The organism is Streptomyces monomycini, assembly GCF_022271435.1.
GTDB lineage: Bacteria > Actinomycetota > Actinomycetes > Streptomycetales > Streptomycetaceae > Streptomyces > Streptomyces monomycini.
Genome location: NZ_JAFIQY010000043.1, coordinates 12,011 through 68,728 on the forward strand (window position 1 = coordinate 12,011; position 56,718 = coordinate 68,728).

At 73.7% G+C, this 56,718-nt stretch carries 50 protein-coding genes and 1 pseudogene (1 of these 51 running past the window's edge); 36 read left to right on the plus strand and 15 right to left on the minus strand.

Annotated elements, in window-relative coordinates; genetic code table 11:
- Positions 1–114: 114 nt before the first annotated feature.
- Positions 115–1,146, minus strand: coding sequence for an ABC transporter substrate-binding protein (locus JXZ78_RS33115; RefSeq protein WP_030024172.1), 1,032 nt, complete (start codon positions 1,144–1,146; stop codon positions 115–117).
- Positions 1,147–1,331: 185 nt separating this feature from the next.
- Between JXZ78_RS33115 and JXZ78_RS33120 the strand changes: the two genes are divergently transcribed.
- The 3 genes from JXZ78_RS33120 to JXZ78_RS33130 all read left to right on the plus strand — a co-directional run bounded on the left by JXZ78_RS33120 (position 1,332) and on the right by JXZ78_RS33130 (position 4,448).
- Positions 1,332–2,375 (plus strand): iron chelate uptake ABC transporter family permease subunit, encoded by a 1,044-nt coding sequence (locus JXZ78_RS33120; RefSeq protein ID WP_030024173.1) that lies wholly within the window; start codon positions 1,332–1,334, stop codon positions 2,373–2,375.
- On the plus strand, positions 2,372–3,484 hold the full coding sequence (locus JXZ78_RS33125; protein WP_030024174.1) for a FecCD family ABC transporter permease: 1,113 nt from the start codon (positions 2,372–2,374) through the stop codon (positions 3,482–3,484). Before JXZ78_RS33120 ends, JXZ78_RS33125 begins: the two co-directional genes overlap by 4 nt.
- 151 nt (positions 3,485–3,635) lie before the next feature.
- Positions 3,636–4,448, plus strand: coding sequence for an ABC transporter ATP-binding protein (locus tag JXZ78_RS33130; RefSeq protein WP_030024176.1), 813 nt, complete (start codon positions 3,636–3,638; stop codon positions 4,446–4,448).
- A 144-nt stretch (positions 4,449–4,592) separates the two neighbouring features.
- On the opposite strand, the gene JXZ78_RS33135 is transcribed toward JXZ78_RS33130, so the two are convergent.
- Positions 4,593–4,940: a sterol-binding protein gene (locus tag JXZ78_RS33135; protein WP_030024178.1), complete on the minus strand. Its 348-nt coding sequence runs from the start codon at positions 4,938–4,940 to the stop codon at positions 4,593–4,595.
- Between the two features lie 76 nt (positions 4,941–5,016).
- Here JXZ78_RS33135 and JXZ78_RS33140 point away from each other — a divergent pair, with 76 nt between their 5' ends.
- From JXZ78_RS33140 to JXZ78_RS33150, 3 genes are all read left to right on the plus strand, one after another.
- The gene (locus JXZ78_RS33140) at positions 5,017–5,454 is read left to right on the plus strand and encodes a hypothetical protein (RefSeq protein WP_030024179.1); all 438 of its coding nucleotides are present in this window, start codon (positions 5,017–5,019) and stop codon (positions 5,452–5,454) included.
- 7 nt (positions 5,455–5,461) lie between these two features.
- Positions 5,462–6,277: a TlyA family RNA methyltransferase gene (locus JXZ78_RS33145; protein ID WP_030024180.1), complete on the plus strand. Its 816-nt coding sequence runs from the start codon at positions 5,462–5,464 to the stop codon at positions 6,275–6,277.
- Between the two features lie 104 nt (positions 6,278–6,381).
- A complete protein-coding gene (locus JXZ78_RS33150) occupies positions 6,382–7,254 on the plus strand; it encodes an NAD kinase (protein WP_032928120.1) in 873 nt (290 codons plus the stop codon).
- On the opposite strand, the gene JXZ78_RS33155 is transcribed toward JXZ78_RS33150, so the two are convergent.
- From JXZ78_RS33155 to JXZ78_RS33165, 3 genes are all read right to left on the minus strand, one after another.
- Positions 7,190–8,203, minus strand: coding sequence for a CPBP family intramembrane glutamic endopeptidase (locus JXZ78_RS33155; protein WP_050502972.1), 1,014 nt, complete (start codon positions 8,201–8,203; stop codon positions 7,190–7,192). The two genes, JXZ78_RS33150 and JXZ78_RS33155, sit on opposite strands and share 65 nt — an antisense overlap.
- Positions 8,200–9,684, minus strand: a complete 1,485-nt coding sequence (locus JXZ78_RS33160; RefSeq protein ID WP_030024186.1) for a S41 family peptidase — start codon at positions 9,682–9,684, stop codon at positions 8,200–8,202. Before JXZ78_RS33160 ends, JXZ78_RS33155 begins: the two co-directional genes overlap by 4 nt.
- A gap of 145 nt (positions 9,685–9,829) precedes the next feature.
- Positions 9,830–10,039 carry a hypothetical protein gene (locus tag JXZ78_RS33165; protein WP_030024187.1) on the minus strand — a complete coding sequence of 70 codons (210 nt, stop codon included), beginning with the start codon at positions 10,037–10,039 and terminating at the stop codon, positions 9,830–9,832.
- Positions 10,040–10,325: 286 nt separating this feature from the next.
- On the opposite strand from JXZ78_RS33165, the gene recN reads away from it, so the two are divergent.
- The 4 genes from recN (at position 10,326) to JXZ78_RS33185 (ending at position 15,901) form a co-directional block, all read left to right on the plus strand.
- Positions 10,326–12,062 carry a DNA repair protein RecN gene (gene recN, locus JXZ78_RS33170; RefSeq protein ID WP_030024188.1) on the plus strand — a complete coding sequence of 579 codons (1,737 nt, stop codon included), beginning with the start codon at positions 10,326–10,328 and terminating at the stop codon, positions 12,060–12,062.
- 210 nt (positions 12,063–12,272) lie between these two features.
- The gene (locus JXZ78_RS33175) at positions 12,273–13,073 is read left to right on the plus strand and encodes a hypothetical protein (protein WP_238783532.1); all 801 of its coding nucleotides are present in this window, start codon (positions 12,273–12,275) and stop codon (positions 13,071–13,073) included.
- An 829-nt stretch (positions 13,074–13,902) separates the two neighbouring features.
- Positions 13,903–15,045: a glycosyltransferase family 4 protein gene (locus JXZ78_RS33180; protein WP_030019425.1), complete on the plus strand. Its 1,143-nt coding sequence runs from the start codon at positions 13,903–13,905 to the stop codon at positions 15,043–15,045.
- 142 nt (positions 15,046–15,187) lie between these two features.
- A complete protein-coding gene (locus JXZ78_RS33185) occupies positions 15,188–15,901 on the plus strand; it encodes a LysE family translocator (protein WP_030019426.1) in 714 nt (237 codons plus the stop codon).
- Positions 15,902–15,925: 24 nt separating this feature from the next.
- On the opposite strand, the gene JXZ78_RS33190 is transcribed toward JXZ78_RS33185, so the two are convergent.
- Positions 15,926–17,551 carry a PucR family transcriptional regulator gene (locus JXZ78_RS33190; protein ID WP_030019427.1) on the minus strand — a complete coding sequence of 542 codons (1,626 nt, stop codon included), beginning with the start codon at positions 17,549–17,551 and terminating at the stop codon, positions 15,926–15,928.
- 81 nt (positions 17,552–17,632) lie between these two features.
- Positions 17,633–18,679, minus strand: coding sequence for a LacI family DNA-binding transcriptional regulator (locus tag JXZ78_RS33195; protein ID WP_030019428.1), 1,047 nt, complete (start codon positions 18,677–18,679; stop codon positions 17,633–17,635).
- Between the two features lie 173 nt (positions 18,680–18,852).
- Here JXZ78_RS33195 and JXZ78_RS33200 point away from each other — a divergent pair, with 173 nt between their 5' ends.
- Both JXZ78_RS33200 and JXZ78_RS33205 read left to right on the plus strand, forming a co-directional pair.
- Positions 18,853–19,836: a glycoside hydrolase family 16 protein gene (locus JXZ78_RS33200; RefSeq protein ID WP_030019429.1), complete on the plus strand. Its 984-nt coding sequence runs from the start codon at positions 18,853–18,855 to the stop codon at positions 19,834–19,836.
- Positions 19,833–20,999 (plus strand): beta-1,3-glucanase family protein, encoded by a 1,167-nt coding sequence (locus tag JXZ78_RS33205; protein ID WP_030019430.1) that lies wholly within the window; start codon positions 19,833–19,835, stop codon positions 20,997–20,999. Before JXZ78_RS33200 ends, JXZ78_RS33205 begins: the two co-directional genes overlap by 4 nt.
- A gap of 87 nt (positions 21,000–21,086) precedes the next feature.
- Here the strand turns inward: JXZ78_RS33205 and JXZ78_RS33210 are convergent, their stop codons facing one another.
- Positions 21,087–22,898, minus strand: coding sequence for a glycoside hydrolase family 15 protein (locus tag JXZ78_RS33210; protein ID WP_030019431.1), 1,812 nt, complete (start codon positions 22,896–22,898; stop codon positions 21,087–21,089).
- A 436-nt stretch (positions 22,899–23,334) separates the two neighbouring features.
- Between JXZ78_RS33210 and pyrG the strand changes: the two genes are divergently transcribed.
- The 11 genes from pyrG to JXZ78_RS33265 all read left to right on the plus strand — a co-directional run bounded on the left by pyrG (position 23,335) and on the right by JXZ78_RS33265 (position 36,730).
- A complete protein-coding gene (gene pyrG, locus JXZ78_RS33215; RefSeq protein WP_030019432.1) occupies positions 23,335–25,014 on the plus strand; it encodes a CTP synthase in 1,680 nt (559 codons plus the stop codon).
- 124 nt (positions 25,015–25,138) lie between these two features.
- Positions 25,139–25,765: an NUDIX domain-containing protein gene (locus tag JXZ78_RS33220; protein WP_030019433.1), complete on the plus strand. Its 627-nt coding sequence runs from the start codon at positions 25,139–25,141 to the stop codon at positions 25,763–25,765.
- A gap of 172 nt (positions 25,766–25,937) precedes the next feature.
- A complete protein-coding gene (locus JXZ78_RS33225; RefSeq protein ID WP_030019434.1) occupies positions 25,938–28,166 on the plus strand; it encodes a tetratricopeptide repeat protein in 2,229 nt (742 codons plus the stop codon).
- Positions 28,167–28,323: 157 nt separating this feature from the next.
- Positions 28,324–29,448: an alanine dehydrogenase gene (ald, locus tag JXZ78_RS33230; RefSeq protein ID WP_238783533.1), complete on the plus strand. Its 1,125-nt coding sequence runs from the start codon at positions 28,324–28,326 to the stop codon at positions 29,446–29,448.
- Between the two features lie 489 nt (positions 29,449–29,937).
- Positions 29,938–30,954 (plus strand): ParA family protein, encoded by a 1,017-nt coding sequence (locus JXZ78_RS33235; RefSeq protein WP_030019435.1) that lies wholly within the window; start codon positions 29,938–29,940, stop codon positions 30,952–30,954.
- Positions 30,951–31,520, plus strand: a complete 570-nt coding sequence (locus JXZ78_RS33240) for a hypothetical protein (RefSeq protein WP_030019436.1) — start codon at positions 30,951–30,953, stop codon at positions 31,518–31,520. The genes JXZ78_RS33235 and JXZ78_RS33240 overlap by 4 nt, the downstream gene beginning before the upstream one ends.
- Before the next feature lie 598 nt (positions 31,521–32,118).
- Positions 32,119–32,994 carry a segregation and condensation protein A gene (locus tag JXZ78_RS33245; protein ID WP_030019437.1) on the plus strand — a complete coding sequence of 292 codons (876 nt, stop codon included), beginning with the start codon at positions 32,119–32,121 and terminating at the stop codon, positions 32,992–32,994.
- Between the two features lie 5 nt (positions 32,995–32,999).
- Positions 33,000–33,653: an SMC-Scp complex subunit ScpB gene (gene scpB / locus JXZ78_RS33250; protein ID WP_033037440.1), complete on the plus strand. Its 654-nt coding sequence runs from the start codon at positions 33,000–33,002 to the stop codon at positions 33,651–33,653.
- Entirely contained in the window at positions 33,653–34,855 is a 1,203-nt protein-coding gene (locus JXZ78_RS33255) for a pseudouridine synthase (protein ID WP_030019439.1), read from the plus strand. The genes scpB and JXZ78_RS33255 overlap by 1 nt, the downstream gene beginning before the upstream one ends.
- Before the next feature lie 86 nt (positions 34,856–34,941).
- Positions 34,942–35,952, plus strand: a complete 1,011-nt coding sequence (locus tag JXZ78_RS33260; protein ID WP_030019440.1) for an ADP-ribosylglycohydrolase family protein — start codon at positions 34,942–34,944, stop codon at positions 35,950–35,952.
- The gene (locus tag JXZ78_RS33265) at positions 35,945–36,730 is read left to right on the plus strand and encodes a nucleotidyltransferase domain-containing protein (protein WP_030019441.1); all 786 of its coding nucleotides are present in this window, start codon (positions 35,945–35,947) and stop codon (positions 36,728–36,730) included. The genes JXZ78_RS33260 and JXZ78_RS33265 overlap by 8 nt, the downstream gene beginning before the upstream one ends.
- On the opposite strand, the gene JXZ78_RS33270 is transcribed toward JXZ78_RS33265, so the two are convergent.
- Complete coding sequence (locus JXZ78_RS33270) at positions 36,683–37,411, minus strand: nucleotidyltransferase domain-containing protein (protein WP_030019442.1); 729 nt, start codon at positions 37,409–37,411, stop codon at positions 36,683–36,685. The two genes, JXZ78_RS33265 and JXZ78_RS33270, sit on opposite strands and share 48 nt — an antisense overlap.
- Before the next feature lie 141 nt (positions 37,412–37,552).
- On the opposite strand from JXZ78_RS33270, the gene JXZ78_RS33275 reads away from it, so the two are divergent.
- The 6 genes from JXZ78_RS33275 to der all read left to right on the plus strand — a co-directional run bounded on the left by JXZ78_RS33275 (position 37,553) and on the right by der (position 42,773).
- Positions 37,553–38,044 (plus strand): YidB family protein, encoded by a 492-nt coding sequence (locus JXZ78_RS33275; RefSeq protein ID WP_033037441.1) that lies wholly within the window; start codon positions 37,553–37,555, stop codon positions 38,042–38,044.
- Positions 38,045–38,245: 201 nt separating this feature from the next.
- Entirely contained in the window at positions 38,246–38,608 is a 363-nt protein-coding gene (gene aroH / locus JXZ78_RS33280) for a chorismate mutase (protein ID WP_030019444.1), read from the plus strand.
- Positions 38,605–39,690 carry a prephenate dehydrogenase gene (locus JXZ78_RS33285; RefSeq protein WP_030019445.1) on the plus strand — a complete coding sequence of 362 codons (1,086 nt, stop codon included), beginning with the start codon at positions 38,605–38,607 and terminating at the stop codon, positions 39,688–39,690. The genes aroH and JXZ78_RS33285 overlap by 4 nt, the downstream gene beginning before the upstream one ends.
- Positions 39,691–39,849: 159 nt before the next feature.
- The gene (cmk, locus tag JXZ78_RS33290) at positions 39,850–40,563 is read left to right on the plus strand and encodes a (d)CMP kinase (protein WP_030019446.1); all 714 of its coding nucleotides are present in this window, start codon (positions 39,850–39,852) and stop codon (positions 40,561–40,563) included.
- 89 nt (positions 40,564–40,652) lie between these two features.
- On the plus strand, positions 40,653–41,240 hold the full coding sequence (locus tag JXZ78_RS33295) for a lysophospholipid acyltransferase family protein (protein WP_238783539.1): 588 nt from the start codon (positions 40,653–40,655) through the stop codon (positions 41,238–41,240).
- A 72-nt stretch (positions 41,241–41,312) separates the two neighbouring features.
- Positions 41,313–42,773 (plus strand): ribosome biogenesis GTPase Der, encoded by a 1,461-nt coding sequence (der, locus tag JXZ78_RS33300; protein WP_030019448.1) that lies wholly within the window; start codon positions 41,313–41,315, stop codon positions 42,771–42,773.
- A gap of 110 nt (positions 42,774–42,883) precedes the next feature.
- On the opposite strand, the gene JXZ78_RS33305 is transcribed toward der, so the two are convergent.
- Entirely contained in the window at positions 42,884–43,282 is a 399-nt protein-coding gene (locus tag JXZ78_RS33305) for a hypothetical protein (protein ID WP_030019449.1), read from the minus strand.
- A gap of 198 nt (positions 43,283–43,480) precedes the next feature.
- Positions 43,481–44,302 carry a DUF8842 C-terminal domain-containing protein gene (locus JXZ78_RS33310; RefSeq protein ID WP_030019450.1) on the minus strand — a complete coding sequence of 274 codons (822 nt, stop codon included), beginning with the start codon at positions 44,300–44,302 and terminating at the stop codon, positions 43,481–43,483.
- Positions 44,303–44,896: 594 nt separating this feature from the next.
- On the opposite strand from JXZ78_RS33310, the gene JXZ78_RS33315 reads away from it, so the two are divergent.
- Positions 44,897–45,559, plus strand: coding sequence for a LysM peptidoglycan-binding domain-containing protein (locus tag JXZ78_RS33315; RefSeq protein ID WP_030019451.1), 663 nt, complete (start codon positions 44,897–44,899; stop codon positions 45,557–45,559).
- A 162-nt stretch (positions 45,560–45,721) separates the two neighbouring features.
- Positions 45,722–46,189, plus strand: a complete 468-nt coding sequence (locus tag JXZ78_RS33320) for a transglycosylase family protein (RefSeq protein ID WP_308281070.1) — start codon at positions 45,722–45,724, stop codon at positions 46,187–46,189.
- On the opposite strand, the gene JXZ78_RS33325 is transcribed toward JXZ78_RS33320, so the two are convergent.
- From JXZ78_RS33325 to JXZ78_RS33335, 3 genes are all read right to left on the minus strand, one after another.
- Entirely contained in the window at positions 46,158–46,856 is a 699-nt protein-coding gene (locus JXZ78_RS33325; protein ID WP_030019453.1) for an ATP-binding cassette domain-containing protein, read from the minus strand. The two genes, JXZ78_RS33320 and JXZ78_RS33325, sit on opposite strands and share 32 nt — an antisense overlap.
- 115 nt (positions 46,857–46,971) lie before the next feature.
- The gene (locus tag JXZ78_RS33330; RefSeq protein WP_238783534.1) at positions 46,972–49,674 is read right to left on the minus strand and encodes an ABC transporter permease subunit; all 2,703 of its coding nucleotides are present in this window, start codon (positions 49,672–49,674) and stop codon (positions 46,972–46,974) included.
- Positions 49,671–50,141: a hypothetical protein gene (locus JXZ78_RS33335; protein ID WP_033037443.1), complete on the minus strand. Its 471-nt coding sequence runs from the start codon at positions 50,139–50,141 to the stop codon at positions 49,671–49,673. The genes JXZ78_RS33330 and JXZ78_RS33335 overlap by 4 nt, the downstream gene beginning before the upstream one ends.
- 188 nt (positions 50,142–50,329) lie before the next feature.
- Between JXZ78_RS33335 and JXZ78_RS33340 the strand changes: the two genes are divergently transcribed.
- From JXZ78_RS33340 to JXZ78_RS33360, 5 genes are all read left to right on the plus strand, one after another.
- Positions 50,330–50,893, plus strand: coding sequence for an MTB12 C-terminal domain-containing protein (locus JXZ78_RS33340; RefSeq protein ID WP_050502337.1), 564 nt, complete (start codon positions 50,330–50,332; stop codon positions 50,891–50,893).
- On the plus strand, positions 50,871–52,202 hold the full coding sequence (locus JXZ78_RS33345) for an ABC transporter substrate-binding protein (protein WP_030019456.1): 1,332 nt from the start codon (positions 50,871–50,873) through the stop codon (positions 52,200–52,202). Before JXZ78_RS33340 ends, JXZ78_RS33345 begins: the two co-directional genes overlap by 23 nt.
- A 455-nt stretch (positions 52,203–52,657) precedes the next feature.
- Positions 52,658–53,779, plus strand: coding sequence for a hypothetical protein (locus JXZ78_RS33350; RefSeq protein WP_063726058.1), 1,122 nt, complete (start codon positions 52,658–52,660; stop codon positions 53,777–53,779).
- A 71-nt stretch (positions 53,780–53,850) separates the two neighbouring features.
- Positions 53,851–54,021 carry a hypothetical protein gene (locus tag JXZ78_RS33355; RefSeq protein ID WP_030019458.1) on the plus strand — a complete coding sequence of 57 codons (171 nt, stop codon included), beginning with the start codon at positions 53,851–53,853 and terminating at the stop codon, positions 54,019–54,021.
- Between the two features lie 53 nt (positions 54,022–54,074).
- Positions 54,075–55,154, plus strand: a complete 1,080-nt coding sequence (locus JXZ78_RS33360; RefSeq protein ID WP_078624146.1) for a helix-turn-helix transcriptional regulator — start codon at positions 54,075–54,077, stop codon at positions 55,152–55,154.
- Here JXZ78_RS33360 and ctaD read toward each other — a convergent pair.
- Positions 55,141–56,718 (minus strand): annotated as a pseudogene (ctaD, locus tag JXZ78_RS33365) (aa3-type cytochrome oxidase subunit I); its annotated part runs 75 nt beyond the window's last position; the annotation flags it as partial. The gene JXZ78_RS33360 and the pseudogene ctaD overlap by 14 nt on opposite strands.

Consider the following 56,718-nt stretch of genomic DNA (forward strand, 5'->3'; position numbering starts at 1 on the left):
TTTGGGTTGCACCCCCGGGGGGGGGGCCGGGGTTTGGGGGGGGGGGGGGGGGGGGGGGGGCCAGTGCGGTGCGGTGCCGTGGCCGGCCGGTGCGGCGGCCGGCCACGGCGTGCGTCAGGCGACCTTCTTGGCGTTCTGGATGACCTTGGTGAGCTCCTCCATCAGCGGCGCGGCGCCCGCGTAGGAGAAGCGCGGCTCGCTGGACCAGCCCGTGACCTGGCCGACCTTGACGGCGGGCAGCTTGTTCCAGGCGGGCTTGGCGGCCAGGTCCTTGGGCTGGAGGGCGGAGGTGCGGTTGTCGAGCATGAGCACGTCGGCCGGGTACTTGTCGGCGTTCTCCCAGCTCAGGTTCTCGAAGTAGCCGCCCTTGTCCAGGTTGTCGGGGACGATGATGTCCACGCCCAGCGACTTGAAGTACATGATGTCGGAGTTGATGCCGGGGTTGGAGGCGTAGAAGAGGTCGGCGCTGCCGGAGCAGGCGAGCACCCGGACCGGGTTGGACTTGGCGGCCTTGCGCAGTTCGGCGGCGGCCTTCTCGAAGCGGGCCTTGGCGTCGGTGACCTTCTTGGCCTTCAGGTCGGCGCCGAGGGACTGCGCCAGCTCGGCGTACCGCTCGATGATCTTCACCAGCGGGGTACGGGACGCGGTGATCGCCACCGTCTCGGCCAGCTTGGTGATCTTGTCCTTGCTCTCGTCCGGCACGAACCACAGGGCGCCCGGCTCGAACATGTTGGTGATCAGCAGGTCGGGGTTGAGGCCCGCGTACTTCTCGACCGCGAACTGGTTGTACGCGTTGCCGATGATGGTCAGACGGTCCACGTCGATGTCGCCGGCCTGCGCGTCCGGCTTGCCGTTCTTCAGCTTCGTCGGGCCGAAGACGCCCACGACCTGCTTGTCGACGCCGAAGTCGTACAGCGCGGCCGCGGTGCCGGTGAAGGCGACGATGCGCTGCGGCGTGTGGTCGAGCGAGACCTTCTTCCCGCGGTCGTCCGTGAAGGACCAGGCGCCGCCCTTGACGCCCCCCTGCGAGCCCGCGTCCTTGTCCTTGCCGCCTCCACAGGCGGCCAGCAGGGCGCCGATGCCGACGGCGCCACCGGCGGCGAGAACGCCGCGTCGGGACAGGGATACGCTACGGGGGGTGCTCATGGTCGATGCGCTTCTCTCTGGGCTGGGCCTCGGCACGGCCGTCAGGGCTTGACGGGACTTCAGCCGGTCGTTCACGGTCTTCAGTGCATTTCCGGACGGACTTCAGGACGGACGGCAAAGGGCCGGTAAAAGGCCCTGCGGAACGACTTGATGTCTGATCGTGAGGGTAGGCTAACCTAACTCCCGTGTTGGTTGACAGTCCCCCCGAAGCAGCAAACGCCCCCGCGGCTCCGCGGCGGCGGCAGATCACTCGCTCGGCGGGGCTCGTCGCCTCCGTCGGCCTCCTGGTGGTCGTCACCGCCCTGGGTATCGCCGTCGGCGCGAAACAGGTACCCCTCGACCAGGTCTGGCACGCCCTCTTCCACTACACGGGTGACGACACCGACGTGGTCGTACGGGACGTCCGCCTGCCGCGCACCCTCCTCGGCCTGCTGGCCGGCGCGGCCCTGGGGCTGGCCGGCACCGTGATGCAGGCACTGACCCGCAACCCCCTCGCCGACCCCGGCGTCCTCGGCATCAACGCGGGCGCCTCGGCGGCCGTCGTCTCCGCCATCAGCTTCCTGGGGATCACCTCACTGACCGGGTACGTGTGGTTCGCCTTCCTCGGCGCCGCGGTCGTCTCGGTCGCCGTGTACGTGCTCGGCGGCACCCGCAGCGCCACCCCCGTACGGCTCGCGCTGGCCGGCACCGCCCTGTCCGCCGTACTGATCGGCTACATCAACGCCGTCAACCTCCTGGACACCGCGGCGCTGGACCGGATGCGCTTCTGGACGGTCGGCTCGCTGGCCTCCGCCACCACGGAGACCGTGCAGGAGGTCGCGCCGTTCCTGCTGGCCGGTGCCGTCCTGGCGCTCGCCGTCGGGCGCCCTCTGAACGCCATCGCGCTCGGCGACGACCAGGCGCGGGCCCTGGGCGCCCGGCTGACCCGCACCCGGGTGCTGGCGATGGTCGCCGTCACCCTGCTGTGCGGCGGCGCGACCGCCGCCTGCGGCCCGATCGTCTACGTCGGCCTGATGGTCCCGCACGTCGTCCGCGCCGTCACCGGCCCCGACCTGCGCTGGATCCTGCCGTACTCGGCGGTCCTGTCGCCGGTCCTGCTGCTCGGCGCCGACGTCCTGGGGCGTGTCGTGGCGCGGCCGGGGGAGATTCAGGTCGGCATCGTGACGGCCGTCGTCGGCGGCCCGGTCTTCATCTACCTCGTACGGCGTCGGAGGATGGCCCAGCTGTGAGTTCCACCGTCAAGACCGACACCGGCCGGAACGATTCCGCGGCCACCGGCCGGGACACCGCCGCGCGGACCGGCAGGCCCGTACGGGCGGTCCGCACCGCCGGCGGGCTGTCCCTGCGCCTGGACGTACGGACCCTCGTCGTCTCCGTGCTGCTGGCCGCCGTGGCCCTGTTCGCGAGCGTGCTGCTGATCGGCACCGGCGACTTCCCCATGGGCCCGGGAGACGTCCTCGCCACCCTCACCGGGTCCGGCACCACCGCGCAGGAGTTCATCGTCAACGACCTGCGGCTGCCGCGGGTCCTGGTCGGACTGCTGGTCGGCGCCGCCTTCGGGGTCGCCGGAGCCGTCTTCCAGGCCGTCTCGCGCAACCCGCTCGGCAGCCCCGACGTGCTCGGCTTCTCCCAGGGCTCGACGGTCGGCGCGCTGCTGGTCATCGTCTTCTTCCAGGGCGGCACCTTCGCCATCGCCGCCGGCTCGGTCGCCGGCGGCATCGTCACCGGGCTGGCGATCTTCCTGCTGGCGTGGAAGGGCGGCATCCACGGCTACCGCTTCGTGCTCGTCGGCATCGGCGCCGCCGCGATGCTCTACGCGATCGTCCTGTACCTGATGACCAAGGCGAACATCGTCGAGGCCACCCAGGCCGTCACCTGGATGACCGGCACCCTCAGCGGCCGGGACTGGGACCAGGTCTGGCCGCTGGCGATCGTCTGCGTCCTGCTGATCCCGCTGTCGCTGCTGTACGGGCGGCCGCTGCGGATGCTGGAGATGGGCGACGACGCCGCGTACGCGCTGGGCGTCCCGGTCACCCGGGTACGCGTCGTCCTGCTGGCGGCGGCGGTCCTGCTGGTCGCCGCGGCCACCGCGGCGGCCGGGCCGATCGCCTTCCTCGCGCTGACCGCGCCGCAGCTGGCCCGCCGGCTGACCCGCTCGCCCGGCCCCAACCTGCTGCCCGCCGGCCTCATGGGCGCCGCCCTCCTGGTGACCGCGGACTGGCTCTCGCAGCAGATCTTCGGCGCCGACCAGCTCCCGGTGGGCGTGCTGACCGGCCTGCTCGGCGGCGGCTACCTGCTGTGGCTGCTGGCCTCCGAACGCAAGGCGGGACGGATATGAGCCCGAGCCGGAGCCCGAGCCCGCAGGACGCCGCACGGCAGCCGGGAACGGCCCCCGCCACCGTCCCCGTCTCCGCTCCGGCCCCCGCCCCCGTCACACCGACCGAGCCGCCCCAGGCCCCCGCGCCGCAGACCGCTACAAGGAGCAACCAGTGAGCCGTCTCACGGCCGAGAACGTGACCCTCGCCTACGACCAGCGGGTCATCGCCGAGGACCTCTCGGTGGCCATACCGGACCAGTCCTTCACGGTCATCGTCGGACCGAACGCCTGCGGCAAGTCCACGCTGCTGCGCGCCCTGTCGCGGATGCTCAAGCCCGCCGCCGGCTCCGTACTGCTGGACGGCGCGGCCATCTCCTCGCTGCCCGCCAAGAAGGTCGCCCGCACCCTCGGACTGCTCCCGCAGTCCTCCATCGCGCCCGACGGCATCACCGTCGCCGACCTGGTCGCGCGCGGCCGTTACCCGCACCAGGGACTGCTGCGCCAGTGGTCGGGCGAGGACGAACGGATCGTACGGGAGTCCATGGAGGCCACCGGCGTCGGCGAACTGGCCGAGCGCTACGTCGACGAACTCTCCGGCGGACAGCGGCAGCGCGTGTGGATCGCGATGGCCCTCGCCCAGCAGACCCCGCTGCTCCTGCTGGACGAGCCGACCACCTACCTCGACATCCAGCACCAGATCGAGGTGCTGGACCTGTGCGCCGAACTCCACGAGGAGCAGGGCCGCACCCTCGTCGCCGTCCTGCACGACCTCAACCACGCCGCGCGCTACGCCACCCACCTGATCGCGATGCGAGCGGGCGAGATCGTCGCCGAAGGGCCGCCGGAGCAGGTCGTCACGGCCGACCTGGTGGAGCAGGTCTTCGGCCTGAAGTGCCAGGTCATCGACGACCCGGAGACGGGCACGCCGCTGGTGGTACCGGCGGCGCGCAAGGCGCGGGAGGCTGCGGCGGCCGGGGCGTCCTGAGCGGGGGCGGGCGGGCCGGGAGGCCGAGGCGGCCTGCGGCCGGGCCGCGACGTAGGGCCCGGCTGCGACGGCGGGAGCCTGGTGTCCGGGCCGGCTGCGACGGCGGGGCCCGGGGGCCTGGTGTCCGGGCCGGCTGCGACGTGGTTACAGCAGCGACCGCAGGCGCAGCAGGTCGCGGAAGCCCGCCTCCAGCTTGACCCGGCCGCTGCCCCACGCCTTGGCGAAGTGCAGCTTGCCGTCGACCATGGCGACCAGGTCGTCGCCGCGCATGGCCAGGCGGATCTGGGCCCGTTCGGGCGGCGGCCCGGGGACGTTCGTGACGTCCTCCAGGGTGCCGTTCGCCAGCCGGCCGGTGAACGTGACGTCCAGGTCGGTGATCCGGCAGCTCAGCGAACGGTCGAACGCGGCCGCGCTGCGGACGTCGCCGTCGGCGGTGGAGAGGTTCTGTGCGAGCCGGCCGAGGGCGGCGCGGCACTCTTCGAGGGTTGCCATCGAGATCGACGATACGCCGGTACGGGACGGGCGGGCGGTGACCCGGTCGGCGGGCGGTTCGAGGTAGCGTCGAGGCATGGAAGAGCCGAAGGAGCCGGTGGGCGGCGGGGTGCCGGACGAGCGGATGCCGGACCGGTCTGATGCCGGTGGTCCGGACGGCCGGGGCCGGGACGGTCTGGACAGCCGCGCCCGGGACGGCCTGGACGGCTCGGACGGCCCGGAGCGCAACGGTGCCGCGCCCGCCGGGCCGCAGCCGCTGGGTGTCGTGGTCACGCCCACCGGGGACGCCGCCGTCGACGCCCAGCTGCGGCGCCTGGCCGACGCCGACCACCTCGCCGCGAGCGGACACCTCGCGGTGTACGAGGATGTGCACCGGGGACTGCGCGACGCGCTGGCCGCGCTCGACCGGCGCCCCGGGCCCGCCGGCCCGTCCGGCACCGGCCCGTCCGGTACTGGTCCGTCCGGCGTGCCCGCGTCCCCGCAGCCGTCCGCAACGTACGACAACAGGAGCTGAACCACAGGTGGCAGGAGTGGCACGACGCCGACTCGACGCGGAGCTGGTGCGCCGCAAGCTGGCCCGTTCCCGCGAGCACGCCAGCCAGCTGATCGCCGCGGGGCGGGTGACCGTCGGCGGGACGACGGCGACCAAGTCCGCCACCCAGGTGGAGACCAGCGCGGCCCTGGTCGTGCGTGACGACGACAGCGACCCGGACTACGTCTCGCGCGGCGGCCACAAGCTGGCCGGGGCCCTCGCCGCGTTCGCGCCCCTCGGCCTGAAGGTGACGGGCCGCCGCGCCCTGGACGCGGGCGCCTCCACCGGCGGTTTCACGGACGTCCTGCTGCGGGCCGGCGCGGCACACGTCGTCGCCGCCGACGTCGGGTACGGGCAGCTCGCCTGGTCGCTGCAGAGCGACGACCGGGTCACCGTCAAGGACCGCACCAACGTGCGCGAACTGACGCTGGAGCAGATCGACGGCGAGCCCGTCGACCTCGTCGTCGGCGATCTGTCCTTCATCCCGCTGGGCCTGGTGCTGCCCGCCCTCGTCCGCTGTGCGGCGCCCGACGCCGACCTGGTGCTGATGGTCAAGCCGCAGTTCGAGGTCGGCAAGGAGCGCCTCGGCAGCGGCGGAGTGGTGCGCAGCGCCGAACTGCGGGCCGAGGCGGTACGCGGTGTCGCCGGGCGGGCCGCCGCACTCGGGCTGGGGGTGGCGGGGGTGACCGCGAGCCCGTTGCCCGGTCCCTCCGGCAATGTCGAGTACTTTCTGTGGCTGCGCGCCGGGGCGGATGCACTCGACCCGGCGGACGTCGACCGAGCAGTGGCGGAGGGGCCCCGTTGACCATTTCTGAAGCATCCGGAGCGGCTGAGACAGCCGGCTCGCGCACCACCTGTACCGCACCGTCCCCGGGCGTCCCGGCGCCGTCCGGACAGCGCACGGTCTTCCTGCTGGCGCACACCGGCCGCCCCGCGGCCGTCCGCAGCGCCGAACTCGTCGTCCAAGGGCTGCTGCGCAGCGGCATCGGCGTACGGGTCCTGGCCGAGGAGGCGGCGGACCTGCCGCTGCCCGCGTCCGTGGTCCGCGTCGAGTCCGAGCAGTGCGCGGCCGAGGGCTGCGAACTGCTCGTGGTCCTCGGCGGGGACGGGACGCTGCTGCGCGGCGCGGACTTCGCCCGTACGTCCGGGGTGCCGATGCTCGGCGTCAACCTCGGCCGGGTCGGCTTCCTCGCGGAGGCCGAACGGGACGACCTGGACAAGGTCGTCGACCGGGTCGTGACCCGCTCCTACGAGGTCGAGGAGCGGATGACCATCGACGTCCTGGTGCGCAACAACGGCAGCGTCGCGCACACCGACTGGGCCCTGAACGAGGCGTCCGTGGAGAAGGCGGCGCGGGAGCGCATGCTGGAGGTCGTCACCGAGGTCGACGGACGGCCCGTCTCGCGCTTCGGCGGCGACGGCGTCGTGTGCGCGACCCCGACCGGCTCCACCGCCTACGCCTTCTCGGCGGGCGGCCCGGTGGTCTGGCCCGAGGTCGAGGCCCTGCTGATGGTGCCGATCAGCGCGCACGCGCTGTTCGCCAAGCCGCTGGTCACCTCGCCGGACTCGGTGCTGGCCGTCGAGGTGCAGCCCAAGACGCCGCACGGCGTGCTGTGGTGCGACGGCCGCCGCAGCGTCGAACTGCCCGCGGGCGCCCGGGTGGAGGTCCGCCGCGGCGCCACACCGGTACGCCTCGCCCGTCTGCATCACGCCTCCTTCACGGATCGTCTGGTGGCCAAGTTCGCCCTGCCGGTGGCGGGCTGGCGCGGCGCACCGCAGTAGCGGCGTCGGGGCGGACGGGTATCGGCTCCCCGGTGGGGCGGGTGGGTTTCGGCTCCGTGGTGGGGCGGACGGATGCCGGCTCCGCGGCGGGGTGAACGGGTATCGGCGCCGCGGCGGGGTGGGCGGAGCTCGGCTCGCCCCGGGCCCGGAGCGGCCGTACGGCTTTGGCTACGGTTCCGGCTCCGGGCCCGCGGAGCGTCACCAGCGCGGCCGTGAGCGACGCGACCGCGCCGAAGACCAGGGCGGGTGCGGCGTGCTCGGTGTAGCCCGGGAACACCGACTCGACGACGTTGATCGCGGTGTGCACGACGACGGCTGTCAGCACGATCCCGCCGGAGCTGTCGTACAGCCGGACCATCAGGACCCGCAGCGCGACCGAGCCGAGCACCTGGCCCGCTGTCCACGCGGCGGAACGCCCCGCCTGGGCGTACGCGACGACGTGCCAGGCCGCCCACACCAGGCCGATGACCAGGCCGGCGCCGAGCGGCCCCCACCGCTCCCGCAAGGGCCGCAGCAGATACCCCGTCCACCCCGCCTCCTCGGCAGCGGCGGCGACGAAGTACAGGACGAGGAGCAGCGGCACGGACGCGAGCGGGGAGTGCGGTCCGGTGGGCGGCGCTCCGGCCGCCGCCAGCAGCCCGTACGTGACGAGGAACAGGGCGGGTATCAGGAGCACGGCCGGCGCCCAGCAGCCGGGCCGCGTCGTGCCACGTACCGAGACCGTCCGCCGCACCAGCCGGCGCACCCCTCGCCCGCCCTCTTCGCGGAAGAGGAGCAGCGAGGCCACCGCCACCGGCAGGACGAACTGGAACGCGCTCAGCGGCATGCCCATGGGCAGCACACCGGACAGGTCGAAGACCGCGCCGGCCGCCCAGAACGGGACGGAGAAGGCCGCCAGTAACGCGAGGAACCCGAAGGGTGATCTGCCGCTCGTCCTGGCCGGAGTCATGACGTCGGGCGGCCGGAGCCGGCGGCCAGGAGGGCACGGGCGCGGGACAGGGCCGGGTCGCGGCGGGCCGCCAGGTCCGCGGCGGCGAAGACCGGTATGCGGACGGCCGGGGGGATGCCCGTCCCGTCGAAGGTGCGGCCGTCCGCGGTCAGGAACTCCTCGTTGGGCAGTGCGAACGTCCAGCCGTTCGGCAGGGTGCGGTCCAGGGTGTCGGAGAAGACGCCCTGGGTGTTCTCCCCGATGCGGACCGGCGCGGGAGCGCGGTCGAGCAGGGCCTGGGTGAAGGTCTCGCCCGCGCTGATCGTGAGCGGTCCGGTCAGCAGCGCGAGCGGGCCGGTGTAGCGGGGGCCGTCGTGCGGGCGCACCCGTGCGGGCTGGTCAGGGGTGAACTTCCGTGGGTCGGCCGGATCGTTGCGCGCGTGTTTGCGGTACGCGAGGTACGGGCGGTCCGTCAGGCGGGAGGCGACGCGCAGCCCCAGCGGGTCCGACCCGCCGCCGTTCAGCCGCAGGTCGACGACGAGGCCGCGCAGGGCCTTCGGGCCGGACGTACGGCCCCTGGTGAGCACGGCGTCCAACGCGCGGTCCAGCTCCGCGACATCGCTCTCGTGGTCGTCCTGATCGGTATAGCCCGTGAAGGACGTGATGCGGAGGTAGCCGAGACGGCCGGGGAGGTCGGCGTAGGAGAGCGCACCACCGGCCCACCGGCGCAGGGTGACGTCCCGGCCGAGGGCGGCCGTGATCGCCGCGTCAGCCTGCTTCAGGAGCGCGGGGGTGGGGGCGGGCGTCCCGGGCCGCGACCCCGCGTACCTCCGGCCGGGGCCCGCGGACAGGTTGGTGTGCCCGTTGTGCAGTGGTTCGATCATCGCGCGCAGCACGGCGAAGAGCTCGTCGTCGGTGGTCCGCGCGGTGACCCGGGGGCGGTACCGGGCCCGTACGGCGGCCCAGTCGATTTTCTTGGCGGCGAAGAACGGGTAGTTCTCGGCGTAGGTCTGCCAGAAGACGTCGAAGACCGCACGGGGGTCCTTCGCCGGGTTCCGGTGGCAGCGGGCGGGCAGCGCGGCGATCCGGTGGAGTGTGCGGTACCCGACGTTGTCCTGGATGCTCAGGCGGGCCACACCGGGGCTCTGCGGCGCGACCGTGACGCGCGCCGCGTCCGGCACGGCGAACTCCACCCGGCCCGCGGGGCCCGGCGGGCCCGTACGGACACCGTCGGCGGGCCCGGGGCGGCAGCTGACGGCCGTGGTCTCGTACGTACGGAGCCGCCGCTCGTCGATCGTGACGAGGGTGCCGTACCCGTCCATCCGCCACACGCCCTCCAGAGCATCAGGGGGCCGTGCCGAGGGCCGAGCCGCCAAGCCTTCCGTCGTACGGGCCGTGTGCGCACCGGCGGACGACGCACCGGCGGACGGCGTGCAGGCGGTGGCCAGGGTGGCGGCGGCCAGGAGGAGGGCGGCTCGTCGGGTGGGCGGGTGATCGGTCATGGTCGTTCCCCTGTCGGATGATGGTTCGGGTGGGCGTCGGCTGCGGCGGCTGGAGGGGTGCCCTCCGGTTCTCCGGCGACTGCCGCTGCGTCGGACCGGGGCACCGGCCCCGGACGCCGCTCCGATGCCCGAAGCCTTGGGCCCGTCACGCCGCTGCGGGAGTCTCCGTGGCGCGGCGGCGCAGGGTGGCGTGGGTCGGCAGACCGGTTTCGGTGAGCGGTGCCGGCCGGAACACGCCGCCGGGTATGTCCAGGGCTGCCGCCGCCCTGGACAGGTACGGCAGCGGGCTCCCGTACGCGGCCCGCAGCTCCGCTTCCGCCCGCGCCCCCGGTGCCGTCCACGGCCCCGCTGCCACCCGCGGCTCTGCGACCCCGTTGCCGCCCCCGTTACCGCCTGTCGGACCACCGTGGGGCGGTGCCCCGGGCCCTGTCCTGCCTTCTGCCGTCGCTCCGCCAGCCATGTGGCTCCCCCCCCCCGATCGTCTTCTGCTTCACAGCGTGACGGGCGGGACGGAGGTACCGCCATGAGGAAAACATCCGTTCTTGTGGTGGGGTTTTCCGCAGGACGGAGCGGTCGGGGGAGGGGGAGGCCGTCGCGGGGCGGGCCCGGGACCTCGTAAGGTCGTATCCGTGTTGGAGGAGATGCGGATCAGGTCCCTGGGCGTCATTGACGATGCCGTCGTCGAGCTGTCGCCTGGTTTCACGGCGGTGACCGGCGAGACGGGCGCGGGCAAGACCATGGTCGTCACCAGCCTCGGGCTGCTGCTCGGCGGGCGCGCCGACCCCGCCCTGGTGCGGATCGGAGCCAAAACGGCGGTCGTGGAGGGCCGCATAGCGGTGGGCCGGGCGGCACCGGCCGCGGTGCGCGCCGAGGAGGCGGGCGCCGAACTGGACGACGGGACGCTGCTGATCAGCCGCACGGTCTCGGCCGAGGGCCGTTCGCGCGCCCACGTCGGCGGACGCTCCGTCCCGGTCGGGCTGCTGGGGGAGTTGGCGGACGACCTGGTGGCCGTGCACGGCCAGACCGACCAGCAGGGCCTGCTGCGCCCGGCCCGGCAACGGCAGGCACTGGACCGCTACGCGGGCGACGCGGTGTCCGTACCGCTCGCCAAGTACACCGCCGCGTACCGGCGGCTGCGCGCCGTCTCCGCCGAACTGGACGAGCTGACCACCCGGGCCCGCGAACGGGCCCAGGAGGCCGACCTGCTGCGCTTCGGCCTGGAGGAGATCACCGCGGCCGAACCGCAGCCGGACGAGGACACCGAACTGGCCGCCGAGGCCGAACGTCTCGGCCATGCCGAGGCGCTGGCCTCCGCCGCCGCGGCCGCGCACGCCGCGCTCGCCGGCAACCCCGAGGACCTGGAGGCCGTCGACGCCAGCACTCTGGTCGCGGGCGCGCACCGGGCGCTGGACGCCGTACGCAGCCACGACCCGGAGCTGTCCGCGCTCACCGAGCGGCTGGGTGAGATCGGCATCCTGATGGCGGACGTGGCCGGCGAACTGGCCAGTTATGCGGACGGACTGGACGCGGACCCGCTGCGGCTGGCCGCCGTCGAGGAGCGCCGGGCCGCGCTCACGCACCTGATGCGCAAGTACGGTGCGGACGTCGCCTCCGTGCTGGCCTGGGCCGAGGAGAGTTCGGCCCGCCTCGCCGAGCTGGACGGCGACGACGACCGGATCGGCGAACTGGCGGCGGAGCGCGACGCGCTGCGCGCGGAACTGGGTGAGCTGGCGCAGGCGTTGACCGACGCCCGGGAAGCGTCGGCGAAGCGATTCGCCGACGCGGTGACGGCCGAGCTGGCCGAGCTGGCCATGCCGCACGCCCGGGTCAGCGTCCAGATCAGCCGGACGGAGCTGCCGGAGACCGCCGACGAGAGCGACGGCGTCGAGGTCGGCGGCCGTACGGTGGCCTACGGCCCCACCGGCGCCGACGAGGTGGAACTCCTCCTCGCCCCGCACCCCGGCACGCCGCCCCGCCCCATCGCCAAGGGCGCCTCGGGCGGTGAACTCTCCCGGGTGATGCTCGCGGTCGAGGTGGTCTTCGCCGGTTCCGACCCCGTACCGACGTATTTGTTCGACGAGGTGGACGCGGGCGTCGGCGGCAAGGCCGCCGTGGAGGTCGGCCGCCGGCTGGCCCGGCTGGCCCGGTCGGCCCAGGTCGTGGTCGTCACCCACCTTCCGCAGGTCGCGGCCTTCGCCGACCGGCAGCTGCTCGTGGAGAAGACCCACGACGGTTCGGTGACCCGCAGCGGTGTCACGGTCCTGGAGGGCGAGGACCGGGTCCGCGAACTCTCCCGGATGCTCGCCGGGCAGGAGGACTCCGAGACGGCGCGCGCTCACGCGGAGGAACTCCTGGAAACGGCCCGCGCGGGACGCTGAGGCGGGGGCCGGCGGAGGCCGGCGGAGGAGGCGAGGGCCGAAGCCGCAGACGGGGGCGGAGCCGAAAGCCGGAGCCGGGGCAAGGGCGGGGGAGGAAGGGCCGCAGCCGGAGCCGGGGAGGAAAGGCCGGAGCCGGAGCCGTGCCGTACGGATGCGCGATGCACCGGCCCCGCGCCCGCCGCGCCGCCCGGCAGCCCTACCCTGTCGATCATGATCGGAACGTTGCGCAAGGGCCTGCCGTCAGCTGTCGCGGCAGGTGTCACCCGCGTCGTGTACGGACAACTGCGGCGCCGGCCGCCCGGCGGGCGCGGGCGCTGGGAGCGCACGAACCACGCGGGCCGCACGGTGGACCTGTACAGCGGGCCCGCCACCGTCGCGGGCACCGCGCTCGCGGCCGTGACCGCGCCGGGACTGTCCGCCCGTACGCGCACGGCGGCAGCGCTGGCCGTCCTGGCGGCCGGGGGCTGCGGTACGTACGACGACCTCGCCGGGGCGGGTGATCCCCGGCGCGGTTTCCGGGCCCACCTGTCGGCCCTGCGGGACGGGGAGTTGACCAGCGGCGCGGTGAAGCTGCTCGGAATCGGTGCGGCCGGGCTGGCCGCCGGTGCGCTGATCAAGGACCGGCCGCTGGACAAGGTGCTCGCCGGGGTGGTGATCGCGGGCGCCGCGCACGCCGTGAACCTGGTGGACGTACGGCCGGGCCGGGCGGCGGTGGCCACGCTCGCCGCGGCGGCGCCGGGGCTGCTGCGAGGCGGCCCCGCGGGGGCTTTGGCGGCGGCGCCGACGGGGGCCGTGGCGGCGGTCCTCGCGGACGACCTGGGGGAGCGCACCATGATCGGCGACGCGGGCGCCCACGCCCTGGGCGCCGGGCTCGGCCTGGCCGTCGCCGCCGGATGCGGCCGCGCGGGGATGGCCGTGCACGCGGCCGCCCTGATCGGGGCCGCGGTGGTCGGTGACCGGGCGGGGGCGGCAGGGGCAGGCGGGCCGGGCCGAGGCCGGAGAGGCCGGTAACCGCTCCATGGCCGCGGAGGCCGGCGACCCGGCCGGAACCGGAAAGCCGGGCGACCGGATGGGGACCGCAGAGCCGGGCGACCAGAGAGACCGCAAGGCCGGGCGGCCCGGCCGGAACCGCAAGGCCGGGCGGCCGGAGGGACCGCAAAGCCAAGCGACCGGATGGGGACCGCAGAGCCGGGCGACCAGAGAGACCACAAGGCCGGGCGGCCCGGCCGGAACCGCAAGGCCGGGCGACCGGATGGGGACCACAAGGCCAGGCGGCCGGAGGGACCGCAAAGCCAAGCGACCGGATGGGGACCGCAGAGCCGGGCGACCAGAGGGGCCACATGGCCGGGCGGCCCGGCCGGAACCGCAAGGCCGGGCGACCGGATGGGGACCACAAGGCCGGGCGACCGGAGGGACCGCAAAGCCAAGCGACCGGATGGGGACCGCAGAGCCGGGCGACCAGAGAGACCACAAGGCCGGGCGGCCCGGCCGGGACCGCAGAGCCGGGCGACCGAACCGGGACCGCGGAATCCGCCCACCGGCCCGCCCGGACGGCCGCGTCCGGCGGCGCGTAACGGCCGGACCCCGCGTCAGGTCACTGCCGCTGGGCCGACCGAGTGGGCCGATTGTCGCCCATATGGGTGGTCAGGTGGGTGTATGGGCGATGTGTGCCCTTGGAACGGCTCGTCGGCGGTCCCGTATGCACGGCGCGGGCTGGCATCCTGGGGGCGCAGCGCGTACAGCTGCGCGACCGCGCCCCCGTACCGGCACCTGCCCCGGTCGGTGCCGGACCCGTGGCGCGCCGCCCGGCCCGCCCGCCGACCCCAGGAGCACCGCCCACGTGACCAGCACCCCGGCCCCGCCGCACGGACAGTCGCCGCTGCGCACGGTCCAGGTGCTGGGCCGGGGCAGCGCGGGCAGCGCCGCCCATGTCCGTTCGCTGGCCGCCGGGCTGGTGGCGCGCGGGGTGCGGGTGACGGTGTGCGCGCCGCCCGCCGCCGAGGACACGTACGACTACACGGACGCGGGCGCGCGGTTCGTGCCGGTGCCGCCGCGCGCCGACCCGGCCGGCGTGACGTCGCTGCGGGCCGCCTGCGGGGACGCCGACCTCGTGCACGCGCACGGTCTGCGGGCAGGCCTGCGCGCCGCGTTGGCCCTCCAGGGCACGCGGGGCCGCCGGGTCCCCCTCGTGGTCACCTGGCACACCAAAGCGCACACGGACGGGGCGCGGGCCCGTCTGGTCCAGCTGCTGGAACGGCGGGTGGCGCGGGCCGCCGCGGTCGTCCTGGGCGCGTGCTCGGACCTGGTGGACCGGGCACGCGAACGCGGCGCCCGGGACGCGCGCCTGGCCCCGGTCGCCATCCCGGCGCCCCGGACGGGCGGCCGCCCGCTGACGGCGGAGGACCGTCCCGCCCACAAGCAGCGCGCCGAACTGGGCGCCGTGGACCGCCCCTTGATCCTCGTCGTCGGCCGCCTGGAGACGCACCAGGGGCACGACTTCCTGCTGGACGCGGCGCACGCCTGGTGCGCCCTGGACCCGCAGCCGATGGTGGCGGTGGCGGGGGAGGGTGGGCAGCGCGAGGCGCTCCAGTGGCGTATCGACGCCGAGAACCTGCCGGTACGCCTGCTCGGCCGCCGCGACGACGTGCCCGAACTCCTCGCCGCCGCCGACCTGCTGGTGCTGCCCAGCCGCTGGGAGGCCCGCTCGCTGATCGCTCAGGAGGCGCTGCGGGCCGGTGTCCCACTGGTGGCCACCGATGTCGGCGGCACCCGTGAACTGGTCGGCCCCGCCGCCGAACTGGTCCCGTACGGCGACGCGGAGGCCCTCGCCCGCACCGTCCTGGAGCTGCTGGCCGACCCCGCCCGCCGGGACACGCTCGCCGCCGCCGGGCGCGCGCAGGCCGCGGGCTGGCCGACCGAGGACGCCACGGTCGCGCAGGTGCTGAGCGTGTACGACGAACTGATGCAGCGGCGGGGGGAATGAGCGACCCGGTCCGGGCGGCCGGCCGCGGGCGTCCGGACGGCGGAGCGCCCCGGCGGACCGCCAGTGGGTAGAGTCGCCCGGCACCGCGCGCGATCTTCACATCGCCCGCGTCCCGACACGCCCCGTACGACAGGAGGCCGCTGTGACGGCTGCGCTTCTCGGCTTCGCGCTCTTCGCCCTGCTGGTGACGATGGCTCCCGGGCCGGACACCCTGCTGGTGCTCCGCAACTGCCTGCGCGGCGGCAGAAGGGCCGGGGCCGCCTCCGCGTTCGGGGCCGCGGCGGGCTCGCTGGCCTGGGCCGTCGCCGCCGCGGCAGGCCTCGCGGCCGCACTGCAACGCTGGGACGCCGCCTTCATGGCCGTACGGCTGGTGGGCGCGGCCTATCTGGCCGTACTGGGTGCGCAGGCCCTGTGGGCGTACCGGCGGGCGGCCGCCGGTGCCACGGGAGCGGCAGGGGAGGCCGGCGGCCAGGCCATGACGGACGCCACGGACGCCACGGACGCCATGGACAACGCAGACGCCGCGAACACCACGGGCGCCGCGGCGGTCCGGCCGGCGCAGGCGTTCCGGCAGGGCCTCTACAGCTGCCTGCTCAACCCCAAGGTCGGCATCTTCTTCGTCGCGGTCGTCCCCCAATTCCTGCCGCAGGGCCACTCGGTGCTGGGGACGACCCTGCTCTTCGGCGTCATCGACGCGGTGATCGCGGCGGGCTGGCTGCTGCTGGTGGCGGTGGGCGCCGGGCGCCTGCTCCGCTGGCTGCGGCGGCCCCGGGTGCACCGCAATCTGGAGCGCGGTACCGGCGGTGTCCTGCTGGCCCTGGGCATCGGCACCGCGGTCGAGACGCTGCGGGCCTGAGCGAGCCCCTCCTGGGGGGCGCCCTCACCCCCGTTCCGTATGCCTCCTGGCCCGTAGCGCCAGCCGCAGCCCGAGCACCGTCTGCGGGTCCTCCAGATCGGTGCCCAACAACTGGGCGATGCGGGCCAGCCGGTCGTACAGCGTCTGCCGGTTGACGTTCAGGTCGCGTGCCGTCTCCGCCTTGCGGCCCGCGCTGGCCAGGTACGCCTCCAGGGTCGGCAGCAGCGGCTGGCGGGCGGACCGGTCGTGGACGAGCAGCGGGCCGACGGCACGGTCCACGAAGTCCGTCAGGACGCCCTGTTCGCCGTGCTCGCGCATCCGCCACAGCAGCAGCTCGATGTCCAGCCGGCGCGCGTCGTGCCAGGGCTGTTCCGGCAGGCCCTGCGCGGCGGCGGCCGCCTCCGTCGCGTGCCGCAGTCCGGGGCCCGCCGCCGGCCAGCCGCCCGCCGTGCCGACCACGACCACCGGGCGCCGCGCCGCAGGCGAGTCCGCCCCGGCCCGTTCGACCCCGGCGCGCAGGGCCTCGGCGACCCGGTCGGCGACGGCCGTACGGTCCTGGCCCGCGCGCGGCGCGACGAGCAGCGGTACCCGGCCTTCGACGGGGCGCACGCCGAGCAGCACGGGCACGCCCAGCCCGGCCAGCTCCTCCCGCAGGGCGCGGGCCAGCACGGCCCAACTGCCCGGTGTGGGCAGATGGGAGGGCAGCCGCATCACCACGGGAAGGATCGATTCGCCGCCCGGCCGGAACCCCAGCAGGCGGGCCTGCGCCGGAGCCTCGCCCGCGGTGATCCGCCCCTCCGCCAGATCGGCCAGGAAGTCACCGCGGCCGCGCGCGGCCAGCACCTCCTCCTGCCGGGACTGGAGCATCACCACGGCGAGCAGGTCGGCGGCGCGCTCGGCGGCGATCCGGTGCACCGGCGCGACGGGCGCGTTGACGGGCAGCAGGACCAGGCGGGCGCGTACGGCGTCGGGGCCGGGACCGCCGCCGGGCACGTCCACCCGCAGTCCGGTCTCCCGCAGCCCCTCCCACGCCTGGAGGGGGTCGGCGTCAGCGGCGCCGCCGTCGTCCGGGCCCGCCGCGTACAGGGGGCTGCCGTCGGGGGCTTCCAGGCAGAGCGGGTTGCCGGTGAAGGCGGCCAGCCGCCGCAGCACCTCGGGGGCGCCGCCGCCGCGCAGCAGGACGTCCGTACAGCTGCGCAGGAGTGCGTCGGCCTGCCGCAGCAGCAGGTAGTGGCTGTTGACCAGCTCGGTGTGGATCTCCTCGGTCACCGTGACGTACGGGACCTCGCGGTGCAGCTGCACCAGCGGCAGGCCGCAGGCCCGCGCGCTGTCGACGACGGCGGACGGCAGCGCCTCGAACCGGGAGCCCAGCTCCACGACGAGGGCGGCGATCTCCCGGTCGGCCAGCTCGCGGACGAAGGCGCGCTGCTCGGAGGGGCGGGCGCCCAGGCCCAGGCCGGTGGTCAGCAGCAGCTCGCCGCCCTTGAGCAGGGAGGCGATGTGCGGCACCTCGCCCGCGTGCACCCAGCGTACGGCGCGGTCGAGACGGTCCTCACCGGCCAGCACCTCGGGCAGCCCGCGCCGCAGCGCGGGCAGCTCCAGTGCCCTGCGTACCGTGATCACCGCTTCGATCTCCGCTTCCGGCCCCATGGCGGGGAACGCTACCCGCAGTCCGCTGTCCGGACGTACCGGGACGGTCGCCCCTCCTCCCCGACCTCGGAGCGGGCCCGCTCAGCCCGACTCCCTGACCACCAGCCTCGCCGCCGTGACCACCGAGGACAGCTCGTCTCCGGGGGCCTCCGCGTCCGCCCTCAGCCGCCGCAGCAGCAGCCGTGCCATCAGGCGGCCCATCTCCTCCACGTCCTGGCGCACCGTGGTCAGCGGCGGGTCCGTCCACGCCGCGGGGTCCAGGTCGTCGTACCCCACCACGCCGACGTCCTGCGGCACCCGGCGGCCGTGCGCCCGCAGGGTCCGCAGCGCGCCGGAGGCCATCAGGTCGGAGCAGACGAAGACGCCGTCCAGGTCCGGTGCGGCGGCCAGCAGGCCGGCCATGGCGCGCTCGCCGCCCTGGGCGGTGAAGCCGCCGTCGGCGATCAGCCGGGGGTCGGGCGCGGCGGGGGCCAGCGCGTCGCGGTAGCCGTCCAGGCGGTCCTGGGCGGAGGTCTGGTCGAGCGGCCCGGTGATCACGGCGATCCGGCGGCGGCCGCGCTCACGGAGATGGCGTACGGCCTGCCGGGCGCCGTCGCGGTTGTCGGTGTCGACGTACAGCGGGCGCGGCCCGCGGCCGGTGTCCGCCCAGCCGGGGCGGCCGCCGTAGACCGTGGGCAGTCCGGACGCCTCGGCCATCGCGGGCAGCGGGTCGTCGCGGTGCAGCGAGAACATCAGTACGCCGTCGGCGTGCCCGGCGGCCAGGTAGCGGCCGACGCGGTCGCAGTCGGCGCGGGTCTCCTGGAGGAGCAGCAGGAGTTGGATGTCGGCGGCCGACAGTTCCCGGCTGATGCCGCGCAGTTGGCGGCCGAAGAACGGGTCGGCGAAGACCCGGGCCTCCGGTTCGGCGATCACCACGGCGACCGCGCCGGTGCGGCGGGTCACCAGGGAGCGGGCCGCGCTGTTCGGTACGTACCCGAGGTCGGTGACCGCGCGCCGGACCCGTTCGCGTACTTCGTCACGGACCCCGGCGCCGCCGTTGACCACGCGGGAGACCGTCGCACGTGAGACGCCGGCCCGCGCGGCGACCGCTTCCAGGGTCGGCCGCCCGCCTTTCGATGTGCGCACCATTCAACCCCCGTAGGTGAAATCGGGCCAACTCGTTGGTCCATGCCAAGCCTTGACGGCTCGGCGGGAAGTCGGCACTGTGTGCCCCAACACGGCATGAGAGCGCTCTCAGATCTTCTCAGGCCGCGTGTGAACACGGAACTCCTCATCACCCCACGTCGCCGAGGAGCTATGTCATGAACACGAAAATACCCGTACGGAAGCGGGCCCGGGCCAGAACCGCGTCACTGCTCGGCGCGCTCGGCGCCGCCTTCGCCCTCGTGCTCGCCTGGCCACCCGCCCTGCCCACCGCTTCGGCCGGCGCACCGGCCGGATCCGCCGCCTCGGCCGCCGCGTTCAAGGAAGTGTGGCGCACCGACTTCAACGGCGCGGCGGGCTCCCGCCCGTCCGCCAATGACTGGATCATCGACACCGGCAAGGGCTACCCGGGCGGCCCCGCCAACTGGGGCACCGGCGAACACCAGACCTACACCAACCGCCCCGAGAACCTCCAGCTCGACGGCGCGGGCCACCTGAAGATCACCGCCCTCAAGAACGGCGCCACCTGGACCTCGGGCCGCATCGAGACCCGCCGAACCGACTTCGCCGCCCCCGCCCGCGGCAAGCTGCGCATCGAGGCGCGCGTCCAGATGCCGAACATCTCCGGCGAGGCGGCGCTCGGCTACTGGCCCGCCTTCTGGACGCTCGGCGCCGAGTTCCGCGGCAACTACTGGAACTGGCCCGGCATCGGCGAGTACGACATCATGGAGAACGTCAACGGCGCCAACCGTGTCTGGGGCGTGCTGCACTGCGGCGTCAACCCCGGCGGCCCCTGCAACGAGGCGCAGGGCATCGGCAATTCCCGTGTCTGCCCCGGCGCCGCCTGCCAGGCCGGTTTCCACACCTACGCACTCGAACTGGACCGCACCGGATCCACCGAGTACCTCCACTGGTCCGTCGACGGGCAGCGCTTCCACACCGTCAGCTCCGCCCAGATGGACGCCGCGACCTGGGCCAGGACGACCCATCACGGTCACTTCCTCCTGATCAACCTCGCGATGGGCGGCGCCTTCCCCGACGCCGTCGCGGGCCGCGCCACCCCCACCAACGCGACACGCCCCGGCGCCTCCCTCCTCGTCGACCACGTGTCCGTCTCCGTCCAGCAAGGAGCCACCGCATGATCTCCCGTCGCACCCTCATCGGCGGCGTCGCCGCGGCCGCCGCCGCCGGAGCCGGCGCGGGCCTGCTCGCCCGCACCGCCGGTGCCGCGCCGGCCGGCGCCACCGCAGCCGGACTGCCGCTGCACGTCGTCAACCGCACGGGCCGCTACGCCAATTCGGCCGTCTGGATCTACATCGTCGGCAATGTCGGCGGCCAGCAGGTACGGGTCACTCCACAAGGTGACATCAAGCCCGTAGCCCTCGGTGACAACCGCCCGGACGGCTTCACCGACTACGCCATGCCGCTCGCCGCGAACGGCACCACCACCCTGCGGATCCCGCGGATGTCCGGCCGCATCTACGCGTCGCTCGGCTCCAAGCTCAAGTTCAAGGCCGTACGGGACGGCAACGGTCAGCCCGCGCTGGCCTACCCCGCGGGGTGGGTGTCCGGCGACCCCAACTACCCGATCGTGCACGACTGCGCGGAGTTCACGTACGACGGGGCCGGCATGCACTGCAACACCACGTCGGTCGACATGTTCAGCGTCCCGATGTCCATCCGTCTCACCGGCGCCCGGGACCAGACGGCCGGGGCGCTCAAGGCCGGCGCGCGCTCCCGGATCTTCGCGGAGATCGGCCGCACGCCGGGCTTCGGCAAGCTCGTCGTCGGCGACAAGCGCGTCATCGCTCCCAGCCACGGCCTGGACGCCGGGCTGTTCGACCGGAACTACCTCGCGCCGTACATCGACCGTTCCTGGAACGCGTACACGTCCAAGGACCTGAAGGTCACCACCAACAGGGGCACCTTCACCGGCCGGGTCAGCGGCGGCCAGTTCAACTTCCGCGGCCCCGCCCAGTTCTCCATCGCCAAGCCCTCCACCCGCGACGTGCTCTTCTGCCACGGCACCCTGCAAGCCCCCAACGACGGCCTGCGGGGCCCGGTCGCCGCGGTCCTCGGCGCCGCCCTCAACCGCGCCACCCTCGCCGACCACGCGGCCCAGCCCACCACCAACGCGGGCACCTTCTACAAGGGTCAGCTCGCCAACCACTACGCGCGCGTCCTGCACGCCGAGGCCGCCGACGGCAAGGCGTACGGCTTCGCCTTCGACGACGTGGCCAACTTCGCCTCGTACATCGAGGACGGCGCGCCGCGCGAGATGACCCTCACACTGACGGCCTTCTGAGCCGCCCGGAAGCAGAAAACGATCCGAGAGCAAGAGCGAGGGGCCACGGCACCGCTGCCGTGGCCCCTCGGCCGTCCATGTCCTTCGTCAGCCGCCGTACGCGCCGCTGGCCGTCAGCCGCAGCGCCGTGTCGATCAGCGGGACGTGGCTGAACGCCTGCGGGAAGTTGCCCACCTGCCGCTGGAGCTTGGAGTCCCACTCCTCGGCCAGCAGGCCCAGGTCGTTGCGGAGCGCGAGCAGCTTCTCGAACAGGATCCGGGCCTCCTCGACCCGCCCGATCATCGCCAGGTCGTCGGCCAGCCAGAACGAGCACGCCAGGAACGCGCCCTCGTCGCCCTCCAGGCCGTCCACGCCCGCGTCGTCGCCCGAGGTGGGGTAGCGCAGGATGAAGCCGTCCTCGGTGCCCAGCTCGCGCTGGATGGCCTCGATGGTGCCGATCACCCGTTTGTCGTCCGGCGGCAGGAAGCCCATCTGCGGGATCAGCAGCAGCGAGGCGTCCAGCTCCTTGGAGCCGTAGGACTGCGTGAAGGTGTTGCGCTCCGGGTCGTAGCCCTTCGCGCACACCTCCCGGTGGATCGTCTCGCGCAGCTGCCGCCAGCGGTCCAGCGGGCCGTCCACGTCACCGGACTCGATCAGCTTGATCGTGCGGTCCACCGCGACCCAGGTCATCACCTTGGAGTGCACGAAGTGGCGGCGCGGGCCGCGCACCTCCCAGATGCCCTCGTCCGGCTCGTCCCAGTGCTTCTCCACCCACTGGATCAGCTTGAGCTGGAGCAGCGAGGCGTAGTCGTTGCGGGCCAGGCCGGTGTTGTGGGCCAGGTGCAGCGCCTCGGTGACCTCACCGTAGACGTCGAGCTGGAGCTGTCCGGCGGCGCCGTTGCCGACCCGGACCGGCTGGGAGTTCTCGTACCCGGTCAGCCAGGTCAGCTCGTTCTCGCCCAGCTCCCGCTCGCCCGCGATCCCGTACATGATCTGCAGGTTCTCCGGGTCGCCGGCCACCGCGCGCAGCAGCCACTCGCGCCAGGCGCGGGCCTCCTCGCGGTAGCCGGTGCGCAGCAGCGAGGAGAGGGTGATCGCCGCGTCGCGCAGCCAGGTGAAGCGGTAGTCCCAGTTGCGCGAGCCGCCGATGTCCTCGGGCAGCGAGGTGGTGGGCGCCGCGACGATGCCGCCGGTCGGCGCGTAGGTGAGCGCCTTCAGCGTGATCAGCGAGCGGACCACCGCGTCCCGGTACGGGCCGTGGTACGTGCAGTGGTCGACCCACTCGCGCCAGAAGTCCTCGGTCGCCTCCAGCGCCGCCTCCGGCTCCGGCACGTGCGGCGGGCGGCTGTGCGAGGGCTGCCAGCTGATCGTGAAGGCGATCCGCTCGCCCGGGCCGACCGTGAAGTCCGCGTAGGTCGTCAGGTCCTTGCCGTAGGTCTCGGCGTCCGTGTCGAGCCACACCGAGTCGGGCCCGGCGACGGCGACCGTCCGCTCGTCGATCTTGTGGACCCACGGCACCACCCAGCCGTAGGAGAACCGCATGCGCAGCGCCGAACGCATCGGCACCCGCCCGCTGACGCCCTCCACGATACGGATCAGCTGCGGTGTCGCGTCCTCGCGCGGCGGCATGAAGTCGATGACGCGCACGGTGCCGCGCGGGGTGTCCCACTCGGACTCCAGGACGAGCGAGTCGCCCCGGTAGCGGCGTCGGTCGGCGGGCAGCGGCCCGCCTTCGGGGCTGTGCGCGGGCCCCAGCCGCCAGAAACCGTTCTCTTCCGTGCCCAGCAGTCCTGCGAAGACCGCGGGTGAGTCGAAGCGGGGCAGGCACAGCCAATCCACCGTGCCGTCCCGGCACACAAGACCGGCGGTCTGCATATCGCCGATGAGTGCGTAGTCCTCGATGCGCCCGGCCACGTGCATCTCCCGTCGAACTGGAGTGACGCCCCCCATGGGACGTGTGATCTTGTCCGTCCTGCCCATGAAACTCCGCCGAGCAGCGAGTCCGGAAATCGGGCGGGGGTGGTGCCTTGCCGGACGGCCCGTGGCGAGTGTCCGAGCAGGATACGACGCACGGCAGTGATCCGCTTGCCGCTGCGGTGGGACAGTGCTGCGCCGAACGGGTGGCCTGAGTCACGTGCGGCGCCGCGCGCCCCGTGGGAGACGGCCGTACGTGTGCGCCGTGAGCGTGGCCGGGCGCGACCATGCCCGGTCGCTGATAGCCTGGTACCCCGTGGACCGAGGGGCCTGGCGCCAGTCGTACGGCACCCCCGACCGCAGCGAAGGCACCCCTGACAACCGCAGGGCGTGGCTGATTCGCACCTCTTCACCACGCGACCACGGGAGCCCCCTCTTGGCCATGCCGCCCAAATCCACGACGACCAAGCACCTCTTCGTCACCGGGGGCGTCGCCTCCTCGCTCGGCAAGGGCCTCACCGCCTCCAGCCTGGGCGCGCTGCTCAAGGCCCGGGGCCTGCGGGTCACCATGCAGAAGCTCGACCCGTACCTGAACGTCGATCCCGGCACGATGAACCCGTTCCAGCACGGTGAGGTCTTCGTCACCAACGACGGCGCCGAGACCGACCTGGACATCGGCCACTACGAGCGCTTCCTGGACGTCGACCTCGACGGCTCGGCGAACGTCACCACCGGCCAGGTCTACAACACCGTGATCGCCAAGGAGCGGCGCGGCGAGTACCTGGGCGACACCGTGCAGGTCATCCCGCACATCACCAACGAGATCAAGCACCGCATCCGCCGGCTGGCCCACGAGGACGTCGACGTCGTCATCACCGAGGTCGGCGGCACGGTCGGCGACATCGAGTCGCTGCCGTTCCTGGAGACCGTCCGCCAGGTCCGCCACGAGGTCGGCCGGGACAACGTCTTCGTCGTGCACATCTCGCTGCTGCCCTACATCGGCCCCTCCGGCGAGCTGAAGACCAAGCCGACCCAGCACTCGGTCGCGGCGCTGCGCAACATCGGCATCCAGCCGGACGCCATCGTGCTGCGCGCCGACCGCGAGGTGCCCACCGCCATCAAGCGCAAGATCTCGCTGATGTGCGACGTGGACGAGGCCGCCGTCATCGCCTGCCCGGACGCGCCCTCCATCTACGACATCCCCAAGGTCGTGCACGCCGAGGGCCTGGACGCGTACGTCGTGCGCAAGCTGGACCTGCCCTTCCGCGACGTGGACTGGACCGTCTGGGCCGACCTGCTGGACCGGGTGCACAACCCGGACCACGAGGTGAAGGTCGCGCTGGTCGGCAAGTACATCGACCTGCCCGACGCCTACCTGTCGGTCACCGAGGCGCTGCGCGCCGGCGGCTTCGCCAACAAGGCCCGCGTCAAGATCAAGTGGGTCACCTCCGACGACTGCAAGACCCCGGCCGGGGCCAAGCAGCAGCTCGCCGACTGCGACGCGGTCTGCGTCCCCGGCGGCTTCGGCGACCGCGGCGTGGACGGCAAGGTCGGCGCCATCACCTACGCCCGCGAGAACAAGCTGCCGCTGCTCGGCCTGTGCCTGGGCCTCCAGTGCGTGGTCATCGAGGCGGCCCGCAACCTGGCCGGCATCGAGGGCGCGAACTCCACCGAGTTCGACCCGGCCGCCGCCGACCCGGTCATCTCCACCATGGCCGAGCAGATGGACATCGTCGCCGGCGAGGGCGACATGGGCGGCACCATGCGGCTGGGCATGTACCCGGCCAAGCTGGCCGAGGGCTCGATCGTGCGCGAGGTCTACGACGACCAGCCGTACGTCGAGGAGCGCCACCGCCACCGCTACGAGGTCAACAACGCCTACCGCGGTGAGCTGGAGAAGAAGGCCGGCCTGCTGTTCTCCGGCACTTCCCCGGACAACAAGCTGGTCGAGTACGTCGAGTACCCGCGCGAGGTGCACCCCTACCTGGTCGCCACCCAGGCGCACCCGGAGCTGCGCTCCCGCCCGACCCGCCCGCACCCGCTCTTCGCGGGTCTGGTGAAGGCGGCCGTCGAGCGCAAGACCGGCGCCGCCGCCGGCGCCAAGAAGGGCGCCAAGGCCTGATCCCGCGGACGGCCGGTCCCTCTCGCAGCGCGCGGGGGACCGGCCGCCGTTGGGTACGGTTGACCGGGGTACCTGGCCTTTCACGGCCGGGTGCCCCGGTCGACTGCTTTGCGGAAGGACGTACATGGCCATCCAGGACAGCCCGGAAGCGTGGCGGGTCACCGCCACCGCGACGCCGTTCACCGGCAAGAAGACCAGCATGCGTACGGACGAGGTCGTCATGCCGGACGGCTCCACGGCCACCCGCGACTACCAGGTCCACCCCGGCTCGGTGGCCGTCGTCGCGCTCGACGAGGAGGACCGGGTGCTGGTCCTGCGCCAGTACCGCCACCCGGTGCGGCACAAGCTCTGGGAGGTCCCGGCCGGACTGCTGGACGTCCCCGGCGAGAACCCGCTGCACGCCGTCCAGCGCGAGCTGTACGAGGAGGCCCACGTCAAGGCCGAGGACTGGCGGGTGCTGACGGACGTCTACACCACCCCCGGCGGCTGCGACGAAGCCGTACGGATCTTCCTGGCCCGCGACCTGTCCGAGGCCGAGGGCGAGCGCTTCGAAGTCTCCGAGGAGGAGGCCGACATGGAGCTGGCTCGGGTGCCGGTCGCCGACCTGGTGCGCGGCGCGCTCGCCGGCGAACTGCACAACAACTGCCTGGTGGTCGGCGTGCTCGCGCTGGCCGCCGCCCGCGCGGGTGACGGACTGGACGCGCTGCGCCCGGCCGACGCGCCGTGGCCGGCCCGCCCGTTCGAGGCCTGAGCGCCGCTCCCCGGCTCCGTACGGTCCCGCGGTCCGATGATGCGCTGATCCGGACGGGTGACTCGGCCGTCGCGCTCCACCGGGCGTGTGACGGGTCGTGAACTACGCTCGACGGCGTGCCCGTACGCGACCGCGACGGGCTCGTAAGCGCAGGTGGACGGGAGCGTGACCCGTGGCGGATCAGGCGGTGGGCGGGGGACACGTCCCGCCGGGGAAGGCGGGCGGGCCCGCGACGGCGGCACGGCAGCGGCCGGGACCGGACCCGGACGGCACGGCCGCGGAGTCCGCCGGCGACCGCGCCGCTCCCGGCCGGGACTTGGCCGGGAGCACCGCCGCGGCCGGACCGGGCCGCCGCAGGCCCCCCGCCCGCCGGACCGTCCCGCCCGCCGCCACCGCGGCCGGCGGCTTCATCGGCCGCCGCCGCGAACTGAAGTCCCTGCGCGCCGACATCGCCCGTACGGGCCTGGACACCCTCTCCGGCCGCCGGGGCGCCCGCAGCCGCGTCCTGCTGATCGCCGGGCGCCCCGGCTCCGGCCGCAGCGCCCTCGCCGCCGAACTCGCCCGGCAACTCGCCGACGACTACCCCGACGGCGTACTGCGCGCCACCCTGCGCACCCCGGGCGGCGGCCCCGTACCCCTCGACCTCGTCGCCCGCGACCTGCTCACCGCCCTCGGCGCCCCGGTCAAGCCCGGCGCCGCCGAGGACGAGCTGACCGAGGCGCTGCGCGCCGCCCTCGCCGAACGCCGCGCCCTGCTCCTGCTGGACGACGCGGCCGGTGCCGAGCAGGTCGAACCGCTGCTGCCGGACGCCGCCGGCTGCCTCGTCGTCGCCGTCTCCGAAGGCCCGCTCACCGGCATCACGGACGTACGGCCCTGCACCCTGGGCGGCCTGGACAACGCGTCCGCCGTCGAACTGCTCAGCCGGTACGCCGGGCCCACCCGCATCACCGTGGACCCGCGCTCCGCGGACGCCGTCGCCGAGGAGTGCGGCGGCCGGCCCGCCGCGCTCGTCCTGGTGGGCGGCTGGCTCGCCGGGCACCCCAAGAATTCCGTCGCCGACCTCCTCCAGGCGCTGCGGGACGTACCCGAGCAGGCCGACGAGCCGGCCGGCGGCCGCCCCATGGACCGCGCCTTCCGGCTCGTCTACGCCACCCTGCCGCCGGTAGCCGCCCGCACCCTGCGGCTGCTCACCCTCGCCCCTGCCGGACTGGTGGACGCGCACATCGCCTCCGCCCTGGCCGGCTGCTCGGTGGCCGCGGCCGAGGCGGCGCTCCAGGATTTCGCCGCCCGGGGGCTGCTGCGGCCGGTGGAGGACGTGGAGCCGCAGCCGTCCGGGCCCGGGGCCCCGGCCGCCGGGAGCGCCGGCCTCCAGGCGCAGTACCGGATGCCCGGCTGCCTGGTGCAGCTCGTCCGCGCCGCGCTGCACGAGAAGGAACGGCCCGCCGAGATCCAGCTCGCCCGGGCCCGGATGCTGGAACGCACCGTACGGCTGCTCCAGTCCTGCCGGGCGCTCGGCGAACCCGCCGGGTCACCGGCCCGGCAGAAGGTGGCCGGACTGCCGCGCTCGCTGCGCTTCGCGTCCGCCGCCTCCGCCGCCGCCTGGCTGCGCAGCCGCCGGCCCGCTCTTCTGGAGGCGGCCCGGATCGCCGTCGAGGAGGGCGAGCTGGACACCCTGGACCGGCGCCTGATGGCCGCGATCGTCCGCACCCTGATCGCCCACCAGGGTGCCGAGGCCGCCGCGCCCGACCTCTACGGGCTGCACGGACTGGTCCTGGAGGTCGCCGAACGGCGCGGCCTGGCCCGGGAGCGGGCCGCGGCGCTGCTCAACCTCGGCGACCTGGACGCGCAGGCCGGGCGGACCGCCGACGCGATGGCCCGCTACCGGGGCGCGCTGACCGCGGCACGCGAGGTCAGGGACCCCATCGCGACGGTACGCGCGCTGGAGTCGCTGGGCGGTACGTACACGGAGCTGGGGGACTGGCAGCGGGCCGCCGACTGGTACGGGCGGGCGCTGGAACTGCGGATGACCCGCGGCGAGAACGCGGACGGGGCCCGGCTGCACGGCCGGATCGGCGCGGTGCTGACGTACGCGGCGCGGTGGGGCGAGGCCCTCAAGGAGTGGCGGGCCGCCTACGGGGCGTACCGGAGGCTGGGCGACGTGGCGGGCCAGGCGCGCGCGCTCGGCGAGGCGGCGCGGGTGCAGGAGTACGCGGGCCGCCCCGAGGAGTCGCTGCGGACCTGCACCGCGGCCCTCTCCCTGGCCGCCGAGGCCAAGGACGGACGGCTGGAGGCGGCGCTCCAGCTGCGGATCGCGGACACCCTCGACCGGCTCGGCGACCCGGCAGCCGCAAGGCTGCACCGGGGTCTGGGGGAACGTCTCCTCTCAGATCACCCACAGTGACCTACGAAATCGGTGGTGTTCCTCTCAGTAACAGATGCTTTGCAAGGCTAGACAACTCGGAATCCTTAAATAGACTGGCCGGGCCGCGGACACCGCGGTCAGTCCTGGCATGCCTGGCATGCATGGATTACCTCCTGCAAGCTCTCTTACAAGGACCGTGATCGACGTGAAGGTCGGCATCCCCCGCGAGGTCAAGAACAACGAGTTCCGGGTGGCGATCACGCCCGCCGGTGTGCACGAGCTGGTCCGCCACGGCCACCAGGTCGTCATCGAGAAGGACGCCGGCCTCGGCTCGGCCATCCCGAACGAGGAGTACGTCTCGGCCGGCGCCGAGATCCTCGACACCGCCGACGAGGTCTGGGCCGCCGCGGACCTGCTGCTGAAGGTCAAGGAGCCGATCGCGGAGGAGTACCACCGCCTCCGCAAGGACCAGACCCTCTTCACCTACCTGCACCTGGCCGCCTCCCGCGAGTGCACCGACGCCCTCCTGGAGTCCGGCACCACCGCCATCGCCTACGAGACGGTGGAGACCCCGGGCCGCCAGCTGCCGCTGCTCGCCCCGATGTCCGAGGTCGCGGGCCGTATCGCCCCGCAGGTCGGCGCCTACCACCTGATGCGCCAGGCCGGCGGCCGCGGCGTGCTGCCGGGCGGCGTGCCGGGCGTGGCCGCGGGCAAGGCCGTCGTCATCGGCGGCGGCGTCTCCGGCTGGAACGCCGTGCAGATCGCCGTGGGCCTCGGCTTCCACGTCACCCTGCTCGACAAGGACATCAACAAGCTGCGCGAGGCGGACCGGATCTTCGGCACCAAGGTGCAGACGATCGTCTCCAACGCCTACGAGCTGGAGAAGGCCGTCGTCGAGGCCGACCTCGTCGTCGGCGCGGTCCTCATCCCGGGCGCCAAGGCCCCGAAGCTGGTCACCAACGAGCTGGTCGCCAAGATGAAGCCCGGAAGTGTCCTTGTCGACATCGCGATCGACCAGGGCGGCTGCTTCGAGGACTCGAAGCCCACCACCCACGCCGAGCCGACCTTCCAGGTCCACAACTCGGTCTTTTACTGCGTGGCCAACATGCCGGGCGCGGTGCCCAGCACCTCCACCTACGCCCTGACCAACGCCACGCTGCCCTACATCGTGTCGCTGGCGAACAACGGCTGGGTCGAGGCGCTGCGCCGCGACGCCGCCCTGGCCAAGGGCCTGAACACGCACGACGGCAAGGTCGTCTACGGTCCGGTCGCCGAGGCGCACGGCCTGGAGGCCACCGACCTGGCGGCGCTTCTCGGCTGAGGCGTCAATAGCGCGCGTCAATGACGCACTGCCGGCCGGGCCTTGTCCACAAGGCCCGGCCGTGGCCGTTCGCCGACACGCCGCACGCCCGGCGCGGCACGAGCAGACCCCAACTCGCCGAGAACGTAACCCTTTAACCGATTCGCACACCCTCGAAACCTCGGGCTTGTGCGGCTTGCACCCTTGACATCGGCATGTTCGATTGCCGACACATCGGGCCGGGTCCGGCGGATTGTGTTGCTGCGAACGCCCGACACGCCATAGAGTCGCCAACCGTCGGCATAGTGCCACGCTGACCTATCGATAAGTTTCCTGGTCACATCCAAGGAGGTAAGACGACTTGTGAATGAGTCGACATTTACTCCCGGAGGTGGTCGACCAGGAGCGGTTGCACGGGGCCAGGGTCCCTCGGGGCTCCAGGCTGTCGGCTCCGTCGCTGTCCACACCTTCGCGACCCGACAGAGCCCCACGACGACAGCCCACCAGAGCATGGACGGCCATCACGTGAACGCCATGGCCGGCGACCGGGGCGGCTCAGATCCCACCCGGCTCGCCGACTACGACGACCTGCCCGAGGGGCACTTCTACGACCCGGACGCGGAGTACGAACCGGACCCCGAATACGCGGCCACGCTCGCGCCGGACGCCGCCCGTCAGCGCCGCGAACGTGTCGGCCCCACCGGGCGCCCCCTTCCCTACTTCCCGATCCCAGGACCGTTGACGGACCACGGCCCCGCCAAAATCATCGCGATGTGCAACCAGAAGGGCGGGGTGGGAAAGACCACCTCGACCATCAACCTGGGTGCCGCGCTCGCCGAATACGGCCGACGGGTGCTGCTCGTCGACTTCGACCCGCAGGGCGCGCTGTCCGTCGGGCTCGGAGTCAACCCGATGGAACTGGACCTGACGGTCTACAACCTGCTCATGGAGCGGGGCATGTCGGCCGACGAGGTGCTGCTGAAGACCGCGGTCCCCAACATGGACCTGCTGCCCAGCAATATCGATTTGTCAGCCGCCGAGGTCCAGCTGGTCAGCGAGGTCGCGCGCGAGTCGACGCTCCAGCGCGCGCTGAAGCCGCTGATGGCCGACTACGACTACATCGTCATCGACTGCCAGCCCTCCCTCGGCCTGCTCACCGTCAACGCGCTGACGGCGGCTCACAAGGTCATCGTCCCGCTGGAGTGCGAATTCTTCGCGCTGCGCGGTGTGGCGTTGCTCACCGAGACGATCGAGAAGGTCCAGGAACGGCTCAACCCCGACCTGGAACTCGACGGCATCCTGGCGACGATGTACGACTCGCGGACCGTACACAGCCGTGAGGTGCTCGCGCGCGTCGTCGAAGCGTTTGACGACCACGTCTACCACACCGTCATCGGCCGTACCGTGCGCTTCCCCGAGACCACCGTCGCGGGTGAGCCGATCACCACGTACGCGTCCAACTCCGTCGGTGCCGCCGCCTACCGTCAGCTGGCCAGGGAGGTGCTCGCCCGGTGTCACGCCGAGTGAGTCTGCCCGGAGCCGACGAATTGTTCCGCACGACCGGGGGGTCGGGGCTGCAGTCCCCGGCGCCCCGCAAGCCGAACGGGGTCCCGCCGGGCGGTGGGGAGACGGCGCGGGTCCCCGCTCCCGGTGGCGAGCCGGAACCGGGGTCGGCGCTTGGCGAGGAAACGACCCCGCGCCAGCGTCGGGCCGAGCCGGATGCGGAGGGTTCGGCGGTCGAGCACGGAGGTCGTGGCGCGGAGGCGGATGCCCCGAAGGGGCGCCGCCGGCAGGACACGGAGTCCGCGGCGCCGCAGCCGGCCACGGGCCAGCAGGCCGCTTCCTCGCGCCGCCGGGGGCGCGGGGCGAATCGGCGGCCGAGCGGCCGCGAGCGGCACGACGAGAAGATCACGGTCTATGTGTCCGCCGAGGAACTGATGGATCTGGAGCACGCACGGCTGGTTCTCCGTGGGGAGCACGGGCTCGCGGTCGATCGTGGGCGGATCGTTCGCGAGGCGGTGGCGGTGGTGCTGGCGGATCTGGAGTCGCGTGGGGATGCGAGTATTTTGGTGCGGCGGTTGCGGGGCCGCTGACGCGGCGGTGCATCGGGGTTCTCTGCGCTGCGCGCTTCGCGCGGTGGTGTTGTGTTGACGTGTGGCTCGCATTGCTTGCGTTGGGGGGCGGGGGCGCGCAGGGGGCCAACTCCTCGGCACCGTGTACGTCACCCAGGGTTGGTTGGTGAACGAGGGCTCCCGGCTGCCTGCGGGGATGGCCCCCTACACGCCCCCTCCGGCCGGATTGGCGAGCCGAGGTCGGTGGGGGGAGTTTTTCGATCACCCGGGTGCCCGCCCTCCTGGTGGTGAGGCGCACGAGGTGGATGGCGGTAAGGCGGCTGTGCTGGCTTGGCCGTGCGCCATGGGCTCGGGCATGGCCTGGCTTGGCCTGTGAAGTCCCCAGCCCGATCGCTCGGGATAGTCGCCGGACGGCCAGGGCTCGGGGTCGCGCAGGGGTCTCCCCGCAGGCAGTCCGCACGCTGGCCGGAGGCTGGGGGAGAGTGACCCCGGAGTGGCCCCGAGTCCCCCACCACCGGACCTATCGCGCAAGACGCGCACCCACCAGGCGCGCCTTGAATTTCGGCCGCCTACCGGGCGGCTACGCTTGGGTGCTCCGTCACCCCTTCCCTGGATCACGATGCTCACGACCGAAGACCATGTTCCGTCCGTCGAGGACGGTGAGGGCGCTGTGGTCGGGGACGGGAAGTTCACCGTTCGGCTGGAGAACTTCGAGGGGCCTTTCGATCTGCTGCTTCAGCTGATCTCCAAGCACAAGATGGACGTCACCGAGGTCGCGCTGTCCAAGGTGACGGACGAGTTCATGGCGTACATCCGGGCCATGGGGCCGGACTGGGACCTGGACCAGACCACCGAGTTCCTGGTCGTGGCGGCGACGCTGCTCGATCTGAAGGCGGCGCGGCTGCTGCCGGTGGCCGACGTGGAGGACGAGGCGGATCTCGCGCTGCTGGAGGCGCGTGACCTGTTGTTCGCGCGGCTGCTGCAGTATCGCGCGTACAAGCGCATCGCGGACATCTTCAGCGAGCGGCTGGAGGACGAGGGGCGCCGTTACCCCCGTACGGTCGGTCTGGAGCCGCAGTACGCGGAGCTGCTGCCCGAGGTCGCCATCAGCATCGGTGCCGAGGGGTTCGCGCGGCTCGCGGTGAAGGCGATGCAGCCCAAGGCGCGGCCGCAGGTGTACGTGGACCACATTCACGCGCCGCTGGTCAGCGTCAGGGAGCAGGCGGAGGTGCTGGTGGCGCGGTTGCGTGCGGTGGGGGAGGCCGGATTCGCCGAGCTGGCCGCGGACGCGCCGGACACGCTCACCGTCGTCGCGCGCTTCCTGGCGCTGCTGGAGCTGTACCGGGAGCGGGTGGTGGAGCTGGACCAGGAGCAGGCGCTGGGGGCGCTGACGGTCCGGTGGACGGGCGGGACGGAGGCCGAGCCGGTCGTTACGGACGAGTTCGACCGGGAACCCGGGCCGGAGGCCCCAACGGGTGAGGAGGATGCGGGGTGAGTGACGTGGAGGTGGCGCCCGGGGATGCGCAGGACGCCCCGGTAGGGGCGCTCGGTGTCGGGGAGCTGGAGTTGCGGCCCGCGCTGGAGGCGGTGCTGATGGTCGTGGACGAGCCCGCGACCGAGGAACACCTGGCCAGGGTGCTGGAGCGGCCCCGGCGGGAGGTGGCGCTGGCGCTGCGGGAGCTGTCGGAGGAGTACGCGCGGCAGGGGCGCGGGTTCGACCTGCGGCTGGTGGCCGGGGGGTGGCGGTTCTACACCCGTCCGGCGTACGCGGACGCCGTGGAGAGCTTCGTGCTGGACGGCCAGCAGGCGCGGCTGACGCAGGCCGCCTTGGAGACTCTGGCGGTGGTCGCGTACCGTCAGCCGGTCAGCCGTTCCCGGGTCTCGGCCGTTCGCGGGGTGAACTGTGACGGTGTGATGCGCACCCTTCTCCAGCGCGGTCTGGTGGAGGAGACGGGGACGGAACCTGAAACAGGTGCGATCCTGTACAGGACGACGAACTACTTTCTGGAGCGGATGGGCCTGCGTGGCCTGGACGAGCTCCCGGAGCTCGCTCCCTTCCTCCCGGAGGCGGAGGCGGTCGAGGGCGATTCCCGGGAAGGTGTTCCGTCGTTCGACGTAGACGACAGCGGCGACGACTCTCAGACGGATCATTGATGCGAAGCAGCGGCAGGAACAACAGGGACACCGGTAGGGGCAACTACCGGGGTGCGGGCAACAAGAAGGACGAGAAGCAGCAGCGCGCCGGCCGGCCCCGTCCCGAGGAGCGCCGCTACGACGTGGGCGAGGGCGGTCCGGGCCGTGGTGACGGCGGCGGCCGGGGCGGTTCCGGCGGCCGTGGCGGCCAGAGCGGCGGCCAGGGTGGCCGTGGCGGCTCCGGCGGCTCCGGCGGCCGTGGCGGTGCTCCGGACCGGGGCGACGAGCGCAGGGGCCGCGGCGCGGCCGCCCGCGGCGGCGCCAAGGGTGGTCCCCGTACCAGCCCGAAGAGCGGCGGCAAGCCCGGTGGCAAGGGCCCGCAGCAGCGTGGCCGGGGGCAGGCCCCGGCGCGGCCGCGTGAGTACGACGCGCAGGTGGAGGAGCGCAACCGCGCCCGCCACAGCAAGCCGCAGATCAAGACGCCGAAGACCTTCGGTGACCAGGAGGGCGAGCGCCTGCAGAAGGTGCTGGCCCGTGCGGGCATGGGCTCGCGCCGGGCGTGCGAGGAGCTGATCGACCAGGCGCGGGTCGAGGTCAACGGGCAGATCGTCATGGAGCAGGGCGTCCGCGTCGACCCGGACAAGGACGAGGTCAAGGTGGACGGCCTGACGGTCGCCACGCAGTCGTACCTCTTCTTCGCGCTGAACAAGCCGGCCGGCGTCGTCTCGACCATGGAGGACCCGGACGGGCGCCAGTGCCTGGGCGACTACGTGACCAACCGCGAGACGCGGCTGTTCCACGTGGGCCGGCTGGACACCGAGACCGAGGGCATCATCCTGCTCACCAACCACGGCGAGCTGGCCCACCGGCTGACCCACCCGCGGTACGGCGTGACGAAGACCTACCTGGCCGCGATCCAGGGCCCGCTCCCGCGCGACCTGGGCAAGCAGCTCAAGGACGGCATCCAGCTGGAGGACGGCTACGCGCGCGCCGACCACTTCCGGGTGGTGGAGAACACCGGCAAGAACTACCTGGTCGAGGTGACCCTGCACGAGGGCCGCAAGCACATCGTGCGCCGGATGCTGGCCGAGGCGGGCTTCCCGGTGGACAAGCTGGTGCGGACGGCGTTCGGGCCGATCGCGCTGGGCGACCAGAAGTCGGGCTGGCTGCGGCGGATGACCAACACCGAGGTCGGCATGCTGATGCGTGAGGTCGAGCTGTAAGCATCGGGTGCAGGGCACCGCGTGCCTTGTCAGACGGTGGAACCACCCCTTATTGTCACTGTGACGATTAAGGGGTGGTTCTTTTCATGGCGTCCGCCGCGACCGGATCGCTCATCGGGCTGGCGCTCGGTGACGCGCTCGGGTACCCGACCGAGTTCCAGGATGTCCGCGCGATCGAGGCCGCGTACGGCCCGTGGCGGGGGCTGGGGCTGCCTGACCCCGCCTACGTCACCGACGACACGCAGATGACGATCGCGCTCGGGCGCGGCCTGCGCACCGCCATGGCGGCCGCGAGCGGCGGCCTGGACGCCGCGGGCCTGGTTCCGCCGGTCCGGCGCACCTACGTCGAGTGGTGGCGCTCCCCGGACAACAACCGGGCGCCCGGCAATACCTGCCTCACGGCCTGCCACCTGCTCAGCGACGGCGCGCGCCCGTGGACCGAGGCCAGCCGTACCGGCTCCAAGGGGTGCGGCGCGAACATGCGGGTGGCGCCCGTGGGGCTGGTGCCGGGGCTGAGCCGGGAGCAGCGTTCCGGGGCGGCGCAGCTCCAGTCCGCGTTGACGCACGGGCATCCGACCGCACTCGCCGCCAGCGACCTGACCGCGTACGCCGTGCACCTGCTCGCCCAGGGCGCCCAGCCGGACGAGCTGACCGGGCTGCTGCGCTCGTACGCGGTCGAGAGCCGTGGCGTGTACAGGGATGACTGGCTCGGCGAGCTGTGGCGGTACGCCCAGGACCCGTCTCCGGAGCACTTCGTCGCGCGCGGCTGGGACGACTGCCTCGGCGTGCTGGACCGGCTGGACGCGGCGCTGCGCGCGCCCGACCCGGAGGCCGACCCGTGCCTGGCCACCGGCGCCGGCTGGATCGCCGAGGAGGCGCTCGCCACCGGCCTGCTGTGCTTCCTGCTCTTCCCTGAAGAGCCGCTGACCGCGCTGCGCCGGGCCGCCTGCTCCTCCGGCGACTCCGACTCGATCGCCTGCCTCGCCGGCGCCTTCGCCGGTGCCCACCTGGGCGCCGGGGCGTGGCCCGAGGAGTGGGCGGGCCGGATCGAGTACCGCGACGAGCTGCTGGCGCTGGGGGAGGCGTGGGATGCGTAGTGCTGTCCTGGAGGCGGCCGGGCTGCCGGAGATCGACCTGGGGATGGTGACGGCGGGGGAGGGGGACCCGCTGGTCTTCGCGACGGTTTCCGGCGCGCACCTCTACGGGTTTCCCTCCCGCGACTCGGACGTGGACCTGCGCGGCGCGCATCTGCTGCCGGCTGCCGCGCTGGTCGGACTGCGGGAGCCGGACGAGACGCGGTCCTGGATGGCGGACCGGGACGGCGTCGAGGTCGATCTCGTCACGCACGACCTGCGCAAGTTCGCACGGCTGCTGCTGCGGCGCAACGGCTATGTACTGGAACAGCTGCTCTCACCGCTGGTGGTGCGGACGAGCGCGGTGCACGAGGAACTGGTGGCGCTGGCGCCCGCCGTCCTCACCCACCATCACGCCCACCACTACCGGGGCTTCGCGAACACGCAGTGGCGCCTCTTCGAGAAGACCGGCGAGCTGAAGCCGCTGCTCTACACGTTGCGGGTGCTGCTGACCGGCATTCACCTGATGGGCAGTGGTGAGGTGCAGGCGCATCTGCCCACGCTGACCGGGCTGGTGGCGGCGCCTTCGTACGTAACCGAGCTGATCGAGGCGAAGGCCGCGGCGGAGCACGGGTCCGCCGCCGGACTGGTGGACGTGGAGCGGCTGCGGGCCGATGTGGCGGAGCTGCACGGCCGGCTGGACGCGGCGCAGGCCGCCTCCGTGCTGCCGGACGCCCCCGGCGGGTACGACGCGCTACACGACCTCGTCGTACGGGCCCGCCTCGGCGTAGCGCAGCGCTGAGACACGCCGGGCGCGGAACAGGAAGTCCTCGACGCGGCGGCGGTCGGGCTCCGGCGGCAGCGGTGAGCCGGACCCGGCCGCCGCGGCCTGTTCGGTCAGTACGGTCATCCGGCGCTCGACCTCGGCCCAGGGCACCTCGCCGCGCCGGACGGCGAGCAGTTCCTCGCGCGCCTCGCCGACGTCCAGCGTCAGGACGCCCGTACGCAGCAGGTCACGGGCGGAACGCAGCAGCCGCAGCAGGTGCATCGCGTGCTTCCAGCGGGGCGCGCCGTGCTGCCGTACGTCCGCCTCCAGCTTCTTGAGCTGGCCGGCCGCGTAACCGGTGAAGGTGCGGTGCACATGGCGGGAGAGGAAGGCGCCGCGCAGCGCGAGGAGTTCGCGGCCGGTGGCGTCGGCGTGTTCGACGAGAGGGGAGTGCAGGCACTCCAGGATGTTCGGGTTGGCGCTCAGCGCCAGTGCGCAGAAGCGCTCCAACTCCCAGGAGAACTCCTCCTCGCGCGGCCCGTCCACATGCGTCGGCGGCTTCTCGAAACGCCAGAACAGCGGGGTGGGCGCGAGGTAGACCCCGCGCCGGTCGGTGTCGCTGGCGCCGGTGGCCAGCCCGAAGGCGCGCGAGCCCATGACGCAGGCGTAGACGGTGTGTCCGGTGACCAGGGCGTGGCCTGCGGCGGAGGTCGGCATGAGGGGGATTGTGGCTGGTGGGAGAGGTGCGTGCCACCCGGTTTCGGGTGGCGGAAACCCGGCGTGTCGGTACGTTGGAATGACGTCACGCGTCGCGCGGGCCTCATCGACACTGCCGGTATCTCGCGGAAGGGCACGGACATGACGGGATCACCAGACCTCGGGAGACCGACGGGCGGACTGCCCGGTGGCGGCCAGGGCGGCGCGGCGGGAAACCTCGTCGGATCGCTGCTCGGAGCGCTCGGCGGGACCGGCCCCGGCGGGCACGGCGGCCCCGGCCTTGGCACCGGACCCGGCCCCGGTGGCCATGGCGGCGGCATACAGGCCGTGCTCGGCAAGCTCCTCCAAGGCGAGCTGGGGCGGCAGGCGCACTCCTGGGTGGGACGCGGCGCCAACGAACCGGTCACCCCCGAGCAGGTCGCCCAGGCGCTGCCGGGCGAGACCCTGCGGCGGATCGCCGAGGAGCACGGCGTCAGCACCCAGGAGGCGGCCCAGCAGCTCGCGCACACGCTGCCGCAGACCGTGGACCGGCTGACCCCCGACGGCCGGATACCGCAGGATCCGGCGTTGCAGGACCTCGTCGCCCGCCGGCACCGGATCGCCGGACGGCCCCGGACCGCCGGGCGGGGTTAGCCCTCACTGCACCTGTCCTGCACAGCGCCTCGGCGTCCTGTAGCTGCCGGTCCCTGTCTCGTACCCGGCCGGTCCCTGTCTCGCGGACCGGCTGGCGTCGTGTTCGGGTGCCGGACCTGGCTAGGCTTGCGGGGAAAAGAACCGGTGGCCGGTGCGGAGCGCCGCCGGGCGTCGTGGACGGATGTTCAGGGGAGCGGAAACGTGGCGGTACGAGCGGTACGCGGGGCCGTGCAACTGGAGCGGGACGAGGCCGGACACCTGCACGAGCAGGTGTCCGCGCTGCTGACGGCCGTCCTGGAGCGCAACGCCCTGGCCCCGGACGACCTGATCAGTGTGTGGTTCACCGCCACCCCCGACCTGCACAGCGACTTCCCCGCGGTCGCCGCGCGGCAGCTGGGCATCACCGACGTCCCGCTGATCTGCGCGCAGGAGCTGGACATCGCCGGTGCCATGCCGCGCGTGGTGCGTGTCCTCGCGCACGTCGAGACCGACCGCAGCAAGGCCGAGGTGCAGCACGTCTACCTCGGTGCCGCCGGGGCCCTGCGGAAGGACATCGCCCAGTGAGGACCGCGCTCGTCGTCGGCACCGGCCTGATCGGCACGTCCGTCGCCCTCGCGCTGCACGGCCGCGGCGTCCAGGTGTACCTGGCCGACCACGACCCGGACCAGGCCGAGACCGCCGCCGCGCTCGGCGCCGGCACCGCCGCGGAGCCGCCCGGGCCGGTCGACCTGGCCGTGGTGGCCGTACCGCCCGCCCACGTCGCGCCGACGCTGGCCGCGCTGATCCGGCGCGGCGCCGCCCGCGCCTATCTCGACGTCGCCAGCGTCAAGGGCGGTCCGCGCCGCGAGCTGGAGGCGATGGGCTGCGACCTGACGGCGTACCTCGGTACCCACCCGATGGCGGGCAAGGAGCGTTCCGGGCCGCTGGCCGCGACCGCCGACCTCTTCGAGGGGCGGCCCTGGGTCCTGACCCCCGCCGAGGGCGGCGACACCGAGGTGCTCAACCTGGCGCTGGAGCTGGTCGCGCTGTGCCGCGCGGTGCCCGTCGTCATGGAGGCGGAGGCCCACGACCGGGCCGTGGCCCTGGTCTCGCACACGCCCCAGCTGGTCTCCAGCCTGGTCGCCGCCCGCCTCCAGGGCGCGGACGAGACCGCCGTACGGCTGTGCGGCCAGGGGATCAGGGACGTGACGCGGATCGCCGGGTCCGCGCCCCGGATGTGGATGGACATCCTCGCCGCCAACCCGGGGCCGGTCGCCGACGTGCTCAGCGAGGTCTCGGCCGACCTGGAGCAGACCGTACGGGCGCTTCGCGCGTTGCAGGCGGCCGACGAGGACAAGCGTGCCGAGGGCGCGCGCGGCGTCGAGGACGTGCTGCTGCGCGGCAACGCGGGCCGCGAGCGGGTGCCGGGCAAGCACGGCGCCGCCCCGGCCGCGTACGAGATCGTCGCGGTGCACATCGGTGACCAGCCGGGCGAGCTGGCCCGTATCTTCTCGGACGCCGGGCGGGCCGCGGTCAACATCGAGGACGTCCGCATCGAGCACGCCACCGGCCAGCAGGCGGGCTTCATCCAGCTCATGGTCGAGCCGCAGGCGGCGCCGATACTGATGGCGGAGCTGCGCGAGCGGGGCTGGTCGATCCGGCAGTAGCCGGGGCCGGTGCCCGGGGCGGGGAGCGGGCCCGCGGGCCGGACCCGCGGGCCGGGGCGTACGGGCTGCACGGGGCGCCGCTGCTTGCCAGTAACCTTGTGCGGGGCCCCGTGCGGTGGCCCCCGTCCCGCCCCGTGATCGAGGAAGGTGCCCGACACCGTGGAAACCCCCGCCCGGACCGCCCCGGCTGCAGTGATTGTCGCCATCGACGGCCCCGCAGGCACGGGCAAGTCCAGCACCTCCAAGGCCGTCGCCGCCAAGCTGGGGCTCGGCTACCTGGACACCGGTGCCCAGTACCGCGCGATCACCTGGTGGATGCTGAGCAACGGCGTCGACGTGCACGACACCGTGGCCGTGGCGGACGCCTCGGCCAAGCCCGTGATCGTCTCCGGCACCGACCCGGCCGCCCCGACGATCACCGTGGACGGCCTGGACGCCGCCGGTCCGATCCGTACCCAGGAGGTCACCTCGGCCGTCAGCGCCGTCAGCGCCGTCCCCGAGGTACGGACCCGGATCACCGAGCTCCAGCGGGAGATCGCCGCCGGCGCCCCGGAGGGCATCGTCGTCGAGGGCCGGGACATCGGCAGCACGGTGCTGCCCGACGCCGACCTGAAGATCTTCCTCACCGCGTCGCCGGAGGCCCGCGCGGCCCGCCGCAGCGGTGAGCTGACCGGCAAGGAGGCCGCCGACCTGGCGGCCACCCGCGAGGCCCTGGTCAAGCGGGACGCGGCCGACTCCAGCCGCAAGACCTCGCCGCTGGCCAAGGCGGCCGACGCGGTCGAGGTGGACACCACCGACCTCACGCTGGAGCAGGTCATCGAGTGCGTGGTCACCCTGACCGAGGCGGCGATGGCCGCGAAGGCGGCGCGGTGAGGCGGAGCGGCGAGGCGGCTGACGCGGCCGGCGGCCGACTGCCCAGCGCGAGCGGCGCCGCCGTCGGCCGGCGGATCGGCATCGGCCTGATGTACGGGCTGTGGAAGCCGCGGGTGCTGGGCGCCTGGCGGGTTCCGTCCGCCGGGCCGGTGATCCTCGCGGTCAACCACGCGCACGGCCTGGACGGCCCGATGCTGATGGGCACCGCGCCGCGGCCGGTGCACTTCCTGATCAAGAAGGAAGCGTTCGTCGGCCCGCTGGACCCGTTCCTGCGCGGTATCGGCCAGCTGAAGGTGGACCGCTCCGGCACCGACCGTAAGGCCGTCACCGACGCGCTGGCCGTGCTGGCGAACGACGGCGTGCTGGGGATCTTCCCCGAGGGCACCCGGGGCGAGGGCGACTTCGCCTCGCTGCGCGCGGGCCTGGCGTACTTCGCGGTGCGCTCCGGCGCGCCCGTGGTGCCGGTGGCTGTGCTGGGCAGCGCGGAGCGCCGGAGCCGGGCGATAAAGGCGGTGCCGCCGCTGCGCAGCCGGGTCGACGTGGTCTTCGGCGACGCCTTCGCGGCGGGGGACGGCAGCGGCCGGCGCACCCGTACGGCGCTGGACGCGGCGACGACGCGCATCCAGGAGCGGCTGACCGCTCACCTTGCCCAGGCCAGGCGCCTGACCGGGCACTGAACGAGACTTGAACGGCGGCCCGCGGACGAGCGGGTGACCGTTACCGATGACGGAGAACGAGGAACGGACTTCATGAACGACCAGACCCCCACCGGCGACGAGCACGGTGCGCTTGGTGACGCCGAGTACACGGAGTTCATGGAGCTCGCCGCCCAGGAGGGCTTCGACCTGGAGGAGGTCGAGGGCGACATCGCCGCGGCCGGGCACGGCCCGCTGCCCGTCCTCGCCGTCGTCGGCCGCCCCAATGTCGGTAAGTCGACCCTGGTGAACCGTATGATCGGCCGCCGCGAGGCGGTCGTCGAGGACAAGCCGGGCGTCACCCGCGACCGGGTCACCTACGAGGCCGACTGGAACGGCCGCCGCTTCAAGGTCGTCGACACCGGCGGCTGGGAGCAGGACGTGCTCGGCATCGACGCGTCCGTGGCCGCCCAGGCCGAGTTCGCGATCGAGGCCGCCGACGCGGTGGTCTTCGTGGTGGACGCCAAGGTCGGCGCCACCGACACCGACGAGGCCGTCGTCAAGCTGCTGCGCCGGGCCGGCAAGCCCGTCGTGCTGGTCGCCAACAAGGTGGACGGCCCGTCCGGCGAGGCGGACGCCGCCATGCTGTGGTCGCTGGGCCTCGGCGAGCCGCACCCGGTCTCCGCGCTGCACGGCCGCGGCACCGGCGACATGCTGGACGCCGCCCTCGACGCGCTGCCCGAGGCGCCCGAGCAGTCCTTCGGCACCCCGCTCGGCGGGCCGCGCCGGATCGCGCTGATCGGCCGTCCGAACGTCGGCAAGTCCTCGCTGCTGAACAAGGTCGCGGGCGAGGAGCGGGTGGTCGTCAACGAGATCGCCGGCACCACCCGCGACCCGGTCGACGAGCTGATCGAGCTGGGCGGCAAGACCTGGAAGTTCGTGGACACCGCGGGCATCCGCAAGCGCGTCCACCTCCAGGAGGGCGCCGACTACTACGCCTCGCTGCGCACCGCGGCCGCCGTGGAGAAGGCCGAGGTCGCGGTCGTCCTGATCGACGCGAGCGAGTCCATCAGCGTCCAGGACCAGCGGATCATCACGATGGCCGTGGAGGCGGGCCGCGCGCTGGTCATCGCGTACAACAAGTGGGACCAGCTGGACGAGGAGCGCCGCTTCTACCTGGAGCGGGAGATCGAGCGGGACCTCGTGCAGATCCCGTGGGCGATGCGGGTCAACGTCTCGGCGCGCACCGGCCGCCACATGGAGAAGCTGGTCCCGGCGATCGAGACCGCGCTGGACGGCTGGGAGACCCGCGTCCCCACCGGCCGGCTGAACGCCTTCCTCGGTGAGATCGTCGCCTCCCACCCGCACCCGATCCGGGGCGGCAAGCAGCCGCGCATCCTCTTCGGTACGCAGGCGGGCACCAAGCCGCCGCGCTTCGTGCTCTTCGCCTCCGGCTTCCTGGAGGCGGGCTACCGCCGCTTCGTCGAGCGCCGGCTGCGCGAGGAGTTCGGCTTCGAGGGGACGCCGATCCACATCTCCGTACGGGTGCGTGAGAAGCGCAGCAAGAAGAAGTAGCAGCGAGAAGAGCAGCCGTCGGCGCGACGGCGAAACGGTGGCGGGGCGGCTCCTGGGGGCCGCCCCGCCACCGTTTTCGTGCGCGGGGGACGTACGGGCGTACGGGCCGCTCAGTGACCGTGCGGGCGGTACTCGCGGGGGGCCGGCGGCAGCGCCGGGGGGAAGTGGCCCCGGTGGTGGCCGCCCGCGTGGTGCGGATGGCCGTGGAAGGACTGGCGGGAGACCGGCTCCCAGTGGCCGGACGACGGGAGGTGGCCGGTCGCGGTGGTCGTACGGCCCCAGATGCTCCGCATCGCCTCGGCGCTCAGCCCTTCCTCGCCGCTCCGGTCCCCCGGCAGCGCCCGGAAGGACCGGCGGTACTCGGCGTAGAGCGCGTCGAAGATCGGCGTGGCCGAGGCGGGGGCGGCGTGCGGGGCCGTCATGGTCGCCGTGGTCGCGTCGTGCGACGGGCGCATACCGGGGATCTGGTAGGGATACGGGACGCGGGAGGAGGGGTCGTATGGGTGCACGTCTGTGCCAACGACCCGGATGCTCCCGGGATGCGGGCTCTGCGAAGAATCGGCTGATCGGAGGGGAGCGCGACCGGCTCACGCCCGGCTCTCGGCGCTTCCGTACGGCGGCGCCCCGGTCCGCTTCCGTATGGCGGTGCCCCGGCCCCGCCCTGTGCGGGGGCGGAGCCGGGGCGCCGGAAGAGGGGAGTGCGCGGGTCAGGTGCCGGCCAGCGGCATGGAGGCGGCCACCAGCCTGCTCTCCGCCGCCGCCTTCTCCATGGCCTCGCGCATCAGGTCCTCCCGCGGCTGGTGGCCGACGGCGCCGACCGGCGCCGCGTACACCAGGACGGTCCGGGCCTTGGCGGCGGCGGTGCGCCAGCCGTCCGAGACGGGCAGGGGCTGGTGCGCCTGCCACCACGAGCTGGGCTGGCCGCCGTCGCTGCCCGGCTGGAGGATGGCGTGCAGCTGCCCGGCGGCCAGCAGTACCGACCAGCCCGGGTTGGGGACGGGCAGTACGGACATGTCGGTCACCGTGGCGAAGCCGTGCTCCAGGAGCAGCGGGAGGAACGCGTCGCCCGGCTCGGTGGAGCCGGGGCGGGCGATGGGCCCGGCGGGCTCGACGACCAGCGCCGGCCGCAGGTCGTTCTCGACCAGGACCAGGCCGCAGGTGACACCGAGTGTCGCCTGCCGGTGCTCGCCGGGGAGGGCGGCGAAGGGGGTGGCGGGCGGCGGCGCCGCGGGCGGTTCGGCGGCCCGGCCGTCCTCGCCGGTGATGGAGCGCACGGCGCCCTGGAGCTGTTCCTCGGAGACCGGTACGACCTGCGAGGGGATGCACGACGCGTGGGCGAAGGCGAGTACCGCGGTCTCCTCGCCCACGAACAGGACGGTGCTGGTGCGCTCCTGCTCGCTGTCGCCGGGGGTGCGGCAGGAGGTGCAGTCGTAGTTGCCGGGGGCGTTGCCACCGGCCAGCAGGCGGTCGGCTTCTTCGTCACCGATCTCGGCGCGAACGTCGTCACTGACGTCGAGCATGCGCGGCACGGATGGCTCCTCGATCGTTGCGCGGGCTGCCGGGCGGTGCCCGGCTCGTACCAGGACAACGGGCGATCTGTGGCAGGAGTCACGCGCGGCGGGGTACCGGATCGAACCGTTCGAAGCGGAGCGTGAGCTGCGGACCGGAACCGCTCACTCCCTGCCAACCCGTGTCGGCAGCACGGAAGTTGGGAGGGTGAGGTGGGTCACAGATCGCCGGGCGGTCCGGGTGACAAATGCGGAAATCGAGCAATCAAGTGGGTGGCCGGTTTTGGCTGATACCTCCGGTAACCGCCGACTGGTCAGGCAGGACGGCGCCACGGTTGATAACCGTGCGTGAGCCTCCCTACATTCTCCGGCCGTGTGCACCGAGCACCACCCGGGGACGCCCGCCGTCCGCATCCGCCGGCCCGCACCACGGCCGGTACGCCACGCGACACACGGCTCACGAGCCGGATCGCGTGGCACCGGATGCACCGCACGCAGCACCACCGAGCAGGACCGGCACCACCCCGCGGCGGGCGGGGTGCCGCGGACCGCGGACGCACGATGCGCCCGCACCGCGTCACCAGGGGGACTCCCGGGGTCGTGGAGAGGGATTCCATGCCTTTCTCGAAGGGCGTCATACGCCGTGACATCGCCGCGCTCGCCGGGGCGGCCCTGGTGGCCCCGCTCGCGCTGGTGGCCGCCACCGCCGGACCGGCGCAGGCGGCGGACGGCGGAGTGTGGGACCGCATCGCCCGCTGCGAGAGCGGCGGCAACTGGCAGATCAACACCGGCAACGGCTTCTCGGGCGGCCTGCAGTTCACCCACAGCACCTGGCGCGCGTACGGCGGCACGGCGTACGCGCCGACGGCCGCCGGGGCCAGCCGCGCCCAGCAGATCGCCGTGGCCTCCCGGGTCCAGGCGTCGCAGGGCTGGGGCGCCTGGCCGACCTGCGCCGCACGGGCCGGGGCGTACGGGAGCGCACCCAAGGCACCGAAGGCGTTCCGCTCCGGCCAGAGCAGCGGCAAGCGGCATGTGCACAAGGACGTCCGCCGGGACGTGGGCGCCAAGATCGGCAAGAAGGCGCGCGGCACCGGGGGACACGCCGACCGCGGCCGGGCGCGGGCCGGCACCGGCGGGTACACGGTGCGGCAGGGCGACACGCTCAGCCGGATCGCCGCCGCGCACAACGTGAGCTGGCAGCGGCTGTACGCCGCCAACCGGGGCGTCGTCGGCGGTGACCCGAACCTGATCGTCCCGGGGCAGCGGCTCTCGCTCTGAGCCACGGGGCCGCCGCGCGGCACGCACGGGCCGCGGAACGGCCCGCGGCCCCGGCGCCCGTACTCCGAACGCCCCACCCGGCCGTCCACCGACCGGGTGGGGCGTCGCGCCGTCCGGGCGCGGCGGCGCGCGGATACGCGCGGCCCTGTTTAGCGTGATCCGATGTCCCATTCTTTTCGGGCGCTGATGCCCAAGCGTCTCGCGAGAACCGGCCGCCGCAGAGCGGTCGTCCTGTCCCTCGTCCCGGCTGTCGTCCTGCTGTTCATGCCCGGCGGCGCGCAAGCGCGGGACATCGCGCACCACCTGCCGTCCTCGGCGGGCTGCTCCTCCGGCAGGCCGTGGAACTGCATCGCCGAGTGCGAGAGCGGCGGTGACTGGCGCAAGAACACCGGCAACGCGTTCTACGGCGGGCTGCAGTTCCGGCAGTCGACCTGGAAGCAGTACGGCGGTCTGGCCTACGCGCCGCGCGCCGACCTCGCCACCCGTAAGGAGCAGATCGCCGTCGCCGAACGCGTGCGGCGCACGCAGGGCTGGTCGGCCTGGCCGTACTGCGCCAAGCGGTACGGGCTCGGCAAGCGGGACCGGGCGATGCCCGGGCTCACGGACTGGGCGGTGACACCGGACCGGTGAGCCCGGGGAAGCGGGCCGCCTCGGCCGGTTCGCCGGCGAAGGCGACGGTGCCGCGCCGCAGGACGTACGCGACCGTGGCGGCGCGGCGCAGGGCGGGCGGCAGTGTCTGCTCGGCGACGAGGACGGTGCGCCCGGCGGCCGCGAGGTCGCCGAGCAGCGCGTACGTGCGTGCGGTGGCGGCCGGAGACATGCCCTGGGTCGGTTCGTCCAGGAGGAGCAGCCGGGCGGTCCCGGCCAGCGCGCGCGCCACGGCGAGCATCCGCTGCTCGCCGCCGGAGAGGGTGCCCGCGCGGCGGCCGAGCAGCGCGCGCAGCTGCGGGTAGGCCTCCAGGGCCGGGCCGACGCCACCGCCCGGCGCGGCCAGTTCCAGCTGCTCGCCGACGGAGAGCGAGCCGAACACGGCGCCGCGGTCGGGTACCAGGGTCAGCCCGCGGCGCGCGCGGGCGTGTGCGGGCAGCCGGGTGATGTCCGTACCGCGCCACATCACCCGTCCGGCGGAGAGCGGCACGGTGCCCGCGAGCGCGCGCAGGACCGTGGTGCGGCCGGAACCGTTGCGCCCGAGGAGTACGGTGACGCGGGCGCCGGGCACGGCGAGGTCGATGCCGTGCAGGGCCTCCAGGGAGCCGTAGCGGACGCGGGCCGCGTACAGGGCCGTCTCGATGGTCATGCTGTCGCCGCTGTCGCCGCTGTCGCCGCTGTCGCCGCTGTCGCCGCTGTCGCTGCGGTCGGTGTCGTCGCAGTCCCGGGCCGCCGCGGCCGGCTCCCTGTCCGCTCCGGCCCGTTCACGGCCGCGGCTCCGCCAGGACGCGGCGGGCGGGCCCCCGCGTCACGATCCGGCCCGCCGCCATCGCGTAGACCGTGTCGGCCAGCCCGGCGACCAGGTCGAGGTCGTGCTCGACGACGAGCAGGGCCGTGCCGTCCGCCGCGACGGCGCGCAGCACACCGGCGAGCGCGGCCACCTCGGCGCTGTCCAGGCCCGCGGCGGGCTCGTCCAGCAGCAGGGTGCGCGGGCGGCCGGCGAGGGCGCGCGCCAGTTCGACGCGGCGCAGGGTGCCGGTGTCCAGCCCGGCGACGGGCGCGGCGCGCAGCGGTCCGTCGAGGGAGAGCAGGCCCAGCGCGCGGCCGGTGGCGGCGGCCGGGTCCGGTACGCCGCTCTGCTCGGCGCCGACCCGGACGTTCTCGGCCACGGTCATCCCCTCGAACACGGCGAGCTGCTGGAAGGTCCGGGCCAGCCCGAGGCGGGCCCGGACGTGCGCGGGGCGGTGGGTGATGTCCGTCCCGTCGAGCAGCACCCGGCCCGCTGCGGGGCGCAGGGTGCCGCACAGACAGTGGAACAGGGTGCTCTTGCCCGCCCCGTTGGGCCCGATGAGCGCGGTGATGCGGCCCGGCGCCACGGTCAGGTCGACGCCGTCCAGGACGGTGAAGCCGTCGTAACGGGCGTGGAGGGAGCGGGCGGTGAGGCGGCCGGAGGGGGTGAGGCGGCCGGAGGGGGTGGGGCGTTTGACAGTGGAGGGGGAGGAGGGAAGCACTGGTGCGGGAGGTGGCTCTGGGGTGTGGGACGCGGGCGCTTGCGCGGCGGCGGGGTGGCGGGACTCGGGAATGCCGCCCGGTGCCACCTTCGCCCGTATCCGCGCCCCCAGGGGAGTCAGCCGTGGCTCCGGCGCCCCGGACAGGCGGACGACGGCCTCGCGCAGGGCGGTGTACGGGCCGTTCGGCAGCCGCCCGGCTAGTACGGCGAGCACACCGATCACCGCGGCCGCCGCGCCGCCTCCGGCCCCCGAGTCCAGGCCGACCAGCAGGACCGCCGCGGCGAGCGCCGCCAGCAGGCTGTCGGCGCCCAGCACGAGGACGGCCGCGAACCACAGCAGGCCGCGCACCGGGTCGTAGGACGCCGGGTCGAAGGCGCGCAGTGCCATGCCGAGCATCCCGCCGCCCAGGGCGGCCAGCGCGGCGCCCACCGTGAAGGCCGCCAGTTTCAGGGCCGGTACGGGTACACCGGCAGCTGCCGCCCCCGGCTCGTGGTCGCGCATCGCGGCCAGCGCGCGCCCGGTCCGGCCGCGGCGCAGTGCCGCCACCCCGAGCAGCGCGAGGCCGAGCAGGGCCAGTTCGAGTACGTAGTACGCGCGGTCGCCGGTGAAACCGGCGGGGCGGTCGAGGGAGAGCCCGGCGGTGGCGTACGGCTGGGCGAAGACGAACCGGCTGACGGCGACCCCGAAGGCGAGGGTGGCCAGGGCCGTGGCGAGGCCGTGCCGCCGCAGCGCGGGCCAGCCGGTGAGCAGGCCGAGCGGTGCGGTCAGCAGGACGGCCAGCAGCAGGGCGGTCAGTCCGGGGACGGCCGGCAGGCCCGGGAAGCGGCCTGCCGCGAGCAGTGCGGTGAACAGGGCGCCCAGCCCGGCGTACGCGGCCTGCCCCAGGGAGATCTGGCCGCCGCGCCCGGTGACGACCACCAAGGAGAGCAGCACCACGGCGAGCGCCGGAACCTGTACGGAGGTGCGCAGGTCGCCGTACGCGAACCCCAGGGGCAGCAGGAAGAGGATGCCGCAGACCAGCCAGGCGCGGCCGTCGTGGTCGGGCAGCCGGACGGTGCGCAGGCCCGGTGCCGTGCCGTGAGGCGCGTCCGGCAGGGCGCGGGGGACGCCGAGGCCGCGCAGGGCCAGGGCGGCGGCCAGCAGGGCCACGACGAACAGGTTGGCGCCGACGGCCTGGACGAGGGGCTCCAGACTGCCGCCCGGGTGCAGCCGGGTGAGCTGGCTCTGCGCGACGCCGATCGCCAGGGCCACGGCCACCGCCACCGGCAGGCTGCGCAGCCCGGCCGCCACCGCGACGGCCATCACCTCCATGACGAGCAGCGGCAGCCCGTACGGGTCCAGGCGCAGCAGCGGGGCCAGCAGCACGCCCGTCAGCCCGGCGGTGAAGGACCCGAAGGCCCAGCCGGCGGCGGCGACCCGGTCGGCGTCGATGCCGCTGAGGACGGCGAGCGGCCGGTTGTCGACGACGGCGCGCAGTTCCCGGCCGAAGCGGGTCCGGCGGGTGACGACGGTGACCCCGGCGGCCAGGGTGACGGCCGTGCCGAGCTGCACCCAGGGGTCGTCCGGCAGCAGCGCGGGCGCGTCCGCGCGCGCTCCCGGCCCCCACAGCAGTCCCGCGGCGCCGACCAGCAGGACGAAGACGCCCAGGGAGGCGACCAGGGTGCGGGCCGGACCCGTACCGCGTACGGACAGCGGGCGGAAGACGGCGCGGTCCAGCGCCAGTCCGATGCCGGGCGCGACGAGGAGGAGGGTGACGGCGGCGCCGAGCGGCAGCGGCCAGTTCCAGCCGACCACCAGCTGCCGCAGGACGTAGGCGCACACCATGGCGACGGCGCCGTGCGCGAAGTTCAGCACGCCGGTGGCCCGGTAGGTGACGATCAGTCCGATGCCGGTGAGCGCGGCGGCGCTGCCCACCGCGAGCCCGGCCAGGGTGAGGTCGTACGAGAGCGAGCTCACCGTTCCGGGCCGGGGCGCGGGGCGTCCGGCTCGCAGACGGGGCAGGGCGCCGGAAGGGGCGCGTCCGCTTCCGGCGGTCCGCTTCCGGCGGGGCGGGCGTCCGGGCGCCCGGCCACGAGCGGGCAGCCGGGCCGGTGCAGGAGCGTTCCGCCGGGCACGGTGAGGGACGGGCCGGCCTCCGCGTCGCGCCCCGCTCGCGTGGCTGCGTCGTCACCCGCCGCCGACGCGCTCCCGCCGGCCGCCCGCTCCCCGCCGTCCGCCGCCGTACCCTGCGCCCCGTACGTCACCAGCAGCGCGTACAACTCCTCGACGCGCGCCGACGCCAGGCCCTGATCGCCCCGCGCCACCAGCACGGCACCCGCGACGATCAGGGCGGCGCCCGGGATCGTGCAGGAGGCCAGGAACGGGATCTGGCGCTCGGCGAACCGCTCGCCGGAGACGCCGTACCAGCCCGCCGCGCACAGCACCGCCCCGCCCGCCAGCGCCGCCCAGCCGCTCCACGGGGCCAGGCGCGCCCCGAACCGTGTTCGCGCGTTGCGCATCACGCCCCCTCGCGGCTTCCGGCGAATGCCTGCACTATGCCCTGTGGGAACAGCACCTAGAAGGCTTGTGCCAGACCGGTCGCGGCCGGTCGCGACGACAGGCGGTGGTGTACATGACGGTCCGTGGGGGGCGTGCACGGCGGGCTCCGGCGCTGGTGGCGGCGGCGGTGCTGCTGATGACGGCCGGAGCGGCGGGTTGCAGTGACGCCGAGGACGGCGGGCAGCGCGCGCCCAGCGGGGCGTCCTCCGCCCCGGAAGACGGAAGTGGAAGTACGGGAACACCGGCCACCGGTACGCCACCCTCCTCTGGCGACGCCCCGGCCGATCCAGCCGCCGCCGAGCAGGAGATCAAGGAGAACTGGCAGAAGTTCTTCGATCCGAAGCTGTCCAACGCGGAGAAGGCGAAATACCTCCAGAACGGCGAGGAACTCCAGCTGCTGCTGGAGGCGTTCAACGGCGACCAGCGGGGGAAGCAGGTCGCGGCGCGGGTGTCCGACGTACGGTTCACCTCGGCGACCGCGGCCGACGTGACGTACAGCCTCACCCTCAAGGGCGCCACCGCGCTGCCGAACGCCAAGGGTGCCTCCGTGTACCAGGACAAGGTGTGGAAGGTGGCGCTCAAGACCTTGTGCGCGCTGGTGAGCATGAGCGGCAATGCGGACGCGCCGGGCTGCTGAGGTGGCCGGCGCCGCCGCCACGGCGCTGCTGCTCGCGCTGACCGCCGCCTGCGGAAGCAGGCTGCCGGAGAGCGACTTCGAACACCGCGGGGCCGCGTCCGCCACCGGCCGGGCGCGGGAGCCGATCGTCGTCGGGATCATCACCAGTACGACGAGCCCGGTGGGCGGCGAGGCGTTCACCGGGCCGCGGGACGGCGCGCTGGCGTACTTCGCGGACCTGAACGCGAAGGGCGGTGTCAACGGGCGGCCGGTGCGCGCGGTGACCTGCGACGACGGGGGCAGCGGCGTCGGCAACAACGAGTGCGTGCGCAAACTGCTCACCGAGGACAAGGTGTTCGCGCTGGTCGCGACCACCGCGCTGGACTACGCGGGCGCGCCCAGGGTCTCCGGCGCCGGCGTCCCCGACATCGGGGGACAGCCGGTCGGCGCCGCGTACGACACGTATCCGCATCTGTACGGGATCTACGGCAGCCGGGCGCCACGGGACGGCAAGGCGGCGGGCTGGGGCGGGAAGCTGTACGGCGGCACGGAGGTCTACCGCTACTTCAAGCGCGTGCAGCGGGCCCGCACCGCCGCCGTCGTCTCCTACAACCAGGCGGCGTCCGCCGCGTACGCCCGGCTGATCGTGCGCGGTCTGGAGGCCGAGGGGTACGACGTGACCAGCGAGCAGGTGGACTTCGCGCTGCCCAACTTCCCCGCGGTCGCCGCCGGGCTGCGCGACCGGGGTGCCGATCTGGTCTTCGACGCGATGGACACGCACGGCAACGCGCAGCTGTGCGAGGCGATGGATGCGGCGGGCGTCCGGCCGACCGCCAAGGTCACGAACGTACAGAACTGGTCGGACTCGGTCGCGAAGGACTACAAGGACTCGCCGGGCTGCCGCAACGCCCTGTGGGCCACCGGCGCCAGCCGCAACTACGACGATCCGGGGAGCGGGCCGGGCGGCGCGGCGGTACGGGACTTCCGCGCCGGGATGGCCCGGCATGCCCGGGGGAAACCGCTGTCGCAGTGGCAGCTGGAGGGGTGGGCGGCCGCCATGTGGTTCGCCGACGCGGCGCGCTCCTGCGGGCAGCGGCTCACCCGCGCGTGTGTGGAGCGCTTCGTCGGCCAGGGCGCGCCCTACACCGCCCGTGGCCTGCTGCTTCCCGCCTCGTACCGGCCGCTGCCCGAGCCGCCGGCCACCGACCGGACCTGTCTGTCGGTCGCCCGCTGGCGCGACGCGGCGCGTGACGGCCGGGGCGGCTGGGTCACCCAGGGCGACATGGACACCACCTGTTTCACCGTCCCCCAGCTTCCGTACCGGCCCTGAGGGCCCGCCCGCCACCCCCGGCCCGGCCGGCCGGCCCGGGGGCGCCGGCGGAGCGAGCCGGTGGCTGCACACCTCGTGACGGGACGCCCCGGGACGGCATAACTTGTGGCGTTACAGCACGGCACAGACCCGACGATCAACGGTTCGGGAAAGTTCCTCGACGCCGCTACCGATGTCCTAACTCTTTCGGAACAAGTTGGCCAAAGGCCTCAACCCGGAACCCCGGACCACGGTCCAACCGTTCAACGGGACAGACAGCGGGACTCGTCCGCGGCGACCAAGGGATACGGGGACGGAATACGGGGACGGATGCACAGCTCATTCCTGATTCACCACGCCCACGGCACCGGAGGGGCGGTCCGGACCGGCGCCCGGCGGACGCGACCCCGCCCGGAGCACGGGGCGTACGCAACCAAGGACGCGGCGCAGGCCGCTGTGAGAGGGGTGCGGAGGGTATGAACGCGTCGACGCAACTGCCCGTGACGGGCGCCGGGACGGCCGGTCCCGAAGCCGTCACTCCCGTGCGGGCCGAGCCCACGGCCCCCGCGGGGCCGGACGCCGCAGGGCCGGACACCGCGGTCCCCGCCGGTACGGACGCCACGGCCGCCGGCCGCGGTGCCCGCGCGGCGGACGGGGCCGCCCAGCCGCTGCGCGCGGACTGCATAGCCGACTCCGCCGGCGGCCTGACCTTCGACATCACCGCCCCGCAGGGCACCAGGCCGGTCTGGAGCGCGGCGCTCGTCCTCAGCCCGCGTGACGGCGGCGCCGACGAGGAACTGCGGCTGCCCCTCGGGCCGAACGGCTCCGGGTGCCTGCGGGCCGTCCTGCCCAGCACCGTCGCGCTCCCCGAAGGCCGCTGGAACACCTACGCCGACCTCGGCGACGGCCGCGGCCCGCAGCGGCTGCTGCCCGGCGACACCGACCTGGGCCCGCTGGTGGACCGCCGCCCGCTGGCCGGGATCGGCCGGCTCGGCGTCCGCATCCCGTACACCACCAGGTCCGGCAGTCTGGCGCTGCGCAGCTGGCTGCGCGGGCAGCACGCCGAGGCCGGGGACGTCCTCGTCGACGCCGGCGGTGTGACGGTGGCGGGCCGCCTCTACGGCGCCGCCCTCGGCCCCGGCGCCCGCGCCGAGGCCACGGTCCACCGCGGCGGCCCGGAGACGGCCGGTACGGCCTCCCGCATCACCGTCCCGCTCACCGGTGACGGCCCCGACTTCGCCTTCACCCTGCCCTCCGCGCAGCTCGCGGAGGGCTGGCAGGGCGGCAGCGAACGCTGGGACCTGTGGCTGCGGGTGGCCGAGGAGGCCGAGCCGGTCCGTATCGCCCGGCTGCTCGACGACGTACCGGAGAAGGCGGAGACCGTCAGCCACCCGGCGCTGTCCGTCGGATGCCCGTCGGGCCGGCTGCGCATCGGCCCGTCCTACACCCGCGACAACGACCTGACGGTCCGGGTCACGGGCGACGGGCCGGACGCGATGAACGGGACGGGCGGGCCGGGCACGACGCACGGACCGGACACGACGCACGGGCCGGACGGGATGAACGGGACGGAGGCAGCGGACCCGGCCGGTTCTTGACCGAGCCTCGTCAGACAGCACGCATAACACCGCACGCCGGGGGCACTCGGAGCAGCGGAGGTGCGATACACATGGTTCCTGTCATTCTGGTACTGCTTCTGGCTTTGATCCTGTTCGGCGCGGGTTTCGCGCTCAAGGCACTGTGGTGGGTGGCCGTCGCGGTCCTGGTCGTATGGCTGCTGGGCTTCCTGTTCCGTTCGACGGGCGCGGGCGGTGGTCGCACACGCTGGTACAGGTGGTGACCCGGGAGAGACGCGGACGGTAGCTGTCCGCATGTGCTGCCAGACTGCCCGGCATGGTGGAAACCTCAGCACGACTGCTGCGTCTGCTCTCTCTCTTGCAGGCACACCGCGAGTGGACGGGCGCGGGCCTCGCCGACCGGCTCGGCGTGACCCCGCGCACCGTCCGCCGTGACATCGACCGCCTGCGCGAACTGGGCTATCCCGTCCACTCGGCCCCCGGCACCGCCGGGGGCTACCAACTGGGCGCGGGCGCCGAACTGCCACCGCTGCTCCTCGACGACGAGGAGGCGGTGGCAGTCGCCGTGGGGCTGCGCACCGCGGCGGCCGGCGGCGTCGAAGGCATCGAGGAGACCTCCGTACGGGCCCTGGCCAAGCTGGAACAGGTGCTGCCCCACCGGCTGCGCCGCCGCGTCGGCGCCCTCAACGCCTTCACCGTCCCCATGCTCGGCACCCCGGGCCCCCGGGTCGACGCCGCCACCCTCACCGAACTGGCCAACGCCTGCCGGGACAGCCAACGGCTGCGCTTCGCCTACGCGAGCCACGACGGCACGACCGGCCGCCGCACCGTCGAGCCGCACCGGCTGGTGTCCGCACAGCGCCGCTGGTACCTCGTCGCCTGGGACGTGGACCGCGCGGACTGGCGGACGTTCCGTGCCGACCGCATCACCCCCACCCCGCCGCACGGCCCGCGCTTCACCCCGCGCCCCGGTCCGGCCGCCGACCTCGCCGCGTACGTCTCGCGGGGCGTCTCCACGGATGTCTACGCCCAGCGGGCCACCCTCGTGCTGCACGCCACCGCCGAGGAGGCCGCCCAGCGGATCAGCCCGTCCGCCGGCGTCGTCGAACCGCTCGACGACCACCGCTGCCTGCTGCACACCGGCGCGCACCGCCTGGACGTCCTGGTCGTCCATGCCGTCCTGCTGGGCTTCGACTTCGAGGTGCGCGAACCGCCGGAGCTGACGGACGCGATACGGGAGGTCAGGGACCGGCTGACCCGGGCGCTGCACCCGGATCCGGCTCGTCCTGCGGAGACGGTCCCGGTCCCGGCCCCGACTGCTTCCGCGACGCCTCCGCTTCCTGCGCCTCCCGCGTCTCCTGCGCCTCCCGCGTCTCCGGAGCGTCCGGCGGGCTGAGCCGCGCGATCTCCGGATGGTGCAGATCAAAGGCGGGAGACTCCGAGCGGATGCGGGGAATGGTCAGGAAGTTGTGGCGCGGCGGCGGACAGGAGGTCGCCCACTCCAGGGAGCGCCCGTAGCCCCACGGGTCGTCCACCTCGGACTTCGTGCCGTACTTCGTCGTCTTCCAGACGTTGTAGAGGAACGGCAGCGTGGACAGGCCGAGCAGGAAGGCGCCGACGGTCGAGAGGGTGTTGAGCGCGGTGAAGCCGTCGGCGGCCAGATAGTCGGCGATCCGGCGCGGCATCCCCTCCACCCCCAGCCAGTGCTGGACGAGGAAGGTGGTGTGGAACCCGGTGAACAGCGTCCAGAAGTGCACCTTGCCCAGCCGCTCGTCGAGCAGCTTCCCGGTGAACTTCGGCCACCAGAAGTAGAAGCCGGCGAACATCGCGAACACGACCGTGCCGAAGACGACGTAGTGGAAGTGGGCGACCACGAAGTAGGTGTCGGTGACGTGGAAGTCCAGCGGCGGCGACGCCAGGATCACCCCGGTCAGCCCGCCGAACAGGAAGCTCACCAGGAATCCGACGGCCCACAGCATCGGTGTCTCGAAGGACAGCGAGCCGCGCCACATCGTGCCGATCCAGTTGAAGAACTTCACCCCCGTCGGCACCGCGATCAGGAACGACATGAACGAGAAGAACGGCAGCAGCACCGCGCCCGTCGCGAACATGTGGTGCGCCCACACCACGACCGACAGCCCGGTGATCGCCATCGTCGCGCCGATCAGCATCACGTAGCCGAAGATGGGCTTCCGCGAGAAGACCGGGATGATCTCGGTGATGATGCCGAAAAACGGCAGCGCGATGATGTAGACCTCGGGATGCCCGAAGAACCAGAACAGGTGCTGCCACAGCAGCGCGCCGCCCCACTCGGCGTCGAAGACCACCGAGCCGAAGCGCCGGTCCGCCTCCAGCGCCAGCAGCGAGGCCGCCAGCACCGGGAAGGCGACCAGCACCAGGATCGAGGTGAACAGCACGTTCCAGGTGAAGACCGGCATCCGGAACATCGTCATGCCCGGCGCGCGCATCCCGATGATGGTGGTGATGAAGTTGACCGAGCCGAGGATGGTGCCGAAGCCGGAGAGCGCCAGCCCCATGATCCACATGTCGGCGCCGATCCCGGGGGAGCGGACCATCGAACTGAGCGGGGCGTAGGCGGTCCAGCCGAAGTTCGCGCCGCCGGTCGGCGTCAGCAGACTGCCCAGCACGATCAGGCCGCCGAAGAGGAACAGCCAGTACGCGAGCATGTTCAGCCGCGGGAAGGCCACGTCGGGCGCGCCGATCTGCAACGGCATGATCTCGTTGGCGAAGCCCGCGAAGGCCGGGGTGGCGAACAGCAGCAGCATGATCGTGCCGTGCATCGTGAACGCCTGGTTGAACTCCTCGTTCGTCAGGATCTGGAGTCCGGGGCGGGCCAGTTCGGCGCGCATCAGCAGCGCCAGCAGACCGCCGACGAGGAAGAAGCCGAACGCGGTGATCAGATAGAGATGGCCGATCTTCTTGTGGTCGGTGGTGGTCAG

Bases quoted from the DNA above. Each gene is read 5' to 3' on its own strand.
- JXZ78_RS33115 (WP_030024172.1), bottom strand. From the start codon at position 1,146: ATGAGCACCCCCCGTAGCGTATCCCTGTCCCGACGCGGCGTTCTCGCC.
- JXZ78_RS33135 (WP_030024178.1), bottom strand. From the start codon at position 4,940: ATGGCAACCCTCGAAGAGTGCCGCGCCGCCCTCGGCCGGCTCGCACAG.
- JXZ78_RS33140 (WP_030024179.1), top strand. From the start codon at position 5,017: ATGGAAGAGCCGAAGGAGCCGGTGGGCGGCGGGGTGCCGGACGAGCGG.
- JXZ78_RS33155 (WP_050502972.1), bottom strand. From the start codon at position 8,203: ATGACTCCGGCCAGGACGAGCGGCAGATCACCCTTCGGGTTCCTCGCG.
- JXZ78_RS33160 (WP_030024186.1), bottom strand. From the start codon at position 9,684: ATGACCGATCACCCGCCCACCCGACGAGCCGCCCTCCTCCTGGCCGCC.
- recN (WP_030024188.1), top strand. From the start codon at position 10,326: ATGCGGATCAGGTCCCTGGGCGTCATTGACGATGCCGTCGTCGAGCTG.
- JXZ78_RS33175 (WP_238783532.1), top strand. From the start codon at position 12,273: ATGATCGGAACGTTGCGCAAGGGCCTGCCGTCAGCTGTCGCGGCAGGT.
- JXZ78_RS33190 (WP_030019427.1), bottom strand. From the start codon at position 17,551: ATGGGGCCGGAAGCGGAGATCGAAGCGGTGATCACGGTACGCAGGGCA.
- JXZ78_RS33195 (WP_030019428.1), bottom strand. From the start codon at position 18,679: ATGGTGCGCACATCGAAAGGCGGGCGGCCGACCCTGGAAGCGGTCGCC.
- JXZ78_RS33200 (WP_030019429.1), top strand. From the start codon at position 18,853: ATGAACACGAAAATACCCGTACGGAAGCGGGCCCGGGCCAGAACCGCG.
- JXZ78_RS33205 (WP_030019430.1), top strand. From the start codon at position 19,833: ATGATCTCCCGTCGCACCCTCATCGGCGGCGTCGCCGCGGCCGCCGCC.
- JXZ78_RS33210 (WP_030019431.1), bottom strand. From the start codon at position 22,898: ATGCACGTGGCCGGGCGCATCGAGGACTACGCACTCATCGGCGATATG.
- pyrG (WP_030019432.1), top strand. From the start codon at position 23,335: ATGCCGCCCAAATCCACGACGACCAAGCACCTCTTCGTCACCGGGGGC.
- JXZ78_RS33220 (WP_030019433.1), top strand. From the start codon at position 25,139: ATGGCCATCCAGGACAGCCCGGAAGCGTGGCGGGTCACCGCCACCGCG.
- JXZ78_RS33235 (WP_030019435.1), top strand. From the start codon at position 29,938: ATGGACGGCCATCACGTGAACGCCATGGCCGGCGACCGGGGCGGCTCA.
- JXZ78_RS33245 (WP_030019437.1), top strand. From the start codon at position 32,119: ATGCTCACGACCGAAGACCATGTTCCGTCCGTCGAGGACGGTGAGGGC.
- JXZ78_RS33255 (WP_030019439.1), top strand. From the start codon at position 33,653: ATGCGAAGCAGCGGCAGGAACAACAGGGACACCGGTAGGGGCAACTAC.
- JXZ78_RS33260 (WP_030019440.1), top strand. From the start codon at position 34,942: ATGGCGTCCGCCGCGACCGGATCGCTCATCGGGCTGGCGCTCGGTGAC.
- JXZ78_RS33265 (WP_030019441.1), top strand. From the start codon at position 35,945: ATGCGTAGTGCTGTCCTGGAGGCGGCCGGGCTGCCGGAGATCGACCTG.
- JXZ78_RS33270 (WP_030019442.1), bottom strand. From the start codon at position 37,411: ATGCCGACCTCCGCCGCAGGCCACGCCCTGGTCACCGGACACACCGTC.
- JXZ78_RS33275 (WP_033037441.1), top strand. From the start codon at position 37,553: ATGACGGGATCACCAGACCTCGGGAGACCGACGGGCGGACTGCCCGGT.
- JXZ78_RS33295 (WP_238783539.1), top strand. From the start codon at position 40,653: ATGTACGGGCTGTGGAAGCCGCGGGTGCTGGGCGCCTGGCGGGTTCCG.
- der (WP_030019448.1), top strand. From the start codon at position 41,313: ATGAACGACCAGACCCCCACCGGCGACGAGCACGGTGCGCTTGGTGAC.
- JXZ78_RS33315 (WP_030019451.1), top strand. From the start codon at position 44,897: ATGCCTTTCTCGAAGGGCGTCATACGCCGTGACATCGCCGCGCTCGCC.
- JXZ78_RS33320 (WP_308281070.1), top strand. From the start codon at position 45,722: ATGTCCCATTCTTTTCGGGCGCTGATGCCCAAGCGTCTCGCGAGAACC.
- JXZ78_RS33325 (WP_030019453.1), bottom strand. From the start codon at position 46,856: ATGACCATCGAGACGGCCCTGTACGCGGCCCGCGTCCGCTACGGCTCC.
- JXZ78_RS33340 (WP_050502337.1), top strand. From the start codon at position 50,330: ATGACGGTCCGTGGGGGGCGTGCACGGCGGGCTCCGGCGCTGGTGGCG.
- JXZ78_RS33345 (WP_030019456.1), top strand. From the start codon at position 50,871: ATGCGGACGCGCCGGGCTGCTGAGGTGGCCGGCGCCGCCGCCACGGCG.
- JXZ78_RS33350 (WP_063726058.1), top strand. From the start codon at position 52,658: ATGAACGCGTCGACGCAACTGCCCGTGACGGGCGCCGGGACGGCCGGT.
- JXZ78_RS33355 (WP_030019458.1), top strand. From the start codon at position 53,851: ATGGTTCCTGTCATTCTGGTACTGCTTCTGGCTTTGATCCTGTTCGGC.
- JXZ78_RS33360 (WP_078624146.1), top strand. From the start codon at position 54,075: ATGGTGGAAACCTCAGCACGACTGCTGCGTCTGCTCTCTCTCTTGCAG.